Genomic DNA, 56194 nt, shown 5'->3' on the forward strand with positions numbered 1-56194 from the left:
TGCAGCGGCACGTCCCAGCTCTCCAGCGGCAGGCGGTCGACCTGCTGGCAGGCGTGCGCCAGGCCGAGCAGGACCGGTTTCTGCCAGTTGCGGTGGCGTAGCCGGTAGGCCAGCGCGCGGTCGTAGAAACCGCCGCCCATGCCGAGTCGGCCGCCACCGTCATCGAAGCCCACCAGTGGCAGCAACAGCAGGTCGAGCGCCCATGGTCGGCGCTGGCGGCTGGCCTGCGGGCGCGGCTCGGCGATGCGAAAGCGGTTGCGCTGCAGGGACTCGCCGGCATCGATGCGCTGGAAGCGCATGTGGGTGCGCGGCCAGCGGGCCAGCAGCGGCAGGTAGACCTGCTTGCCGCGGCGCTGCGCCTCGCGCTGCAGCAGGATCGGGTCGATCTCGCCATCGTTGGGCAGGTACAGGGCCATATGCCGGGCGCGGCGGAACAGCGGGTGCTGGGCCAGCTGGCGATACAGGCAGCGAGCCGCCTGGCGCTGCTGTGCCGGTGTGAGGGCGCGGCGCTTGGCGCGTAGCAGACGGCGCAGGGCAGGGCGGGAGTGGGTGTCGGCGTGGATCATTGCGGACGTCTCAGCTCGGTTTGGTGTTGGCGGCTGATGGCACGCGCAGAGAGAGTCGGAGCTGAAGCCGGAGGAAGGATGACTCCCCAAGGTGCCGCTGTCGGCTTAGCCCTTGAACCCGAAAGTTCAAGGTGGAGGTTGCAGGAAGCGTTAAGGCTTTCCGTCGAGCGGACATGCGCACCGGCTTCCAGCCGCAACCCCCGGGTTGTGTGAATCGGCTCAGGGACATCACCAACTGGCCAACACATCAGGGAGCTGTGGGTGAGTTTACCGCAAACTCCGCGCTTGTCATCCCTGCCGTTGCTCCGCCTCCTCCTGCAGGGCCCGATCGACCCTTTCCAGCAGCTCGCGCACCTGTTCGCGGGTGTCGCCGGCGACCGCGCTGCCCTGCTGCTGCAGCAGCTCGTGGGCGATGTTCAGGGCGGCGAGCACGGCGATGCGGTCGGCGCCGATCACCTTGCCGCTGTTGCGGATCTCGCGCATCTTGCCGTCCAGGTAGCGTGCGGCGCTTTCCAGATTGGCGCGCTGCTGGGGCGGACAGTGGATGGGGTAGTCCTTGTCGAGAATCTTCACCGTGACGGTTTGCGGCTGGGTCATGAGTCCTGCTCCAGGGCCTTGAGGCGCGAAATCATCGATTCGACCGTGTGGCGGGCCAGTTCGTTCTGTTCGATGAGGCGCGCGCGTTCCTCGCGCCACTGCCGCTCGCTGCTGCGCAGCTGGTGGTTTTCCGTGCGCAGCTGTTCGGCCAGGCGGATCAGCTGATCGATCTTCGCCGTCAGGGCGTTGAGGTCGGCGTCTTCCATGGGCTCATGCTCGGGGCGCTGAATGGTCCAATGACTATACAACACAACCGCCATTCGCGCGGCCGGCGCCCGCTGGCGCCGATGGTCTTGGGCGGGGCGCCGGTGCTAGCATGGGGGCCTCGATTCCAGACCTTCCGCCTGCCGCCATGACCCTGCCTGCCTCTGCCTATTCCGCTTTTGCTGCCCTGCTGACCGCTGCCGGCCAGTCCATTTCGCCCGCCGAACTGCATGGCCTGCTGCTGGGGCGTACCTGCGCCGGCGCAGGCTTCGATGCCGACCTGTGGCTGGCGTCCGCCGGCGAGCTGCTCGACACGCCGCCCGACGAGCGCCTGCGCCAGGCCCTGGTCGGCCTGCAGGGCATGGTCAAGAGCGAGCTGGAGGCCGGCGAGCTGTCGCTGGTCTTGCTGCTGCCGGCCGACGAGGCGCCGCTGGCCGAGCGGGCCGCGGCCCTGGGCCAGTGGTGCCAGGGTTTCCTCACCGGGTTCGGCCTGACCGCCCGTCAGGGCAAGCTGTCCGCCGAGGCCGAGGAGGTGCTGCAGGACCTGGCGGCCATCGCGCGCATCGAGGAGTCGCTGGAGGAATCGGACGACGCCGAGACCGACTACATGGAGGTCATGGAGTACCTGCGGGTCGCACCCCTGCTACTGCTCAGCGAGTGCGGCGGACTGCCGGTGAAGCCCGCGACCGACGCCAAACCTTCCCTGCACTGATCCGACCCGAGAGGCGCGCCATGACCCGTATTGCCCCGTCCGAGTATGCCCGTCGCCGCCAGGCACTGATGCAGCAGATGGAGCCGGGCAGCATCGCCCTGCTGCCGGCGGCGCCCGTACAGATCCGCAACCGCGACGTCGAGCAGGCCTATCGTCAGGACAGCGACTTCCAGTACCTGACCGGCTTCCCCGAGCCGGAAGCGGTGCTGGCGCTGATTCCCGGGCGGGCTGAGGGCGAGTACGTGCTGTTCTGCCGCGAGCGCAATCCCGAGCGTGAGCTGTGGGAGGGCCTGCGCGCCGGCCAGGAGGGCGCGCTGCGCAACTACGGCGCCGACCAGGCCTTCGCCATCGGCGTCATCGATGAGGTTCTCCCCGGCCTGATCGCCGGCCTCTCGCGCGTTTACTACGCCATGGGTGTCAACCCCGAGTTCGACCGCCAGCTGGTCGGCTGGATCAACGACGTGCGCAGCAAGGCACGCCATGGCGCCACGGTGCCCACCGAGTTCGTCGCCCTCGACCACCGCTTGCATGAGATGCGCCTGATCAAGTCGGCTGGCGAGGTCGCGGTGATGCGCGAGGCTGCGGAAATCTCCGCACGAGCCCATGTGCGTGCCATGCAGGCCAGCCGTGCAGGGCTGTACGAGTACCACCTGGAGGCCGAGCTTGACTACGAGTTCCGCAAGGGGGGCGCCAAGCTGCCGGCCTACGGCTCGATCGTCGCGGCCGGCCGCAATGCCTGCATCCTGCACTACCGCGAGAACGACGACGTGCTCAAGGACGGCGATCTGGTGCTGATCGATGCGGCCTGCGAGATCGACTGCTACGCCAGCGACATCACCCGCACCTTCCCGGTCAGCGGCACCTTCTCCGCCGAGCAGAAGGCCATCTACGAACTGGTGCTCCGCGCCCAGGAAGCCGCCTTCGACGAAATTGCCCCGGGCAAGCACTGGAACCAGGCCCACGAGGCCACGCTGCGGGTGATCACTGCCGGCCTGGTGGAGCTGGGTCTGCTCGCCGGCGAGGTCGACGAGCTGATCGAGGGCGAGGCCTACAAGCCCTTCTACATGCACCGCGCCGGGCACTGGCTGGGCATGGACGTGCACGACGTCGGCGACTACAAGATCGGCGGCACCTGGCGCGAGCTGGAGCCGGGCATGAGCATGACCGTCGAGCCGGGCATCTACATCGCCCCCGACAACCACGCGGTCGAGGCGCGTTGGCGCGGCATCGGTGTGCGCATTGAGGACGACGTGGTGGTGACCGAGACCGGCTGCACGATCCTTACCGACGGCGTACCCAAGACGGTCGCCGAGATCGAGGCGCTGATGGCTGCCGCGCGCAGCCGGGCGGCCTGAGCCTATGACGGTCAGCGGACATCCCGCCGGCAGCGGCCGCATTGCCATCGTCGGTGGCGGCCTGGTCGGCGCCAGCCTGGCCCTGGCCCTGCAGCAGGGCGGCGCCCTGGCGCGGGGCTGGCAGATCAGCCTGGTCGAACCCTACGCCCCCGGCGACGGCTTCCAGCCCAGCTACGACGCGCGCTGCTCGGCGCTGGCCTGGGGCACCCGGCTGATCTACGAGCGCCTCGGCCTGTGGCCGGCGATCGCCGAGCGCGCCGAGCCGATCACCCGCATCCAGGTCTCCGAGCGTGGCCGCTTCGGCGCCACGCGCCTGGCCGCCGCGGAAGAGGGCGTGCCGGCCCTGGGCTATGTGGTGGAAAACGCCTGGCTCGGCCACTGCCTGTGGCAGGCGCTGCATGCCGACGGCCTCGACTGGCGTTGTCCGGCGCGGGTCGAGGCGGTGCAGGCGCAGGCCGGCGGCTACCGGCTGACCCTCGACGACGGCAGTCCGCTGGACTGCGAGCTGCTGGTGCTGGCCGACGGTGGCCGTTCCGACCTGCGCGAGCAGCTGGGTATCCAGCTGCGCCGCACCCCCTATGGACAGACCGCGCTGATCGCCAATGTCACCCCGGCCGAGCCGCACGGCGGGGAGGCCTTCGAACGCTTCACGACGGACGGGCCGATGGCCCTGCTGCCGCTGGCGGACAACCGTTGCGCGCTGGTCTGGACCCGCCCCGATGCCGACGCCGCGCGCCTGCTGGCGCTGGACGAGCGCGGCTTCCTCGCCGAGCTGCAGCAGGCGTTCGGCTATCGCCTCGGGGCCTTCCGCAAGGTCGGTGCACGACACAGCTACCCGCTGGCGCTGCTCGAGGCCGAGGAGCAGGTGCGCAGCCATCTGGTGTTGGTCGGCAACGCTGCCCACGGTCTGCACCCGATTGCCGGCCAGGGCTACAACCTTTCCTTGCGCGACGTCATGGCGCTGGCCGAGACCCTGCTGCAGGATGGTGCGCGGCTGGGCGATCTGAGCCAGCTGCAGGGCTACCTGGCCCGCCAACGTCTGGATCAGACGCTGACCGTGGGCTTTTCCGACCGGGTCACCCGGCTGTTTTCCAACGACCGCCCGGCACTGGCGCAGCTGCGCAACCTGGGCCTGCTCGGCCTGGAACTGTGCCCGCCGGCCAAGCACTGGTTCGCCCGTCAGGCCATGGGTCTCGGCACCCGGCCCTGAGCCAGCGGTTCACCTTTCGATTCACCCGCCCTGCAGCAGGGCGCGAGGAGCAGCGAAGATGCAAGCAGACCTGATCATCGTCGGCGCCGGCATGGTCGGCAGCGCGCTGGCCCTGGCCCTCAGGGACAGCGGCCTGCGCATCCTGCTGCTGGACGGCGGGTCGCTGGAGCTGGCGCCGTTCGACGCCGCCGGGCCCTTCGAGCCGCGGGTCAGCGCGCTGTCCGAGGCCAGCCGGCGCATCCTCCAGCGCCTCGGCGCCTGGGAGGGCATCGCCGCGCGGCGGGCCGCGCCCTACCGGGCGATGCAGGTATGGGACGGTTCCGGCACCGGGCAGATCCACTTCTCCGCCGCCAGCGTGCACGCCGAGGTGCTCGGCCACATCGTCGAGAACCGCGTGGTGCAGGACGCCCTGCTCGAGCGCCTGCAGGACAGCGGCATCGAACTGCTGGCCAGCGCGCGCCTCGAACAGCTGCGCCGTTCCGGCGCCGGCTGGCTGCTGCAGCTGGCCGACGGCCGCGAGCTGCGCGCGCCGCTGCTGGTCGCCGCCGACGGCGCCCAGTCCGCGGTGCGCCGCCTGGCCGGTTGCGCCACCCGCGAGTGGGACTACCTGCACCACGCCATCGTCACCAGCGTGCGTTGCGAGAAGGACCACCAGTCCACCGCCTGGCAGCGCTTCACCGACGACGGTCCGCTGGCCTTCCTGCCGCTCGAGCGTGACGGCGACCGCCACTGGTGCTCGATCGTCTGGTCGTGCACGCCGGCCGAGGCCGAGCGGCTGATGGCGCTGGACGACGGCGCCTTTGCCAGCGAGCTGGGCCGCGCCTTCGAGCAGCGCCTCGGCGCGGTACTCGAGGTCGATCCGCGCTTGTGTCTTCCGCTGCGCCAGCGCCACGCCAAGCGCTACGTCGAGAAAGGGCTGGCGCTGATCGGCGATGCTGCGCACAGCATCCATCCGCTGGCCGGCCAGGGCGTCAACCTCGGTTTCCTCGATGCGGCGACCCTCGCCGAGGGGCTGCTGCACGCCCATGACCGTGGCGAGAACCTGGCCGACAGCCGCGTGCTCGGCCGCTTCGAGCGCCGGCGCATGCCGCACAACCTGGCGATGATGGTGGCCATGGAAGGCTTCGAACGCCTGTTCCAGGCCGACCCGCTGCCGCTGCGCTGGCTGCGCAATGCCGGTCTGCGCCTGATGGATGGGCATCACGAGGCTAAGGGCCTGTTCGTGCGCCAGGCGCTGGGCCTCTCCGGCGATCTGCCCGCGCTGGCCCGGGCATGCGGCACTGACGCGGATCAAAAAAGACGCGCCTGAGCAATCTTAGCGGTTGAGAAGCTAAATGGGATTAACTATCATTTTCCCAACTCAACCCTTCGTACGAGGCGTGTTCCATGCAGGCAAACAAGAAGATCCTGGCAGCCCTGGCGCTGACCACCCTGGCCGGTACCGTGCAGGCCGCCGACGAGGTCGTGGTCTATTCGGCGCGCATCGACGAGCTGATCAAGCCGGTGTTCGACCAGTACACCGCCAAGACCGGGGTCAAGGTCAAGTTCATCACCGACAAGGAAGCGCCACTGCTGGCGCGCCTGAAGGCCGAGGGCGAGAACACCCCGGCCGACCTGCTGATCACCGTGGATGCCGGCAACCTCTGGCAGGCCGAGCAGGAAGGCGTGCTCAAGCCGCTGCAGTCCAAGGTCATCGACGCCAACATCCCCAGCCAGTACCGCTCCAGCACCGGCGCCTGGACTGGCCTGTCGCTGCGCGCGCGGACCATCGTCTACTCCACCGCGCGGGTCAAGCCGGCCGAGCTGAGCACCTATGAGGCGCTGGCCGACAAGAACTGGGAAGGCCGCCTGTGCCTGCGCTCCAGCAAGAAGGTCTACAACCAGTCGCTGACCGCCACCCTGATCGAGACCCACGGTGCCGAGAAGGCCGAGCAGATCGTCAAGGGCTGGGTCGCCAACCTGGCTACCGATCCGTTCGCCGACGACACCGCGCTGATCCAGGCCATCGACGCCGGCCAGTGCGACGTGGGCATCGTCAACACCTACTACTACGGCCGTCTGCACCAGCAGCAGCCGGACCTCAAGGCCAAGCTGTTCTGGCCGAACCAGGCCGACCGCGGCGTGCATGTCAACCTGGCCGGCGCCGGCGTGACCAAGCATGCCCCGCATGCCGAGGCCGCGCAGCAGCTGCTGGAGTGGATGACCAGTGAGGAAGCCCAGGGCGTGTTCGCCGGGGTCAACCAGGAATACCCGGCCAACCCGAAGGTCGCGCCGTCCAAGGAAGTGGCCGCCTGGGGCAGCTTCAAGGCCGACAGCATCCCGGTGGAAGTGGCTGGCAAGCGCCAGGCCGAAGCGATCCGCCTGATGGATCGTGCCGGCTGGAACTGATTCCCGTCCGCCTTTGGTTATACTCGACGCCCCGGCCGCCCAGCCGGGGCGTTTTTGTTTTGGCCGCCGTTGTCTGAGCATGCCTTTTGCGGTTTGAGCATGCTTTTTGCAATTGGGAACTGGCCCCGTCCCTGATCCGCCCGCCAAGGAGTCTGCGTGGCCCATTCCGCTCAACGCCGCTGGTATCCACTCGCTGCGGCGATTGCCGCCCTGGTCCTGCTGCCGCTCAGTGTCCTGCTGCTGAGCTGGGGTGAGGTGGATGGCGAGATCTGGCAGCACCTGTGGGACACCCAGATGCCGCGCTTGCTGGGCAACACCCTGAGTCTGGTGCTGGGCGTCGGGGTCGGCGTGACCCTGCTCGGCGTCAGCCTTGCCTGGCTGACCAGCCTGTGCGAGTTCCCCGGGCGCAAGTGGCTGGACTGGGCGCTGATGCTGCCCTTCGCGATCCCCGCCTACGTGCTGGCCTTCGTCTTCGTCGGCCTGCTGGATTTTGCCGGGCCGGTGCAGACCCTGTTGCGCGAATGGTTCGGCAGCGGCCTGCGCCTGCCGCGGGTACGCTCCACCGGCGGGGTGATCGTGGTGCTGGTGCTGGTGTTCTATCCCTACGTGTACCTGCTGGCGCGCACCGCCTTCCTCGCCCAGGGCAAGGGCCTGATGGAGGCGGCGCGGGTGCTCGGTCTGTCGCCCTGGCAGGCGTTCTGGCGGGTGGCATTGCCGGTGGCGCGGCCGGCCATCGGCGCCGGCCTGGCGCTGGCGCTGATGGAGACCCTGGCCGACTTCGGCGCGGTGTCGGTGTTCAACTTCGACACCTTCACCACCGCCATCTACAAGACCTGGTACGGCTTCTACAGCCTGTCCAGCGCCACCCAGCTGGCCAGCCTGCTGCTGCTGGCGGTGATGCTGCTGCTCTACACCGAGCGCCGCGCCCGCGGCGCCAGCCGCCCGGGCAACGAGCGCGCGCGCAGCGCGCCGCTGTACCACCTGCGCGGCGCCAGGGCGCTGGCCGCCAGCGCCTGGTGCGGCCTGGTGTTGCTGTGCGCCTTCGTCGTGCCGATGCTGCAGCTGCTGGTCTGGTTCTGGCAGCGCGGGCGCTTCGACCTCGACGAACGCTACGTCGGCCTGATCCTGCATACCCTCTATCTGGGCGGCATGGCCGCGCTGATCACCGTGGCGCTGGCCATGCTGCTGGCGTTCGCCCGCCGGCTGGCGCCGACCCGGCGCATGCAGGCGCTGGTCGGCCTGGCCAATCTCGGCTACGCGCTGCCCGGCTCGGTGCTGGCGGTGTCGATCATGCTGGCCTTCAGCTGGCTGGACCGCCATCTGGTGATCCCGCTGTCCGGCGCCCTGGGCGGCGACGGCAAGCCGCTGCTGCTGGGCAGTCTGAGCGCGCTGCTGCTGGCCTATCTGGTGCGCTTCATGGCGGTGGCCCATGGTCCGCTGGAGAGCAGTCTGGGGCGCATCCGTCCGTCGCTGCCGGAGGCTTCGCGCAGTCTGGGGATCGGTGGCGTGCGGCTGTTCCGCCGGGTCTACCTGCCGCTGCTGGTGCCCGGCACCCTGAGCGCGGCGCTGCTGGTGTTCGTCGACGTGCTCAAGGAGATGCCGGCGACCCTGCTGATGCGCCCGTTCGGCTGGGACACCCTGGCGGTGAGGGTGTTCGAGATGACCAGCGAGGGCGAGTGGGCGCGCGCGGCGCTGCCGGCGCTGACCCTGGTGCTGGTCGGCCTGCTGCCGGTGATCGGCCTGATCCGGCGCTCGGCCCGTCGCTACGGCTGACCGGGCGCATGTCCGGGCGGTCATTTGCGGCTACAATGCGGCCCATTCGAAGCCCGGAAGGAGATCCCATGGGACAGCGCACCCCCCTCTACGACCTGCACGTGGCGCTTGGCGCCAAGATGGTCGACTTCGGCGGCTGGGACATGCCGTTGCACTACGGTTCGCAAGTCGAGGAGCATCATCAGGTGCGCAGCGACTGCGGGGTCTTCGATGTCTCGCACATGACCGTGGTCGACGTCACCGGCGTGCAGGCCGGGGAGTATCTGCGCCGGGTGCTGGCCAACGACGTGGCGCGCCTGACCGAGCTGGGCCAGGCGCTGTACAGCGTCATGCTGAATGCCGAGGGCGGAGTGATCGACGACCTGATCGTCTACCGCACCGCCAGCGGCTATCGCCTGGTGGTCAACGCCGCCACCCGCGACAAGGACCTCGCCTGGCTGCAGGCGCAGGCCGAGGGCTTTGCCGTCGAGCTGACCGAGCGCCGCGATCTGGCCATGCTGGCCGTGCAGGGGCCGCACGCCCGGGAGCGCTGTGCCGAGCTGGTGACGCCGCCGCGGGCCGCGCTGATTCGCGAACTCAAGCCGTTCCACGGCCTGGCCGAGGGCGAATGGTTCATCGCCCGCACCGGCTATACCGGCGAGGACGGTCTGGAAATCATGCTGCCGGCCGCCGAGGCGCCGGGCTTCCTCAACGATCTGGTCGGCGCCGGCATCGCCCCGGCGGGGCTGGGCGCGCGCGACACCCTGCGCCTGGAAGCCGGGCTCAACCTCTATGGTCAGGACATGAGCGAGACGGTGACTCCGATGGCGGCCAACCTCGCCTGGACCATCGCCTGGCAGCCGGCCGAGCGCGACTTCATCGGCCGCGGCGCGCTCGAGGCACAGCGTGCCGGCGGCGGCGCGGAGACCAAACTGGTCGGCCTGGTGCTCGAGGAGCGCGGCGTGCTGCGCGCCCATCAGGTGGTGCGCGTCGCCGGCCTCGGCGAAGGCGAGATCACCAGCGGCAGCTTTTCGCCGACCCTCGGCAAGTCCATCGCCCTGGCGCGGGTGCCGGCCGGCACCGGCGAGCGCGCCGAGGTGGAGATCCGCGGCAAGTGGTACCCGGTGCGGGTGGTCAAGGCGAACTTCGTGCGCCACGGCAAGGCCCTGATCTGAGGCGACAGGGCGTAGCCGGCGCTGCTGCGTCCATGTACTGTTGAGCGCACTTTTCCGCTGGCGTGATTGCGCACGCCGAACCGAACAAGGAATCCAATAATGAGCAATACCCCTGCCGAACTGCGTTACGCCGCCAGCCACGAATGGGCCCGTCTGGAAGAGGACGGCAGCGTCACCGTGGGCATCACCGATCATGCCCAGGAAGCCCTGGGCGACGTGGTCTACGTCGAGCTGCCGGAAGTCGGCAAGGCGCTGGCCGCCGGCGAGCAGGCCGGCGTGGTCGAGTCGGTCAAGGCCGCCTCGGACATCTACGCGCCGGTCGCCGGCACGGTGATTGCGGTCAACGAGGCGCTGGCCGATGCGCCAGAAGCCGTCAATGCCGCCCCCTACGAAGCCTGGTTCTACCGGCTGCAGCCGGCCAATGCCGCCGAGCTGGCGCAGCTGCTCGACGCCGCCGCCTACCAGGCCAGCTGCGACGCCTGATCCTTCTGCCGCTGGTGGCCGGCGTCGCTGCCAGCGGCCGGGTCGTCAGCTCCGCGTTCCATGTCTGCCCGGCCGCAGGCGCGGCCGGACATCCGTTCCGGAGTCCGCGTCATGCCCCACTCGTCCCGCCCCAGCGATCTGCTGCAGCCCGAAGCCTTCCTCCCGCGGCATCTCGGCCCGGATGCCGCGGAGCAGCGTGCCATGCTCGACGCCCTGGGCGTCGCTTCCCGCGCCGAACTGATCGAGCAGACCGTGCCGCCGGCCATCCGCCTGGACGGCCCGCTGGCCTTGCCGCCGGCGCTGGACGAGCAGGCCGCGCTGGCGCGCCTGCGTGGCTATGCCGAGCAGAACGAGTGCTGGACCAGCCTGATCGGCATGGGCTACTACGCCACCCACACCCCGCCGGTGATCCTGCGCAACGTGCTGGAGAACCCTGGCTGGTACACCGCCTACACGCCCTACCAGCCGGAGATCTCCCAAGGGCGCCTGGAGGCTTTGCTCAACTTCCAGCAACTGACCTGCGACCTCACCGGCCTCGACCTGGCCGGCGCCTCGCTGCTCGACGAGGCCACCGCCGCCGCCGAGGCGATGGCCATGGCCCGGCGAGTGGCGAAGAGCGCCAGTCAGCGCTTCTTCGTCGACGAGAACTGCCATCCGCAGACCATTTCGGTGCTGCAGACCCGTGCCAGCGGCTTCGGCTTCGAGCTGGTGATCGATGCGCCGGAGAAGCTCGGCGAGCATGAGGTGTTCGGCGCCCTGCTGCAGTATCCCGACAGCCACGGCGAGATCCGCGATCTACGCCCGCTGATCGCCCAGCTGCATGCCCAGCAGGCGCTGGCCTGCGTCGCTAGCGACCTGCTCGCCCTGGTGCTGCTGACCCCGCCGGGCGAGCTGGGCGCCGACGTGGTGCTCGGCAGCGCTCAGCGCTTCGGCGTGCCGATGGGCTACGGCGGCCCGCACGCCGCCTTCTTCGCCACCCGCGATGCGTTCAAGCGCGCCATGCCTGGGCGCCTGATCGGCGTATCCAGGGACGCCCGCGGCAACGTCGCGCTGCGCATGGCCCTGCAGACCCGCGAGCAGCACATCCGCCGCGAGAAGGCCAACTCCAATATCTGCACGTCCCAGGCGCTGCTGGCCAACATGGCCGGCTTCTACGCCGTCTATCACGGTCCGCAGGGCCTGCGGCGCATCGCCGGCCGGGTGCAGCGGCTGACCGCGATCCTCGCCCGGGTCCTCGAGCAGGGCGGCATCCGGCGCCTCAACCGGCAGTTCTTCGACACCCTGACCCTGGAGGTCGGCGGCGCCCAGCAGGCGATCCTCGCCAGCGCCCATGACGCGCGGATCAACCTGCGCATCCTCGGCCACGGCCGGGTCGGCCTCAGCCTCGACGAGACCTGCAGTCTGGACACCGTAGCGCGCCTGGCGCAGATCTTCCTCGGCGCCGACCACGGCTTCGACCTGGCCGGGCTGGCCGACGATGCCGGGCTGGCCGGCGGCATTCCCGCCGCGCTGGCGCGCACCTCGGATTTCCTCAGTCATCCGGTATTCAACAGCCACCACAGCGAGACCGAGATGCTGCGCTACCTGCGCCAGCTGGAAGGCCGCGACCTGGCGCTCAATCAGGCGATGATCCCGCTCGGGTCCTGCACCATGAAGCTCAACGCCGTCAGCGAGATGCTGCCGGTCAGCTGGCCGCAGTTCGCCAGCCTGCATCCCTTCGTGCCGCGCGAGCAGGCGCGCGGCTACCGGCTGCTACTCGACGAGCTGGAGCAGTGGCTGTGCGCCATCACCGGCTTCGATGCCATCAGCCTGCAGCCCAACTCCGGCGCCCAGGGCGAATACGCCGGACTGCTGGCGATCCACCAGTACCACGCCAGCCGCGGCGAGGCGCGCCGCGACGTCTGCCTGATACCGGCTTCGGCCCACGGTACCAACCCGGCCTCGGCGCAGATGGCCGGCATGCAGGTGGTGGTGGTCGACTGCGACAGCCAGGGCAACGTCGATCTCGCCGACCTCAAGCGCAAGGCGGCCGAGGCCGGCGAGCGGCTGTCCTGCCTGATGATCACCTATCCGTCGACCCACGGCGTGTACGAGGAGGGCATCCGCAAGATCTGCGCGGCGGTGCATGCCCACGGCGGCCAAGTGTATATGGACGGCGCTAACATGAACGCGCAGGTCGGCCTGACCCGCCCGGCCGACATCGGCGCCGACGTGGCGCACCTCAACCTGCACAAGACCTTCTGCATTCCCCACGGCGGTGGCGGGCCGGGCATGGGGCCGATCGGGGTGAAGGCGCACCTGGCGCCCTTCCTCGCCAACCACCCGGTGGTCGAGCTGGACGGGCCGCTGGCGCAGAACACCGCCGTCAGCGCCGCGCCCTGGGGCAGCGCGAGCATCCTGCCGATCAGCTGGATGTACATCGCCATGATGGGGCCGCAGCTGCGCGAGGCCACCGAGGTGGCGATCCTCAACGCCAACTACCTGGCTACCCGTCTTGCGGCGGCCTATCCGGTGCTCTACAGCGGGCGCAACGGCCGGGTGGCCCACGAGTGCATCCTCGACCTGCGCCCGCTCAAGGCGGCCAGCGGGATCAGCGAAGAGGATGTCGCCAAGCGCCTGATGGACTACGGCTTCCATGCGCCGACGATGTCTTTCCCGGTGCCCGGCACGCTGATGGTCGAGCCGACCGAGAGCGAGTCGAAGGCCGAGCTGGACCGCTTCGTCGACGCCATGCTGGGCATCCGCGCCGAGATCGCCCGCATCGAGGCCGGCGAGTGGCCGGCGGACGACAATCCGCTCAAGCAGGCGCCGCACACCCTGGCCGACGTCACCAGCGAGTGGACGCGGCCCTACAGCCTCGCCGAGGCGGTGACCCCCAGCACGCACACCCGGGCGTTCAAGTACTGGCCGGCGGTCAACCGGATCGACAACGTCTACGGCGACCGCCACCTGTTCTGCGCCTGCGTGCCGGTGGAGGCGTATCGGGAGTGAGGTGCGGGGGCGTGAGCGAAAAAGCCGTCGCTTGCGACGGCTTTTTGGTGTGCGGCGGCCCGGAACTCAGCGTGGCGCGCCGCTCTGGGCGTTGACGAGCATGGCGCTGGCCAGTTCCTCGTCGCTGGCCTTGAGGCCGGGGTGGTCGCGGCGGATCTGCTGCAGCGCGGCCTCCAGGTAGGCGCCGCGGATGCTGCCGCCGCTGGCGACGAAGCTGGAGGCGTCGTCCTCGGCGGCGAGCACCAGCTTCTCGTCCTTGAAGGTGGAATACAGCGAGGCGGAAACCCCCGCGGAGGTGGCAACCTCTCCCCAGCCGATATTCACGTCGTGCCCGCGATGGTCGGCCAGGGCGCTGGCGGCAGGCAGGATGACAAGGGACGTGACAAGCAGGGTACGGCGCATGATGGACTCCTCTGAAACACCGGGACGGCGTGTCTCCTCAGAGGGGAAGGGCGGCGGTGAGTTCCCGGCGGCGGGTGCCGCTCATCGGCTGTGGAGCGCGCGCCGCGGAGAGCGGAAAACGCCGGCCCGAAAACGCCAAAGGGCTAGGTGAAAATCACCTAACCCTTTGATTTATATGGTGGGCCCAGCAGGACTTGAACCTGCGACCAAGCGATTATGAGTCGCCTGCTCTGACCAACTGAGCTATAGGCCCGCTATCGAACCCCGGCTGGGCGGGGCAGTTCCTTGCGGTGAGGCCGGCGGGCGTCCTCTGCATGCCTGCCGTGCGCGCGAAGGCGTGCCAGCAGGGCGCGGCGATTATAGCGGGGCCTGCGCGCCAACGCCAACGGCTTGCCGGAGCTTGAGGAACTTGCTGGCGAACTCCGCGGCCGGCAGCGGCTTGCTCAGCACGTAGCCCTGGATCTGCTGGCAGCCCTCGAAGGCGAGGAAACGCTCCTGCGACTTGGTTTCCACGCCCTCGGCAATCACCGTCAGCTGCATGCTGCGACCGAGGGCGATGATGGCGCGGGTGATGGCGGCGTCCTCGGGGTCGTCCGGCAGGCCGGCGATGAACGACTGGTCGATCTTCAGGATGTCGATGGGCAGGCGCTTGAGGTAGCTCAGCGAGGAGTAGCCGGTGCCGAAGTCGTCGATCGCCAGCTGCAGGCCGAGTTCCTTGAGGGCCTGGAGGATGGGCAGGGCTTCCTCCTTCTGACTCATGACGAAGGTCTCGGTGATTTCCAGCTGCAGGTTGCCGGGTGCCAGGCCGGCAGCGGCGAGCAACTCGCTGATCCGCCCGACCAGCTGCGGCTGGCGCAGTTGCGCGCCGGCCAGGTTGACCGCCAGCGGGCCGAATGGCGCAAAGTCCTTCTGCCAGCAGCTCAGCTGCCGGCAGGCTTCCTGCAGAACCCAGTCGCCCAGCTCGAGGATGCTGCCGTTTTCCTCGGCTAGGGCGACGAAGCGCTCCGGCGGCACGTCGCCGTGCAGCGGATGCCGCCAGCGCAGCAGCGCTTCGGCACCTACCAGCAGACCGCTGCTCAGGCACTGCTTGGGCTGGTAGTAGAGGTGCAGCTCGCCGCGTTCGGCGGCGCGGCGCAGGTCGTTTTCCAGGGCCATGCGCTCGGTGGCCAGGGAGCTCAGGTCGGCGGTGTAGAACTCGATGCGGTTGCGCCCGCGCGCCTTGGCCTTGTACATCGCGCTGTCGGCGTTCTTCACCAGGGTGGCGACATCCTCGCCATGTTCGGGAAACAGGCTGATGCCCATGCTCGAGCTCATGAAGAACTCGTGGCCGCCAGCGTTGAACGGGGTGCCGAAGGCGCTCATCAGCTTGTTGGCGACCCGCTCGACGTCGCTGGTCTGCTGCAGGGTGGGCATCAGCACGATGAATTCGTCACCGCCGAGGCGCGCCACGGTGTCGATCTCGCGCAACTGTTCGCGCAGGCGCTTGGCGATGCCCTGCAGCAGCAGGTCGCCGACCGGGTGGCCGAGACTGTCGTTGATGTGCTTGAAGCGGTCGAGGTCGAGGAACAGCACGGCGCCGCGGCGCTGCTCGGCCTGCGCCTCGTCGAGCGCCTGCTGCAGGCGGTTCTCGAACAGCAGGCGGTTGGGCAGGCCGGTCAGCGGGTCGTGGTGGGCCTGGTAGTCGAGACGCGCCTGGGCGTGCTTGAGGCTGGTGATGTCGGCGAAGACCGCGACATGGTGGGAAATCCGGTTGCCGCCATTGCGCACCGCGCTGATGGTCATCCACGCCGGATAGGATTCGCCGTTCTTGCGCCGGTTCCAGATCTCGCCCTGCCAGTGGCCGTCGCGCGCGATGCTGGCGCCGATCTCCTCGTCGAACTCTGCGCCGTGCTGTCCGGAAGCGAGCAGCTGCGGAGTCTGGCCGAGGGCCTCGCCTTCGCTGTAGCCGGTGATGGCGCTGAAGGCGCGGTTGATGGCCACGATGCGCTGCTCGAGGTCGGTGATCATCACTCCTTCGGCGGTGCTCTCGAACACGGTGGCGGCCTGCAGCAGGCGCTCCTGCATCTGCATGCGTTCGCTGACATCGTGGGCGATGATCAGCACGCAGTCCTCGCCGTCGATCTGCAGCGCCTGGGCGCTGAGCTCGCACAGGCGCTGCTGGCCGTCGCGGGTGCGTATGTAGGTGGGCATGTGCTGCACGCTGCCGTCTTGTTCGAGGGTGCGCAGCAGACGCTGGCGGTCGGCCGGGTCGACCCACAGCTCCAGCTCGAGGGCGGTGTGATTGAGCGCCTCGCTCGGGCTGTAGCCAGTGATCTGGGTGAAGCCGGGGTTGGCCTCGAGCAGCCGGCCATCGCACAGACGGGTGATGCTCAGGGCGTCGGGAGAGGCGTAGAACACTTTGGCGAATTTTTCCTCGCTGCTGTGCAGCTGCTGGCGGGCCTGCTGCAGGTCGGCAAGGTCGCGCAGCACCACGATGGCCGCCGGCTGGCCGTCCAGCTCGATGCGCCGCGCCGAGAGCAGGCCGGTGAATGCCTGCTTGCCGTGGCGGAGCAGGCTGACCTCGATGTTCTGCAGGTCGTGCTCCTGCAGCTGCTGGAGCACCTGCAGGCCCTGTTCGTGGCGGTGCCAGAAGCCCAGCTCGCTGGTGGTGCGTCCGCACACGGCGTCGGCGCTCAGCCCGGCGGCCTGCTCGAAGGCCCGGTTGGCGGTGAGGATGCGCCCGCTGTCGCGTTCGAGCAGCAGCATGATGTCGGGACTGTTGTGGAACGCCGAGCTGAATCTCTGCTCGGACCGGCGCAGGGCCTGCTCGACCTGCTTGCTCTGGCCAATGTCGATGCACAGCCCCTGGAGCAGAGTGTCGTCGCCGCTGCGCAGGCGCTGGACGATGGTCAGCACCCAGACCAGGCGGCCGTCGGCGGCGATCAGGCGGTGTTCGTGACGGGCTGGGTCGCCGTCACCCTGCAGAAAGGTGAGGGTGGCCGCGGCATCCGCCGGGTACAGGGTGCGGCTGCAGAAGTCCGCTTCCAGCCAGGCAGCGGTAGGATAGCCGAGCAGCGCTTCGGCCTGCGCCGAGATACGGGTGAAGCGCAGGTCGCTCAGGCGCAGTTCCCAGCTGACCAGCGGCAGCTGCGCCATCAGGCTGTGGTAGTGCTCCGCGGCGCTGCGCAGGCTGTGCTCGAGCGTGGCGAGGCGCTGGCTGCGCCGCCGGCGCAGTCGCCAGCCCCACAGCAGCAGGCCGAGGGTCGGCAGGCCCAGCAGGAGGATGAGGTGGTGGGGCGATGCTAGCCACTCGTTCGGGATCCATCCCGGCACGGCGGCTTGGCTACAGGCGGGAAACAGTGCCAGGCAGAGTCCCGACAAGGCCAACAGGCGCGACATGGCGATCCCTCGGTTGCGCGTTCATCGACCAAGTGTAGAGGCTCGGCCTGAACGGCGCGCAAGAAAAAACCCCGGGCCTTGCGGCGCCGGGGTTTCTTTCCTTGCGTCAGCCTTACTCGTCGAGGAACGAGCGCAGGTGTTCGCTGCGGGTCGGATGGCGCAGCTTGCGCAGCGCCTTGGCCTCGATCTGGCGGATGCGCTCGCGGGTCACGTCGAACTGCTTGCCGACTTCCTCGAGGGTATGGTCGGTATTCATGTCGATGCCGAAACGCATGCGCAGTACCTTGGCTTCCCGGGCGGTGAGACCGGCGAGCACTTCGCGGGTGGCTTCCTTGAGGCTCTCCACAGTCGCCACGTCGATCGGCGACTGCATGCTGGAGTCCTCGATGAAGTCGCCCAGATGCGAGTCTTCGTCGTCGCCGATCGGGGTTTCCATGGAGATCGGTTCCTTGGCGATCTTCAATACCTTGCGGATCTTGTCCTCGGGCATTTCCATGCGCTCGCCCAGCTCTTCCGGAGTCGGCTCGCGGCCCATCTCCTGGAGCATCTGGCGGGAGATGCGGTTGAGCTTGTTGATCGTCTCGATCATGTGCACCGGGATGCGGATGGTGCGCGCCTGGTCGGCGATCGAGCGGGTGATCGCCTGGCGGATCCACCAGGTGGCGTAGGTCGAGAACTTGTAGCCGCGGCGGTATTCGAACTTGTCCACCGCCTTCATCAGGCCGATGTTGCCTTCCTGGATCAGGTCGAGGAACTGCAGGCCACGGTTGGTGTACTTCTTGGCGATGGAGATCACCAGGCGCAGGTTGGCCTCGACCATTTCCTTCTTGGCGCGGCGGGCCTTGGCCTCGCCGATGGACATCTGGCGGTTGATGTCCTTGATCTCGGCGACGGTCAGGCCGACCTCGTTCTCGAGATCGACCAGCACCTGCTGGTTGCGCTGGATGTCGGCCTGCAGGCGGGCGATGGCCTCGGCATACTTGGCCTTGCCGCCGGCCAGCGCGGCGGACCAGTTCAGGTCGACCTCGTTGCCGGGGAACAGCTTGAGGAAGTCGGCACGCGGCATGCGCGCATCGCGGACGCACAGCTGCATGATCGCGCGTTCCTGCTGGCGCACGCGGTCGAGGGCGCCGCGGACCATCTCCACCAGCACGTCGAACTGCTTGGGCACCAGCTTGATCGGCATGAACAGCTCGGCGAGGGCTACCAGCTCGGCGCTTGCCTGCGTGCTGCCGCGACCGTACTTCTTCAGGGCCTTGTGGGCCACCGCCAGCTGCTCGGCCACCGCGGTGAAGCGGCGCAGCGCCTCTTCCGGATCGGGGCCGCCGTCGCCTTCTTCTTCGGTGCTGTCGGACTTCTCCTTGTCTTCGTCCTCGTCCTCGTCCTCGACGGCTTCCTTGGCGGCTGGCGTCGGCGTCGGCACGGCTTCGCTCTCCGCCGGCAGGGTGCCGTCGTCGGGGTCGATGTAGCCGCTGAGGATGTCGGACAGACGGCCACCTTCGCTGGTGACGCGCTGGTATTCGGCGAGGATGCTTTCCACCGAACCGGGGAACTGGGCGATGGCGCTCATCACCTCGCGGATGCCTTCCTCGATGCGCTTGGCGATTTCGATCTCGCCTTCGCGGGTCAGCAGCTCCACGGTACCCATTTCGCGCATGTACATGCGCACCGGGTCGGTGGTGCGACCGATGTCGCTTTCCACCGCGGCCAGGGCCGCAGCGGCCTCCTCGGCGGCAGCTTCGTCGGTGTCACCTTCGGCGAGCAGCAGGGCATCCGCATCCGGAGCTGTCTCGAATACGTTGATCCCCATGTCGTTGATCATGCGGATGATGTCTTCCACCTGCTCCGGATCGGAAATATCTTCCGGCAGGTGGTCGTTGACCTCGGCGTAAGTCAGGTAACCCTGCTCACGACCACGGGCGATCAGCTCTTTGAGGCGGGACTGCTGTTGCGCTTTTACGGACATGGTCACCCTATCCACTGAAGGTCTTGGCGGGCTGAAAATAAGCCGAGCATTATAATCGATCCGGGGCCTCAGGTACCAGCGGGACCCGGGGACGCAGGGATTTCGCTCCGGCTCAGAAGCGCACGCAGGCGGAGTTTTTCCTCTGCACTGAGTTCGCTGTGCCGCGCTTTGCGCAACAAGCCTTCGAGGCTGCGCTCACGCTGACGGTCTGCCAAGGTAGTTATAGTGTCGAAAAACTGTTGTTCAAGGTTGTCCTGACGGATCAGCCATTCCTTTTCCGCTAGACCACGCAGCAGGCGTCCTTGTTCCGTGCCGTGCCAGCGAGCGATCAGTTGCAGCGAGTTCTGCTGCGGGTGCTTCTGCAGCGATTCCAGCAGCGCCACCAGCAGCTGGGTGTAGGTGTCGTCTTCGGCGGCAAAATGCCCGGCATCCTCGACCTTCTGCGCCAGTTGCGGATGGTGCAGCAAGGTGCGCAAGGCGCTCAGAGTCGGCGGCTCGACGCCGGCGCCGGCACCGCTGCGCGGTGGCGGCATCGAGGGCGGCTCGCGGCGCTGTCCGGCCTTCCTGCCTTTCCAGTTGTCGCCGTCCTGCCATGGTTTCTTGCCCTGCTGCTTGCGGCCCTGGCCGGCTGGCCAGTCGTCGCGCTCGCCCGGATAGGGCGGATAGCTCGGGCTGTAGTCGTCATGAGACGGTGCGAAGTCCGTCGGCGGCACGTCACTGGTCGGCGCGCTCGCCAGCTGGCCGAGCATTTCGCTGCCGAGGCCGGTGATTTCGCCCAGGCGCTGGCGCATCAGGGCGCGCAGGTTGGCGCCGGGCAACTGGTCGAGCAGCGGCGCGGCGAGGGTGGCCAGGTGGGCCTTGCCCTCTAGGGTGGCGGGGTCGGCTTCTTCCATCAGGTGGCGGAAGAAGTAGTCGGCCAGCGGCTGGGCCTGCTGGCTGATGCGCGCGCGGAAGGCGTCGGGGCCTTCCTTGCGCACCAGGCTGTCCGGGTCCTCGCCCTCGGGGAGGAACAGGAAGCGCGCCCGGCGGCCATCCTGCAGGCTCGGCAGGCAGGCCTCCAGTGCCCGCCAGGCGGCCTTGCGGCCGGCCTGGTCACCGTCGAAGCAGAACAGGATGTTCGGCACCAGGCGGAACAGGCGCTTGATGTGTTCCTCGCTGGTGGCGGTGCCGAGGGTCGCGACGGCGTTGCGCAGGCCTTGCTGGGCCAGGGCGATGACGTCCATGTAGCCTTCGACCACCATGATCTCGTCGAGGTCGCGGTTGTTCTTGCGGGCCTCGTACAGGCCGTACAGTTCCTGGCCCTTGTGGAACACCGGGGTTTCCGGCGAGTTGAGGTACTTGGGCTTGTCGTCGCCGAGTACCCGGCCGCCGAAGGCGATCACCCGGCCGCGGCTGTCGCGGATGGGGAACATCACCCGGTCGCGGAAGCGGTCGTAGCGCCGGCCCTCGGCGTTCTCGATCAGCAGGCCGGCGTCGATCATCGCCTTCTCTTGCAGGCTGTCGCCACCCAGGTGCTTCATCAGGTTGTCCCAGCCGGGCGGGGCGAAGCCGAGGCCGAAGTCGCGGGCGATCACCCCGGACAGGCCGCGGCCCTTGAGGTAGTCGACGGCCGCCTGGCGCGCCGGATGGCTCTTCAGGGCGTGGCGGTAGAAGTCGGCGGCGGCGCTGAGCAGCGGGTACAGCGGCGAATCGACCGGCTGGCGCGGCTTCTGTCCGGGGCGGCTGTCTTCGCGCTGGACCTCGAGGCCGGCGCGCTTGGCCAGTTCCTCGACCGCCTCGGGGAAGTCGAGGTGGTCATGGTCCATGACGAAGCCGAGGGCGTTGCCGCCGGCGCCGCAGCCGAAGCAGTAGTAGAACTGCTTGTCCGGGCTGACGGTGAACGAGGGGGTCTTTTCCTGGTGGAACGGGCAGCAGGCGCTGTAGTTCTTGCCGGTCTTCTTCAGCTGCACGCGCGAACCCACCACCTCGACGATGTCGGTGCGGTTCAGCAGGTCGTCGATGAAGCGCTGTGGGATCAGGCCGGCCATGGGCTGCTCGTGTGCATGCTGTTCAGCATGGCTGCCGCCCGCCTGAAAAGCCAGGCGGCCGCCGGGAATGCCGAAAACTCCGACCCTTGCGCGGGCAAGGCGGAGTGGCGGGTGGTGCGGCAGGTCGCCGGTCAGGTTCGCGGATCAGGCGAGCTTTGCGGGGGCCTGCAAAGCAAACACCCGGCCAAGGCCGGGTGCTGTGCAAGACGCTACTGCCTGAGGGTTAACTCAGTACAGGCGCTCGCGACGACGCTGTTCGCGCTGCACTTTCTTGGCGTGGCGCTTCACGGCAGCCGCGGCCTTGCGCTTGCGCTCGGCGGTGGGCTTTTCGTAAAACTCGCGGCTACGCACTTCGGCCAGTACACCGGCTTTTTCGCAGGAGCGCTTGAAACGACGCAGAGCTACGTCGAAGGGTTCGTTCTCTTTAACTTTGACGGCTGGCATCCAGGTCGTACCTTCACTGATTACCGATTATGAATGGTGCAATCCTGCAAAAGGCTTGGGCCGCACCGGTTTTCAAGGGTTGCGGATATTAACCCCTTGGCTGTTGGAATGCAAAGCCTCCTGTGGCAAAAGCCGCCGACCGGTGGTCCGCGCTCGGCCGGCAAGCTTGGTATCGGCGGGCTGGCCCGCTTATCATGCGCGGTTTAGCGAACGATCACGGCAAGGCGGGGCAACTTCCCAATGCGAGTACTGGGCCTGGAAACTTCCTGCGACGAAACCGGCGTCGCCCTGTACGACAGCGAGCGCGGCCTGCTGGCCGACGCCCTGTTCAGTCAGATCGACCTGCACCGGGTCTATGGCGGCGTGGTGCCCGAGCTGGCCTCGCGCGACCACGTCAAGCGCATGCTGCCGCTGATTCGACAGGTGCTGGACGAGTCCGCCTGCAGTTTCGCCGATATCGACGCGGTGGCCTATACCGCCGGGCCGGGCCTGGTCGGCGCGCTGCTGGTCGGCGCCTCCTGCGCCCAGGCCATGGCGCTGGCCTGGGGGGTGCCGGCGGTCGGCGTGCACCATATGGAAGGTCACCTGCTGGCGCCGATGCTCGAGGAGAGCCCGCCGGAGTTTCCGTTCGTCGCCTTGCTGGTGTCCGGCGGACATACCCAGCTGGTGCGCGTGGATGGCATCGGCGAGTACCAGCTGCTCGGCGAGTCGCTGGACGACGCCGCAGGCGAGGCCTTCGACAAGACCGCCAAGCTGATCGGCCTCAACTACCCGGGCGGTCCGGAAATTGCCCGTCTCGCCGAGCGTGGCACGCCGGGGCGCTTCGTCTTCCCGCGGCCGATGACCGATCGTCCGGGGCTGGAGTTCAGCTTCAGCGGCCTGAAGACCTTCGCCCTCAACACCTGGAGGCAGTGCGAGCGCGAGGGCGGCGATCTCGAGCAGGCGCGCTGCGATGTCGCTCTGGCCTTCCAGCAGGCGGTGGTGGAGACTCTGACCATCAAGTGCCGGCGGGCGCTCAAGCAGACCGGCCTCAAGCGCCTGGTGATCGCCGGCGGGGTGAGCGCCAACCAGGCGCTGCGCCAGTCGCTGGAGAAGATGCTTGGCGAGCTGCGTGGCCAGGTGTTCTACGCCCGGCCACACTTCTGCACCGACAATGGCGCCATGATCGCCTACGCGGGCTGTCAGCGCCTGCTGGCCGGTCAGCACGACGGTCCGGCGATCGGCGTGCAGCCGCGCTGGTCGATGGAGGCGCTGCCGGCGCTGCAGGCGGCACCGTAATTCCAGGACTCGGCAGGCTCAGAAGTGCCGTTCGCGGCCGGCGTAGAGATCGCACAGGTTGCTGCGGTGGCGCCAGACGATCAGCGCAGCGAGCAGGGTGATCGGCAGCAGCAGTGAAGGCTGTTGCCAGGCCAGCAAGGGTAGGGTCAGCGGGGTGGCGACCAGCGCCGCCAGCGAGCTGATGCGGGTCAGGGCGAAGGTTAGCAGCCAGGCCGCGAGCGCCAGCAGGGCGGCCGGCCAGTACAGGCCGAGCAGCAGGCCGGCGGCAGTGGCGACGCCCTTGCCGCCGCGGAAGTGGAAGTACAGCGGGTAGAGGTGGCCGCAGACGGCCGCCAGACCGATCCAGCCCTGCTGGGCTGGCGGCAGCTCGAAGTGACGGGCCAGCAGTACCGGCAGCAGGCCCTTGAGCAGGTCGCCGAGCAGGGTGAGCAGGGCGGCCTTGCGTCCGGCCAGGCGCAGCATGTTGGTGGCGCCGGGGTTGCCTGAGCCGGCCAGGCGCGGGTCGCCGGTGCCGAACCAGCGGCCAAGCAGCACGGCGAACGACAGCGAGCCGAGCAGGTAGGCAACGATTGCCAGCAGCCAGGGCATGATCGATTCCGGGGGCGTCAAAGCCTCGATTCTAACTACGCGTCGCGCGCTTGTCGTGACGCGAAAGAGGGTAGCGTGGACATAGTCTTCATCGACGGGCTGGAGGTCGACACCGTGATCGGCGTGTACGACTGGGAGCGCGGCATTCGCCAGTGCCTGACCCTGGACCTGCAGCTGGGCTGGGATATCCGCCCGGCGGCGGCCAGCGACGACCTGGGCGCCGCCCTCGACTATGCGGCGGTCAGCGCGCGGGTACAAGCCTTCGCCGCGGCCAGCCAGTTCCAGCTGGTGGAAACCTTCGCCGAACGGCTGGCTGCCCTGCTGATGGCCGAGTTCGGCATCCGCTGGCTGCGCCTGCGCCTGACCAAGCCCGGCGCGGTGCCGGCGGCGCGTGGCGGCGTTGGCGTGGAGATCGAGCGCGGATGTCGCTGATCACGGTATTTCTCGGCCTGGGCAGCAATGTCCGCCGCCACGAGCATCTGACCGCCGGACTGGACGCCCTGGACGGGTTCCTCGTCGACCTGCGCTGTTCCCCGGTGTTCGAGAGCGAACCGGTGGGTATCCGCAGCGGACCCTTCTACAACCTCGCGGTGATGGCGCAGACCGACCTGCCGCTGGCCGAGCTGGATCGCCGGCTCAAGGCCATCGAGGCGGATAACGGCCGCTACGCTCCCGACCGTCAGGGCCTGCCGCTGGATATCGACGTGCTGCTGTACGACGACCTGGTTGGCGACTTCGACGGCCTGCAGCTGCCACGCGCGGAGATCCTGCGCAACGCCTTCGTGCTCTGGCCGCTGGCCCTGCTGGCGCCGGAGCTGCGTCATCCCGCCGAGGGCCGCAGCTTCGCCGCCCTGTGGCAGGCGGCGCGCATCGAGCAGAAGCTGTGGCCGGCGTCGTTCGTCTGGCGCGGCAGCGAACTGACACCGCCCGACCTGCGCACGGCTTTCCCGGCGCCGCAGGGCTCCTGAGGCCGTAGGAGCCACAGGTCTTTTTCACCCTCATGGGCGGGGTGAATAATCGCTGGGCCCTACTGCGCCGCCCGCGTCCTGGCTTCCTCGCGAAACGCCTTCAGGGCACTCAGTCGTGCGCGCTTGAGCGCCTCGCCCAACTCTGCGCCCTGGAGGCCCTGCTCCAGCAGCGCCTGCACGCCGACGCCGCGGGCCACGGCCGCCGCCGCGCGTAGGTAGTCGGCCTGCGGATAGGGCTGGCGCTCGCAGCCGAGGCGGCCGCGCGCATCCATCTCGCTGGCGGCGATGAAGGCTTCGAAACGCTCCGGTCGCCGGTACAGATCGAAATGCTGGAACAGCTCGGCCAGGGTCTGCGCGCGCAGCTCCAGGGCGCGGTGCGCGTGGGTGTGGTACTCGCCGACCAGCAGGGCCAGCTCGGCGCAGTCGCGCGGCGCCTTGCAGCGGGTGTTGACCGCCTCGATCAGGCGCAGGCCGCGCTGCTCGTGAGCGATGTGTCGTGGCCACTCCTGCAGGTCGGTCAGCCCCTTGCCCAGATCGTGCAGCAGGCACGCCCAGCGCACGGCCAGCGGCTGGTCGTGCTCGGCGCACTGGCGCAGGGTCATCAGCACGTGCTCGCCGGTGTCGATCTCCGGGTGATGCAGGGCCGGCTGCGGTACGCCGAACAGCGCCTGTACCTCCGGCAGCAGCTGCTGCAGGGCGCCGCAATCGCGTAGCACCTGGACGAACACCTCCGGGCGCGGCTCCATCAGCGCGCGGGCGATTTCCTTCCACACCCGCTCGGCGGTCAGCTCGGTCAGTTCGCCGGAGGCGGCGATCTCGGCCATCAGCGCCAGGGTCTCCTCGGCCACGCGAAAGCCCAGCGGCGCGTAGCGCGCGGCGAAGCGGGCGACCCGCAGCACGCGCAGCGGGTCCTCGGCGAAGGCCGGCGAGACGTGGCGCAGCAGGCGCAGGGCGAGGTCGTGCTGGCCGCCGTAGGGATCGATCAGGCGACCCTCGGCGTCCTCGGCGATGGCGTTGATGGTCAGGTCGCGGCGGATCAGGTCTTCCTCGAGAGTGACCTCGGGGCTGGCGTAGAAGGTGAAGCCGCCGTAGCCGCGTCCGCTCTTGCGCTCGGTGCGCGCCAGGGCGTACTCCTCGCCGCTCTGCGGGTGGAGGAATACCGGAAAGTCGGCGCCGACTGGGCGGTAGCCCTGGGCGATGAGCTCTTCGGCGCGGGCGCCGACCACCACCCAGTCGGTTTCCGTGACGGCGCGGCCGAGCAGGCGGTCGCGCACGGCGCCGCCCACCTTGTAGATCTGCATGACGTGTCCTGCGAGCAGCATGGGATTGGCGCAGAGGATAGCGCGCCGCCGCGCTCAGAGCGACGGCGGCGGCGCACCGGGTGCGGGGCGGTTCTCAGACCGGGCGGGCGATCAGGTCGAAGTGGCTGGCCTCCGCCTCGCGTTCGCGGCGCGGCGGCATGTGCTGCACGGCCACGCGCTGCTCGCCCTGCATGCTTTCCAGGTGCACATCGAAGCCCCACAGACGGTGCAGGTGCCTGAGCACATCTTCGGTGGAGCTGCCCAGCGGTTTGCGCTCGTGCTGGAAGTGGCGCAGGGTCAGCGAGCGGTCGCCACGGCGGTCGACGTTCCAGATCTGCACGTTCGGCTCGCGATTGCCGAGGTTGTACTGCGCAGCCAGATGATCGCGGATGATCCGGTAGCCGTTGTCGTCATGGATGGCGTCGACCAGCAGCTCGTCCTGCTGGTCGTCGTCGCGGATGCTGAACAGGCGGAACTCGCGGATCAGTCGCGGCGAGAGGAACTGCTGGATGAAGCTTTCGTCCTTGAAGTTCTGCATGGCGAACTTGAGGGTGGCCAGCCAGTCGCTGCCGGCAATGTCGGGGAACCAGCGGCGATCCTCCTCGGTCGGATCCTCGCAGATGCGGCGGATGTCGCGGTACATGGCGAAGCCCAGCGCATAGGGGTTGATGCCGTTGTAGTAGGGGCTGTCGAACGGCGGCTGGTAGACCACGCTGGTGTGGTACTGGAGGAACTCCATCATGAAGCCGTCGGTGACCAGGCCCTCATCGTACAGGTCGTTGAGCAGGGTGTAGTGCCAGAAGGTGGCCCAGCCCTCGTTCATCACCTGGGTCTGCCGCTGCGGGTAGAAGTACTGGGCGATCTTGCGCACGATGCGCACCACCTCGCGCTGCCAGGGCTCCAGCAGCGGCGCGTGCTTCTCGATGAAGTAGAGGATGTTTTCCTGCGGTTCGGCGGGGAAGCGCTTGCCGTCGTCCTCGCGGCCCTTGCCGGCGCCCTTGGGGATGGTCCGCCACAGGTCGTTGACCTGCTGCTGCAGCTGCTCCTCGCGATCCTTCTGGCGGCGGCGCTCCTCCTCGGCAGAGATCGGGTAGGGCCGCTTGTAGCGGTCGACGCCGTAGTTCATCAGCGCATGGCAGGAGTCGAGCAGGTCTTCCACCGCGTCGATGCCGTGGCGCTCCTCGCACTTGTCGATGTACTGCTTGGCGAACACCAGGTAGTCGATGATCGAGCGGGCATCGGTCCAGCTGCGGAACAGGTAGTTGCCCTTGAAGAAGCTGTTGTGCCCGTAGCAGGCGTGCGCCACCACCAGCGCCTGCATGCACAGGGTATTTTCTTCCATGAGGTAGGCGATGCACGGGTCGGAGTTGATCACGATCTCGTAGGCCAGGCCCATCTGGCCGCGCTTGTAGCCCTTCTCGGTGCTAAGGAAGTGCTTGCCGTAAGACCAGTGGTGGTAGCCGATCGGCATGCCCACCGAGGCGTAGGCATCCATCATCTGCTCGGCACTGATCACCTCAATCTGGTTGGGGTAGGTATCCAGCGCGTAGCGCTCGGCCAGGCGGGCGATCTCGCGGTCGTAGGTACGGATCAGGTCGAAGGTCCATTCCGAGCCGGTGGACAGGGGCTGGCCTTTCTTGGCGCGAGGGCTCATGCAGCGACCCTCCTCTGGAACAGTTCGCGGAACACCGGGTAGATGTCGGCGGCGGAGACGATCTGCTGCTGGGCGAAGCTGTCGGGGAAGGCCTCGCTGACCTGCTCGTACTCGTGCCACAGCGCCTGGTGCTCGCGCGGGGTGATCTCGACATAGCTGAAGTACTGGACGAACGGCATGATCTGGCGCATCAGGATGTCGCGGCAGACCGGAGAGTCGTCGTTCCAGTTGTCGCCGTCCGAGGCCTGGGCGGCGTAGATGTTCCATTCGTTGACCGGGTAGCGTTCGGCCAGCACTTCCTGCATCAGCTTGAGGGCGCTGGAGACGATGGTGCCGCCGGTTTCCCGCGAGTAGAAAAACTCCTGCTCGTCGACCTCCTTGGCGCTGGTGTGGTGGCGGATGAACACCACCTCGATCTTGTCGTAGCTGCGCTTGAGGAACAGGTAGAGGAGGATGAAGAAGCGCTTGGCGATGTCCTTGGTGGCCTGGGTCATCGAGCCGGAGACGTCCATCAGGCAGAACATCACCGCCTTGGAGGTCGGGTTGGGCTGCTTGACCAGCAGGTTGTACTTGAGGTCGAAGGTGTCGAGGAACGGCAGGCGCTCGATGCGCGCGCGCAGTCCGGCGATCTGTTCTTCCACTTCGCGGATATCGCTGAAGTTGTCCGGCTCCTCGCGCTTGAGGCGTTCCAGTTCGGCCTTCAGCTCGCGCAGGTGGTTGCGGCTGGAGCCGGACAGGGCGATGCGGCGGGCATGGGCCGAGCGCAGGGTACGCACGATGTTCAGCCGCGCGGGGGTGCCCTCGCTGCTGATGCCGGCGCGCACGGTCTTGAAGCTGTCCATGCCGGTCAGATGCTTCTTCACCAGGTTGGGCAGGGCCAAGTCCTCGAACATGAAGTCGAGGAATTCTTCCTGGGTGATCTGGAAGACGAAGTCGTCCTCGCCCTCGCCGGAGTTGCTGGCCTTGCCCTGGCCGGAACCGCCGCCACCGCCGCCGGAGGGCCGCGGGATGCGCTCGCCGGCGGTGAACTCCTTGTTGCCGGGGTGGATGATGGTCTGCCGGCCGCCGCGGCCATGGTGCAGCACCGGCTCGTCGATGTCGCGCGAGGGGATGCTGATCTGCTCGCCGTGCTCCATGTCGGTGATCGAGCGCCGGCTGACGGCCTCCTCCACCGCCTTCTTGATGTGGTCGCGGTACCGTCGCAGGAAGCGCTGGCGGTTCACCGTGCTCTTGTTCTTGCCGTTCAGTCGTCGGTCGATGACGTAACTCATGGCGTGCTCCGGTGCGGGCTGGAGGCCGGAGGAGCAGCCCGGAGCGTGACAACCCCCGCGTGGCGCTCCGGACTGGATCTTTCCCTAGAGTACTACTGCGACTTGCGCACGCGCAGATACCATTCGGCGAGCAGGCGCACCTGTTTCTCGGTGTAGCCGCGCTCGACCATGCGCCGCACGAAGTCGTTGTGTTTCTGCTGCTCGTCCTTGCTGCCCTTGGCGTTGAAGCTGATGACCGGCAGCAGCTCCTCGGTGTTGGAGAACATCTTCTTCTCGATCACCGCGCGCAGCTTCTCGTAGCTGAGCCAGCTGGGGTTCTTTCCGTTGTTGTTGGCCCGCGCGCGCAGCACGAAGTTGACGATCTCGTTGCGGAAGTCCTTCGGATTGCTGATGCCGGCCGGCTTCTCGATCTTCTCCAACTCCTCGTTGAGCGAGCCGCGGTTGAGGATCTCGCCGGTCTCCGGGTCGCGGTACTCCTGGTCCTGGATCCAGAAGTCGGCGTACAGCACGTAGCGGTCGAAGATGTTCTGCCCGTACTCGCTGTAGGACTCCAGGTAGGCGGTCTGGATTTCCTTGCCGATGAACTCGACGTAGCGCGGCGCCAGGTATTCCTTGAGGAAGCGCAGATAGCGCTCGCGGGTTTCCGCCGGGAACTGTTCCTGCTCGATCTGCTGTTCGAGCACGTAGAGCAGGTGCACCGGGTTGGCCGCCACCTCGTGGGGGTCGAAGTTGAACACCTTGGAGAGGATCTTGAAGGCGAAGCGGGTCGACAGGCCGTTCATGCCTTCGTCGACACCGGCACTGTCGCGGTACTCCTGGATCGACTTGGCCTTGGGATCGGTGTCCTTGAGGTTCTCGCCGTCGTACACCCGCATCTTCGAGTAGATGTTGGAGTTTTCCGGCTCCTTCAGGCGGCTCAGTACGGTGAACTGGGCGAGCATCTTCAGGGTGTCCGGGGCGCAGTGGGCCTGGGCCAGCGAGCTGTTGACCAGCAGCTTGTCGTAGATCTTGATCTCGTCGGTGACGCGCAGGCAGTAGGGCACCTTGACGATGTAGATGCGGTCGATGAACGCTTCGTTGTTCTTGTTGTTGCGGAAGCTGTGCCACTCGGCCTCGTTGGAGTGGGCGAGTAGGATGCCGCTGTAGGGAATCGCGCCGAGGCCTTCGGTGCTGTTGTAGTTGCCTTCCTGGGTGGCGGTCAGCAGCGGGTGCAGCACCTTGATCGGCGCCTTGAACATCTCGACGAACTCCATGATGCCCTGGTTGGCGCGGCACAACGCGCCGGAGTAGCTGTAGGCATCCGGGTCGTTCTGCGGGAACTCCTCGAGCTTGCGGATATCGACCTTGCCGACCAGGGCGGAGATGTCCTGGTTGTTCTCGTCACCCGGCTCGGTCTTGGCGATGGCGATCTGGTTGAGGATCGACGGGTACAGCTTGACCACGCGGAACTGGCTGATGTCGCCGCCGAACTCGGTGAGGCGCTTGGCCGCCCACGGCGACATGATCGAGCTCAGGTAGCGCTGCGGGATGCCGTAGTCTTCCTCGAGGATGGCGCCGTCCTCGTCCGGGTTGAACAGGCCGAGCGGCGACTCGAACACCGGCGAACCCTTGATGGCGTAGAAGGGGATGTGTTCCATCAGGTGCTTGAGCTTCTCGGCCAGCGACGACTTGCCGCCGCCCACCGGGCCCAGCAGGTAGAGGATCTGCTTCTTCTCCTCCAGGCCCTGGGCGGCGTGGCGGAAGTAGGAGACGATCTGGTCGATGCACTCTTCCATGCCGTGGAAGTCGGCAAAGGCCGGATAGCGGCGGATCACCTTGTTGGAGAAGATTCGCGACAGTCGCGAGTCGGTGGAGGTATCCACCAGCTGCGCCTCGCCGATGGCCTTGAGCATGCGCTCGGCCGCACTGGCGTAGGTCAGCGGATCCTGCTTGCACAGGTCGAGATACTCCTGCAGGGAGTATTCCTCCTGGCGCGTAGTTTCGTAGCGTTGTTGGAAATGGCTGAAAATGCTCATCACGTCACCTCGCACGATGCCTTAACCGGACGCGGGCCTCGGGCGGGCATTGAGCAGACCGGTGTGTGGCACCGACCCGCCTGACCCCTCTCTCGACCCCCAATGGTCGTACTACCTGCCTGGAAGCCGGTGGTCCGGCTTTCCTTTTTGCAAATCGCTTGAGATGAGCATAGACCTGCTTGGCGGCGAGCGCAGCAGGAAAATCGGCTGAGGAGTGAGCGGAAGGGCGAGCGGTTCAGTCGTCCTGGCCGCGGGCGACCTCGTCCGGGTAGTGACGATTCCACAGCTCGAAACCGCCATCGAGGCTGTAGACGTCGCTGAACCCCTGGTGGGCGAGGTAGGCCGCGGCACTCTGGCTGGAGTTGCCGTGGTAGCAGACCACCAGCAGTGGTGCGTCGAGGTCGGCGCTGGCGATGAAGTCGGCCAGCGAGTGGTTGTCCAGGTGGCGTGCGCCGCGGATGTGGCCGTTGGCGAAGCTGTGCGGGTCGCGGATGTCGACCACCGCGGCGCCATCCAGACGCAGGTTGTGGGCGCTGACGGGATCGATGCGCTTGAATTCGCTCATGGTTGCTCCTTTTGGCAACTGCAGGTGTGGCGCTCGCCGCTGTCGACGTTGAGCAGCGTCAGGCTGGCCCCCCACACGCAGCCGGAATCCAACGCCTCGATGCCGGGCTCGCTGCAGCGGCCCTGCAGGGCGGCCCAGTGCCCGAAGATGATCTTCTGTCCGCGGGTCTTGCGGTTGAGGTGGCTGAACCAGGGGGCATAGCCGCTCGGTGCGCTGTCCAGGCCTTCCTTGCTCTTCAGGTCGAGACGACCGTCGGCAGTGCAGAAGCGCATGCGGGTGAAGTAGTTGGTGATGGTCCGCAACCGAGTGACCCCGCGCAGCTCGCTGCTCCACTTGTTCGGCTCGTTGCCGTACATGCCGTCGAGGAACAGTGGCAGGCGGGTCTCGTCGCGCAGGGCTTCCTCGACCTCGGCCGCGCGCTTGCGCGCCTTCTTCAGGGTCCACTGCGGCGGGATGCCGGCATGCACCAGGGTGATCTGCCGCTGCTGGTCATGATGCAGCAGCGGCAGGTGGCTCAGCCAGTCGAGCAGCTCGTCGCGATCCGGCGCGTCGAGGATTTCGCGCAGGGTATCGCCCTTCTTCAGTCGCTCGGCGTTGTGCGCCACGGCCAGCAGGTGCAGGTCGTGATTGCCGAGCACGCTGGTCACCGATTCGCGCATGGCAAACAGGAAGCGCAGGGTTTCCAGCGACTGTGGGCCGCGGTTGACCAGATCGCCGACCAGCCACAGGTGGTCGCGAGCCGGATCGAAGGCCACCCGATCGAGCAGGCACTTGAGCGGCTGCAGGCAGCCCTGGACGTCGCCGACGGCATACAGCGCCATCAGTGCAGGGCTCCGGGCACCGCCAGGCGGAATGGCTGGATCGGCGCGGCGAAGCCGTGGCCGTCGCCGGCCTGCATGCCGAAGCTGCCATGCATGCTGCCGACCGGGGTGGCCAGCACGCAGCCGCTGGTGTAGGTGTGGCTCTGTCCGGGCTGCAGCAGCGGCTGCTCGCCGACCACGCCGGGACCGCGGACCTCCTGCACCTTGGCGTTGCCGTCGGTGATGATCCAGTGCCGGGTCAGCAGCTTGGCGGCCAGCAGCCCGCTGTTGCGGATGGTCACCGTGTAGGCGAAGGCGTAGCGCTCCTGGTCCGGCAGCGACTGCTCGGGCAGGTGGCGAGTGACGACGCTGACGTCGATCTGGTAGCGCGGGTCCGGTGTGGTCATTGTTGTGGCGGCTTCGGGCGGCATGACATAAAAGCTTAGCGATTCACTCGGGTGCTGTCTGCAGGGCCAGCTGGTCGGCCAGGCGCACGAAGGCGGCCAGATCCAGCTGTTCCGGACGCAGGCTGCCATCCACGCCGGCGGCCTCGATGGCCTGGGCGTCGAGCAGCTGCTTGAGGGTGTTGCGCAGGGTCTTGCGCCGCTGGTTGAAGGCTTCGCGCACCACGCGCTCGAGCAGGCGATGATCCTTGGCCGGGTGCGGCAGCACCGCGTGCGGCACCAGGCGGACGATGGCCGATTCGACCTTGGGCGGGGGGTTGAAGGCGCCCGGGCCGACGTTGAACAGGTGCTCGACCCGGCAGTGGTACTGCACCATGATCGACAGCCGCCCCCAGTCGCCACCGCCCGGCGTGGCGGCCAGGCGCTCGACCACCTCCTTCTGCAGCATGAAGTGCATGTCCTCGATGATCGCGGCATGCTCGAGCAGGTGGAAGATCAGCGGCGTGGAGATGTTGTAGGGCAGGTTGCCGACCACGCGCAGCTTGTTGCCGTCCGCCACCAGGCTGTTGAAGTCGAACTTCAGCGCATCGCCGGCGTTGAGGGTGAAGTTCGGATCGATGCCGAAGCGCATCTGCAGCAGGGGCAGCAGGTCCTTGTCCAGCTCGATCACGTCCAGCTTGGCGCCGCTGCCGAGCAGACCCTCGGTAAGGGCGCCCTGACCGGGGCCGATTTCCACCACGTGCTCGCCCGAGCGGGCATGGATGGCGCGCAGGATGCGGTGGATGACGCCGGCATCGTGCAGGAAGTTCTGGCCGAAGCGCTTGCGGGCGCGGTGTTGGTACAGCTCGGACATCGGGGGACTCCAGGCCTGGAGCGGCAAGCGTCACGCTTGAACCCAGGGCGAAAAAGACGAAGGCGCGCAGTTTACCAGCGAACACGCTGCTAGGCGGGCTCTGTCGGCTGGGCTGCAGACGGCAGGGGGGAATTCGCCGGCGATGGGCCGTCAGGTCGCGCAAGGTGGAAAAGGCCCGCCCTGCGTCTGCCTGGGGTTTCAGACGGCTTGGCGGGAGCCGGCGGTCATCTGGTAGGCGGTTTCCAGTGCCACCTGCAGACTGCCGGTGTCAACGCGGCCGCTGCCGGCCAGATCCAGCGCGGTGCCGTGGTCGACCGAGGTGCGCACGATCGGCAGGCCGAGGGTGACGTTCACCGCAGCGCCGAAGCCCTTGTACTTGAGCACGGGCAGGCCTTGGTCGTGGTACATGGCCAGCACGGCATCGCAGTGCTCGAGGTGCTTGGGGGTGAAGAGGGTGTCGGCCGGCAGCGGGCCGATCAGCTCGAGGCCTTCCGCGCGCAGGCGCGCCAGGGTCGGCGCGATGATGTCGATTTCCTCGCGGCCCAGGTGGCCGCCCTCGCCGGCGTGGGGGTTGAGGCCGCAGACCAGGATGCGCGGGCTGGCGATGCCGAACTTGTCCTGCAGGTCGGCGTGCAGGATGCGGGTCACTCGCTCCAGGCGCGCGGCGGTGATGGCGTCGGCCACCGCGCGCAGCGGCAGATGGGTGGTGACCAGCGCCACGCGCAGGCCGCGGGTGGCCAGCATCATCACTACCTGTTCGGTGTGGGTCAGCTCGGCGAGGAATTCGGTGTGTCCGGAGAAGGGGATACCGGCCTCGTTGATCACGCCCTTGTGCACCGGGGCGGTGATCATCCCGGCGAAGTCGCCGTTGACGCAGCCGTTGCCGGCGCGCAGCAGGGTCTCCAGCACGTAGGCGGCGTTGCGCGGGTCGAGCTGACCGGCGACCACTGCTGCGGCCAGCGGCGTGTCCCACACATACAGGCTGCCGGCCGGCGCCGGAGCATCCGGCCAGGCGCCGGGACCGACCGCCAGCAGGGCGATGTCCAGGCCCAGCTGCGTGGCGCGCTCGGCCAGCAGCTGACGGCTGGCGATCGCCACCAGCGCATGCGGCTGGGCTGCGCGGGCGAGCAGCAGGCACAGGTCGGGACCGATGCCGGCCGGCTCGCCGGGGGTCAGGGCAAAGCGCCGGGCCTCGGTCACAGGCGGATTTCCACGTAGGCTTCGTCGCGGATCTGGCGCAGCCAGTTCTGCAGTTCCTCGTCGTACTTGCGGTTGCGCAGCAGGTTGAGCGCTTGCTGTTCGCGGGCCTCGCCGCTGGCGTCGCTGGTACGGCGGTCCAGCACTTCCAGCACGTGCCAGCCGAACGGGCTGCGGAACGGCTGCGACAGCTCGCCGATCCGGCTGTCGGCCATTACCGCGCGGAACTCCGGCACCAGGGCGTTGGGGTCGATCCAGTTGAGGTCGCCGCCGTTGAGCGCCGAACCCGGATCTTCGGAGAAGCTCTTCGCCAGGGCGGCGAAGTCCTCGCCGGCGCGCAGGCGCTGGTACAGACGCTCGGCCAGCTGGCGGGTCTGCTCGTCGCTGCGGATTTCGCTGGGCTTGAGCAGGATGTGGCGCACGTGGACCTCCTCGCGCAGCACGCCCTGCTCGCCGCCGCGCTTGTCGAGCAGCTTGAGCATGATGAAGCCGGCCGGCGTGCGCACCGGTTCGCTGACCTCGCCGACACCCAGGGCGCCGATCATGGTGTCGAACGGCGGAGGCAGCTGGGCGGCCTTGCGCCAGCCGATCTCGCCGCCCTCGAGGGCGTTCTCGCTGGCCGAGCGGGCCGCAGCCAGGCGGGCGAAGTCGGCGCCGCGCTGCAGCTGGGCATGGATCTCGCGGGCCTGGCGCTCGGCCTCCTGGATCGCCTGGGGCGAGGCACCTTCGCTCAGCGGGATGAGGATGTTGGCCAGACGGAATTCCTCCGACAGCTGCAGCTTGCCCAGATCGGAGGCGAGGAAGTTCTGCACTTCCTGCTCGCTGACCTGGATGCGCTCAGCCACCCGGCGCTGGCGCGCACGGCTGATGATCAGTTCGCGGCGCACCTGCTCGCGGGCTTCGTCGTAGGACAGGCCGTCGCGGGCGAGGGCGGCGCGGAACTGGTCGAGGGTCAGGTTGTTGCGCTGGGCGATGGTGGCCAGCGCCTGATTCAGTTCCTCGTCGGCGATGCGGATGCCCGAGCGCTCGCCGATCTGCAGCTGCAGGTTCTCGACGATCAGGCGCTCCAGCACCTGCGGGGCGAGCGCCTCGCGGGGCGGCAGTTCGCCGCTGCGTTTGGCGAGGTTCTGCTGCACTTCGGCGAGGCGGCGGTCGAGCTGGCTCTGCATGATCACGTCGTTGTCGACGATGGCCACCACGCGGTCGAGCGGTTTGACCTCGGCGTGGGCCGTGGCGCAGAGCAGCAGGGCGCCCAGAGCGAGCGGGCGCAGACAATCAGAAAGCTTGGTCTTCACGTTCACGGTAACCTTGAATGCCTTGGTCGAGGAAGGACTCGGTCTTGTTGCCGACGACGCCGCCGAGACCCTTGAGGACGATCTGCAGGAAGATGCCGCGATCCGCCTCGTCGTTCAGGTCGGGGTTGAGGCTGGTCTCGTCGTAGTCGATCCAGTAGCGGTTGATCAGGCGCAGCTTCCAGCAGCAGCTGTCGTATTCGAAGCCACCGAAGGCCTCGAGGGTACGGTTGCGGCTGTAGTCGTGCTGCCAGCGGGCGATCACGCTCCACTGCGGCGCCACCGGCCAGATGGTGGAGAAGTCGTGCTGCTGGATCTTGTAGTAGTCCTTGATGTAGCCAGGGGTACCCGGGGTGCCGAAATCGCCGCCGCCGACCACCCAGTTGCCGGTGGACTGGTCGTAGTGCACGGTGTCGTTGCGGTAGCGATAGCCGAGGTTGACCACCTTGTTCGGGTTGTCTTCCGGCTGGTAGTGGAACATCGCGCTGCCCGAGCGGGTGCGGTGGGTGTCCGGGTCCCAGTTGAAGTCGGAGGACAGGCGCCAGTCGCGGTTGAAGCGGTACAGGTACTGCAGGGCGTAGGGCGACTGCGCGGCCGTGGCGTCGCTGCGGGTGCGGTAATCGATGCCGGGCAACTGCACCTTGCGGTCTTCGAAGTAGAACGCCTGGCCGAGGCTGATGGTCTGCCGTTCGAAACCGTTGGCCTGGATCCAGCGGCTGGTCACGCCCAGCGAGACCTGATTGGCATCGCCGATGCGGTCCTTGCCCGAGAAGCGGTTTTCGCGCCACAGCGAGGAGTAGCTGAAGGTGCTCTCGCCGCTGTCGAAGATCGGGATGTCGGCCTGCTCCTCTTCCGGCACGTACAGGTAGAACGCGCGCGGCTCGAGGGTCTGCCGCGAGCCCTGGCCGAACATCGAGGTGTCGCGGTCGAAGTACAGGCCGGAGTCGAGGCTGTAGATCGGTACGCCGCGGTTCGGGGCGTCGTCGAAGGTCTGTCCGGCGGCGGCGATCTGGCGCTTGCCCTGCGCGTCGAGGCTCAGGTCGTAATCGGTGTACAGGTACTTGACCGACGGTTTGACGAAGCCCCAGCTCGACTCCAGCGGCAGGCTGATGCCCGGCTCCAGGTGCAGACGGTCGCCGTTGGCACGGGCCAGGCCGCTGATGTTGTTGTCGTACCAGCTTTCCGCGACGCCGTCTTCGTTGAAGAAGCTGCCGCTGCGCAGGTCGCGGTCGAAGCTGACGAACTCGCTGCCGTAGGTGACGTGCAGGCCGCCCGGCTGGAACGGCAGGGCGCCGTCGAGGTTGACCTGCGGCAGGCGATCATAGGGGGTGATGTCGGTGATATTAGTCGGCTCGTAGGCGTGGGCTGCCAAGTTGAGCGTATAGCTGTCGCCGCGCCAGCTCAGGCTGCCGCGCTGGTTGATGAAATCCGGCTGGTCGATGCCGAGATCGGTGTCCAGATCCTGGAAGTAGTAGGGGTCGCTGACGTCGGTGTAGTCGACTTCGGCCAGCAGGCGCGAGTCCAGTCCGCCCTTGTGCTGCCAGCTGTACATCCAGCGCTGGTCCTCGTACTCCGACTGCAGTTCGCGGTCGTCGTTCTGGTCGTCCAGCCAGGCGCCGCCGACCTGACCTTCGCTGCCCGGGGTCAGGTAGCGGAACTCGCCTTCCATCAGCAGGCCGCGATCGACCATGTAGGTCGGATACAGGGTCGCGTCGTAGTTGGGCGCCAGGTTGAAGTAGTAGGGCGTCTGCAGGGTGAAGCCGTTGTCGCTCGACGAGCTGAAGCTCGGCGGCAGGAAGCCGGACTGGCGACGGTCGTCGATCGGGAAGTAGATGTACGGGGTATAGAACACCGGCACATCCTTCACCCGCAGGGTCACGTTGGTCGCGGTGCCGAAGCCGGTGGCCGGGTTCAGGGTGATGTTGTTGCCCTTCAGGTGCCAGGTGTTCTCGCCCGGCTCGCAGCGGGTGTAGGTGCCGTCCTTCAGACGCACCACGGCGTCTTCGCGGCGCTTCATGTACTCGGCGCTGCCGCGGGCCTTGGCGGAATGCACGACATACTCGGCGTTGTCGACCTGGGCCTCGCCGTTGTCCAGCTGCAGCTGGGCGTGGTCGCCGACCACCAGGATGCCCTTGTCGCGCAGGCGCACGTTGCCGTTCAGCTCGCCGCGGTTTTCCAGCTGGTGCAGGCTGGCCTCGTCGGCCTCGGCCTGCATGCTGCCCTGGCGCAGCACCACGTCGCCGGCGAGGGTGGTGGTCTCGGTCTGCTGCTCGTAGCGGGTGGCCCGCGAGGAGACGAAGGTCGGCGCCTCGCCCATCGGCGTGTCGTCATCCATGCCCGGGCGCTTCGGCTCGACATAGGTGCCGGCGCAATAGGGGGCGATCTCCGCCAGCTGGGTCTTGCTCAACTGCGCACGCGGTACCCAGTCGAGGTGGCTGTAGTCGCTGCTGCGCGAAGCCAGCGCGCGGCCGCCATTGTCGCTGGCCTGCGGGGCTGCTGCGCCAGCCGGTGCCGCCTGCGGTGCGGGCTGCGCGCTGTCGCCGCTGACCGCGCTGGGTTGCGGGCGCGGCGGCAGGGCGCCCGCGGTGGCCTTCGGCGTGCAGGCCCAGCCGCCGGAGGCGGAAACCTGGCAGTCGAACTGCTCGGTGGCGTGCAGGAGCGGAGCGGAACCCAGGGCCAGCAGGCTGCCGGTAACCAGGAGGGGGAATTTTCTGCGGAACAAGGGGGGGGTAAGTGCCATCTTATTGATGTCCGGGCTTCCTGCGCGCCAACAGCCTGTGCGGCCGCACGCCTTTCGATGGGCTGGAGTAAGATCCGCGATAATAAAGCAATGTATCACGCAACGGCTAGGTCCGAAGGGGAGCCTGCGAATGTCTGTGGATGAACGATTCGAAAAACTGGTGCGTTGGCTGGACCTGTGTCTGCCGCAGGTGTTTGCCGCGCGCGGCTGGGGTTTACCCGGTGTGGCGCAGCTGACCCCGGCGAGCAGCGATGCCAGCTTCCGCCGCTATTTTCGCTGGGAGGACGGCGCGCGCAGCCTGATCGTGATGGACGCGCCGCCGCCGCAGGAAGACTGCCGGCCGTTCGTCAAGGTTGCCGGCCTGCTGGCCAAGGCCGGCGTGCACGTGCCGGAGATCCTCGCCAGCGACCTCGAGCAGGGTTTCCTGCTGCTACCCGATCTCGGCCGGCAGACCTATCTGGAGGTGATCGACGCGGACAACGCCGACGCCCTGTTCGAGGACGCGCTGCAGGCGCTGGTAGCCTTCCAGCAGCTGCCGGTGCAGGGCCAGCTGCCGGCCTACGACGACGCCCTGCTGCGTCGCGAGCTGCAGCTGTTCCCCGACTGGTACCTGCAGCGCCATCTCGGCGTCACCCTTGACGGTGCCGCACTGGCGGCCTGGAACGCCACCTGCGATCTGCTGGTGGTCAGCGCCCTGGCCCAGCCGCGGGTGCTGGTGCATCGCGACTACATGCCGCGCAACCTGATGCTCAGCACACCCAATCCCGGCGTGCTGGATTTCCAGGACGCGGTGTACGGCCCGGTGACCTACGACGTCACCTGCCTGTTCAAGGATGCCTTCCTCAGCTGGCCGCAGGCGCGCGTCGATGACTGGCTGGCACGCTACTGGCAGCTGGCGCAGGTCGCCGGCATCGCCCTGCCGGCCAGCTTCGCCGAGTTCCAGCGCGCCAGCGACCTGATGGGCGCGCAGCGCCACCTCAAGGTGATCGGCATCTTCGCGCGCATCTGCCACCGCGACGGCAAGCCCAAGTACCTCGCCGACGTGCCGCGCTTCTTCGCCTACCTGCAGGAAGTCATCGCCCGTCGGCCGGAGCTGGCGCCGCTGGCCGAGCTGCTCGCCGGCCTGGCGCAGGAGCAGCCGGCATGAAGGCGATGATCCTCGCCGCCGGCAAGGGCGAGCGCCTGCGCCCGCTGACCCTGCACACCCCCAAGCCGCTGGTGCAGGCCGGCGGCGTGCCGCTGATCGAGTACCACATCCGCGCCCTGGCGGCGGCGGGTTTCCGCGAGCTGGTGATCAACCATGCCTGGCTCGGCCAGCAGATCGAGGACCATCTGGGCGACGGCGAGCGCTTCGGCGTGCGCATCGCCTACTCGGCCGAGGGCGAGCCGCTGGAGACCGGCGGCGGCATCCACCGCGCCCTGCCGCTGCTCGGCGCGGCGCCGTTCCTGCTGGTCAACGGCGACATCTGGACCGACTACGACTTCGCCGGCCTGCGTCGCGCGCCGCAGGGGCTGGCCCATCTGGTGCTGGTGGACAACCCGGCCCATCATCCCGAGGGCGATTTTTGCCTGCAGGACGGCCGGGCCTGCGCCCGTGGCGCGCAGCCGGGGCTGACCTACAGCGGCATCGCGGTGCTCGATCCGGCGCTGTTCGCCGGCTGCCAGGCGGGGGCGTTCAAGCTGGCGCCGCTGCTGCTCGACGCCATGCGCCTCGGCCAGGTCAGCGGCGAACACTTCCGCGGCCGCTGGGTGGATGTCGGCACCCACGAGCGCCTCGCCGAGGTCGAGCGCCTGCTGGCGGTGCGCGCCTGATGCTGTGGCCGGCCAGCGTGCTCGGCGGCCTGGCCGGCCTGACCCTGGCCAGCATTCCCGGCGCGCTGCTCGGCGGCCTGCTCGGCCGCTGGCTGGACCGCCGCCTGCAGTTGCACGACTGGCATGACCTGCGCGAACGCCTGGACGGGCTGTCCGCCGAGCAGCGCGATGCCCGCCTGCTGCTGCAGCTGCTCGGCCGGGTGGCGGCTGCCGACCCGCAGCCGGCGGCGGCCCAGCGCCGCCTGCTGGCCCAGGAGGCGCAGCGCCTGGCCCTGGATCCGGCACTGGCGCGCGAGGCCTTCGCCCGCGGCCACGAGGACCTGCAGCTGGAGCGCACCCTGCGCCGCCTGCGCCAGCGTCCGGCGCGCATCGACAGCGTGCTGCGCGCCTGCTGGCGCATGGCCTGGGCCGGCGGCCGCTGCACCCCGGCGGCGCGCGCCCTGCTCGGCGTGTGGGCCGAGCTGCTGGGTCGCACGCCGGCGCAGCTGGCGGCACTGGAGGCTGCGGCGCGGGGCGTGGCCCTGGCCGCGCCGGCCGGCGACGCCTATCGCCAGGCCCTGCAGCTGCTCGGCGTCGCGGCCGATACCCCGTTGGCCGAGATCCGCCAAGCCTACCGGCGCCTGCGCAGTCGCCATCACCCGGACAAGCTGGCCAGTGCCGACCCCGTGCAACTGGCGCAGGCCACCGAGAAGACCCGCCAGCTGCAGGAGGCCTGGGAGCTGATCAGCGTGCGCCACGGCCGCGGCTGAGGGCTGCGGTTTGCCGCGCGGATCGGGTAGGCTGGCGACTTCGCGTGCCCCGTTGCGGGGGCGCCCCGCCGGGCCTGTGGAGTCCTTGCATGCACCTGCTCGCACGTCTGCCGCGCTGTCTGTCGGTCATCCTGCTGCTGGTCGGCCTCGGCCTGCCTGGCGCCTGGCTGGCTGCCGAGCCGGCGCCCGCCAGCCCGGAGGCGGCGCAGCAGCAGTGGCTGGCCGAGCATCGGCAACTGCAGGTCGGCGTGGTGCTGCAGGCGCCCTACGCCCAGTTCGAGCGGCGCCGCCGCGAGCAGCAACTGAGCGGTGCCCACGTCGAGCTGATGGAGGCGCTGGCCGCGTCCCTCGGCGTGTCGCTGAACTGGCATTCCTATCCGGACCCGGCGGCGCTGGAGGCGGCGCTGCAGCGCGGCGAGATAGAGCTGGCGCCGGGCCTGCAGCAGACTCCGGGCGGCCTGCGCCTGTGGCGCTACTCCGATCCCTATCTGCGCATCCCGCACCTGATTGTCGGCGAGCGCAGCGGCGCGGCGGCGGTCCGCCTCGATCGCCTGAGCCTGCGAGAGCCGGTGGCGGTGCGCGACGGCAGTGGGGTGCAGCGCTTTCTGCGCAGCAGCCACGCCAACCTTGAGTTGCGTGCCGCATCCTCCGAACGCCAGGCGTTGCGCCAGGTGCTGGCCGGCGAGGCGAGCTACGCGGTGCTCGACGAGGCGCAGTACGGCCGTCTGGCGCTCGAGGCCGAGTTCGCCGGTCTGCAGGTGCTCGGCGATGTCGGCTACCCCCTGCTGCTGCGCATCGCCGTGCGGCGCGACCTGGCGGAGCTGGCCGGCCTGGTCGATCAGGCGTTGCGCAACCTGCCGGCCGCGCAGCTCGAGGCGCTGCAGCAGCGCTGGCTGCGCGCGGCCGTACCCGGCCTGGGCGAGTCGGCCGGCTTCTGGCGCAGTCTGGCCCTGCTGCTGACCCTGCTGCTGCTGGCCCTGCTCGGCGCTGCCTGGTGGCTGCGCGAGCAGCACAGCGAGCTGGAGCGGCGCCTGCTGGCTGCCCGCGAGGATCTGCAGCGCCGCGAGGCGAGCGAGCAGAAGCTGCGCCTGACCCAGTTCTCCATCGACCACAGCACGGTCGGCATCCTCTGGGTCAACTGGGACAGCCACGTGCACTACGCCAACCGGGCCGCCGAGCAGCTGCTCGGCTATGCCGCCGGGGCGCTGGTCGAGCGGCCGCTGCGCGACGTCGAGCCGCAGCTGGACATGGACCGCTGGCTCGGCCTGTGGAAGCGCGCGCGCGCCGCCGGCGAGGCGGCGCTGGGCTTCGAGACGCGCTGCCGGCGCGCCGACGGCAGCTGGCTGCCGACCGACGTGTCGATCAGCTTCCTGCGCTTTGGCGACACCGAATACCTGGTGGTCTACCTCACCGACGTCACCGAGCGCCGCCGCGCGCGCGCCGCGCTGGAGGAGAGCGAGGCGCGCCTGAAGGGCATCGCCGGCAACGTTCCCGGCCTGCTGTTCCGCCTCGAGCGCGCCGCCCCCGGCGCCGAGGTACAGCTGTCGTTCATCGGCGAGGGCAGCGCCGGGCTGGTCGGCTACCCGGCGGCGACCCTGCTCGAGCCGGGGCGCGGCATCCGCAGCCTGGTCCACCCGGACGAGCGCGACGGCTACTGGCGCAAGCAGCAGGCAGCGCTGGACGGCGACAGCGACTGGCACTGGCAGGGGCGCCTGCTGACCCGCGACGGCACGCCGATCTGGGTCGACATCAAGGCCACCGCGCGGCGCCTGGAGGCCGGGCGGGTGGTGTGGGACGGCATGGTCTGGGACATCAGCGAGATCAAGCAGACCGAGCTGGCGCTGGCCGAGTCGCGGGCGCAGTTGCGCGAGCTGGCCGCGCATCTGGAGAGCGTGCGCGAGGAGGAGAAGGCGCACATCGCCCGCGAGGTGCACGACGAGCTGGGGCAGATGCTCACCGTGCTCAAGCTGGAACTCTCCATGTGCCAGCTGGCTCACGGCGAGCTGGACGCCGACCTGCGCGAGCGCCTGCAACACATGAGCAAGCTGCTCGCCCAGCTGTTCCAAGTGGTGCGCGACGTGGCCACCGCGCTGCGTCCGCCGATCCTCGATGCCGGCATCGCCTCGGCCATCGAATGGCAGGCGCGGCGCTTCGAGCAGCGCACCCAGATCCCCTGCCTGGTCGAGGTGCCCGAGCAGCTGCCGCCGCTCGGTGACGCCAGGGCCACCGGGCTGTTCCGCGTGCTGCAGGAGGCGCTGACCAACATCATGCGCCACGCCCAGGCGCACAGCGTGGAGGTGAAGCTGAGTCGCGAGGCGGACGAGCTGCAGCTCAGCATCAGCGACGATGGCGTGGGCTTCGACCCGCAACGGACCCGCACGGGCTCGTTCGGCCTGGTCGGCATGCGCGAGCGGGTGGCCATGTTCGGCGGCAGCCTGCGGCTGGACAGCACCCCCGGGCAGGGCACTACCCTGTACGTGAGGGTTCCCCTCGATGCACAGGCAGAGGAAACGGCATGATTCGGGTACTGGTGGCCGAAGACCACACCATCGTCCGCGAGGGCATCAAGCAGCTGATCGGCATGGCCAAGGATCTGTGCGTGGTCGGCGAGGCCGGCAACGGCCAGCAGCTGCTGGAGATCCTCCGCCACACGCCGTGCGAGGTGGTCCTGCTGGACATCTCGATGCCCGGGGTCAACGGCCTCGAGGCGATCCCGCGGATCCGCGCGCTGACCCAGCCGCCGGCGATTCTCGTGCTGTCGATGCACGACGAGGCGCAGATGGCCGCCCGCGCGCTGAAGATCGGCGCCGCCGGCTATGCCACCAAGGACAGCGACCCGGCGCTGCTGCTCACCGCGATCCGCAAGGTCGCCGGCGGCGGCCGCTACATCGACCCGGAACTGGCCGACCGCATGGTCTTCGAGGTCGGCCTGACCGACTCGCGCCCGCCCCATGCGCTGCTCTCCGAGCGCGAGTTCTCGGTGTTCGAGCGCCTGGTGCGCGGCGCCAACGTCAACGAGATCGCCCAGCAGCTGGCGGTCAGCAACAAGACCGTGAGCACCCACAAGGCGCGCCTGATGCAGAAGCTCGACGCCCACTCGATGGCCGACCTGGTGCGCTATGCCATGGAGCACAAGCTGGTCTGAAAGCCTGCCCAGGATCTGCTGCGCGTCGGCCAGGCTGCGTTGATGCCGGCCTTGGCGCGCGAGATTCTGAACAGGCTTTAGGCTTTTGTAGGGCAATCCCTACAACACATCTTCCGTCGCGCCTAGGCAATGTCGTCCTGCCCGCCGATTTGCCGGCTGCCTGTCCCCGCCTACTCTGTGGTCATAGTCCCCACACACCTACAGGTGCGGTCATGGCCGAGACGCAAGGCAACGACATTCTGGTTAGCTTCCGCGGCGTGCAGAAGAGCTACGACGGCGAGAACCTGATCGTCAAGGATCTCAATCTGGACATTCGCAAGGGCGAATTCCTCACCCTGCTCGGGCCGTCCGGCTCGGGCAAGACCACCAGCCTGATGATGCTGGCCGGTTTCGAGACCCCCACCGCCGGCGAGATCCTCCTTGGCGGCCGGGCGATCAACAAGCTGCCGCCGCACAAGCGCGACATCGGCATGGTGTTCCAGAACTACGCGCTGTTCCCGCACATGACCGTGGCCGAGAACCTCGCCTTCCCGCTCAGCGTGCGCGGCGTCAGCAAGAGCGACATCGCCGAGCGGGTCGCGCGGGCACTGGGCATGGTGCAGCTGGAGGCCCTGGCCGGGCGCTACCCGGCGCAGATGTCCGGCGGCCAGCAGCAGCGCGTGGCGCTGGCCCGTGCGCTGGTGTTCGAGCCGCAGCTGGTGCTGATGGACGAGCCGCTCGGCGCGCTGGACAAGCAGCTGCGCGAGCACATGCAGATGGAGATCAAGCACCTCCACCAGCGCCTCGGCGTCACCGTGGTCTACGTCACCCACGACCAGGGCGAGGCGCTGACCATGTCCGACCGCGTGGCGGTGTTCCACCAGGGCGAGATCCAGCAGATCGCCTCGCCGCGCCAGCTGTACGAGGAGCCGTGCAACGCCTTCGTCGCCAACTTCATCGGCGAGAACAACCGCATCAACGGCCGTTTGGTCAGCCAGACCGGCGAGCGCTGCGTGGTCGAGCTGCCGCGCGGCGAGCAGGTCGAGGCGCTGGCGGTGCGTGTAGGCCAGCCGGGCGAGCAGGTCAGCCTGTCGGTGCGTCCCGAGCGGGTGCGCATCAACGGCCACAGCAGCGCCTGCGACAACCGCTTTTCCGGGCGGGTGGCCGAGTTCATCTACCTCGGCGACCACGTGCGCGTGCGTCTGGAGGTGGCCGGGCAGAACAACTTCTTCGTCAAGCAGCCGATCGCCGAACTCGACCCCGCCCTGGCGGTGGGCGATGTGGTGCCGCTCGGCTGGCAGGTGGAACACGTCCGCGCCCTCGATCCGCTGACGGCGGAATAGGGCCGCGATCCGAGAGTGGCAAGTACCCCCAACGCAGCATCCTGGAGAAGAATAAATGTCGAAATCCCTGCGGTTCGCGGCCCTGACCCTGGGCCTGGGTTGCACCCTGTCGGCCGTGGCGGCCGATCTGACCACCATTTCCTTCGGCGGCGCCAACAAGCAGGCGCAGACCAAGGCGTTCTACGAACCCTTCGAAAAGGTCAGCAAGCACAAGGTGGTGGCCGGCGAGTACAACGGCGAAATGGCCAAGGTCAAGGCCATGGTCGATACCGGCAGCGTGAGCTGGAACCTGGTCGAGGTGGAGTCGCCGGAGCTGGCGCGCGGCTGTGACGAGGGGCTATTCGAGGAGCTCGATCCGGCGCAGTTCGGCAACCCGGCCGACTACATCGACGGCGCCATCCAGCCGTGCGGCGTCGGTTTCTTCGTCTGGTCGACCGTGCTGGCCTACAACGCCGACAAGCTGAAGACCGCGCCCACCAGCTGGGCCGACTTCTGGGACGTGGAGAAATTCCCCGGCAAGCGCGGCCTGCGCAAGGGCGCCAAGTACACCCTCGAGTTCGCCCTGATGGCCGACGGCGTGGCGCCCAAGGATGTCTACCAGGTGCTGGCCACCGAGGAGGGCGTCGATCGCGCCTTCAAGAAGCTCAACGAGCTGAAGCCGCACATCCAGTGGTGGGAAGCCGGCGCGCAGCCGCCGCAATATCTGGCCTCCGGGGACGTGGTGATGAGCTCGGCGTACAACGGCCGCATCGCCGCGGTACAGGGCGAAAGCAACCTGAAGATGGTTTGGGACGGTGGCATCTACGACTTCGACGCCTGGGCCATCCCCAAGGGCGCCAAGGACCAGGAGGCCGCCCGCGAGTTCATCGCCTTCTCCGTACAGCCCGAGCAGCAGAAGGCCTACGCCGAGAACATCGCCTACGGCCCGGCCAACAAGAAGGCCATCGACCTGCTGCCCAAGGAGCGCCTGACGCTGATGCCGACCACCCCGGAGAACATCGCCAACCAGGTGGCCATCGACGTGACCTTCTGGGCCGACTACGGCGAGCAGCTGGAACAGCGCTTCAACGCCTGGGCCGCCAAGTAACAGGTGCCCATGCAGGTCGCCTCGTCCGAATCGGCGAGGCTCGGGGAGCGGCGCGGATGCCGCGTCTCTCCGGCCCCTCGGCTGCGGTTGCGCGAGGGGCAGTTTTCCTCCTGATTCGCGGAGTTGGCCATGCCCCTCGCACTGTCCCCTGTCGGCGCCGCCGGCCCGAACCTCAAGCAGCGCCTGGCGCGCGCCGAGCGGGTGAATCGCCTGAAGTCGCAGGCGTTGATCCTGCCGCTGCTGGCATTCCTGCTGCTGACCTTCCTGGTGCCGATCGGTGCGCTGCTCTGGCGCAGCGTCGACAACCCCGAGGTGGTCGGCGCCCTGCCGCGCACGGTCGCGGCGATCGACGCCTGGGACGGCCGCGGCCTGCCGCCGGAGCCGGTCTATCAGGCGTTCAGCACGGAGCTGGCGCAGGCTCGCCAGCAGAAGAGCCTGGGCGATCTGTCCAAGCGCCTGAACATGGAGCTGCCCGGCTACCGCAGCCTGCTGGCGAAGACCGCGCGCCAGCTGCCGCTGACCAGCGAGCCGGCTTCGTACCGGGAGGCGCTGGAGCGCATCGACGAGCGCTGGGCCGACCCGGCCTACTGGCAGGCCATCCGCCGCAACGCCAGCGGCGTCACCCCCTACTACCTGCTGGCCGCCCTCGACCATCGCGTCGACGAACTGGGCGAGCTGGCGCCGGCCACCCCGGACCAGGCGATCTACCTGGAGATCTTCGCGCGCACCTTCTGGATGGGCCTGGTGATCACCGCCATCTGCCTGGTGCTGGCCTATCCGCTGGCCTACCTGCTGGCCAACCTGCCGGCGCGGCAGAGCAACCTGCTGATGATCCTCGTGCTGCTGCCGTTCTGGACCTCGATCCTGGTGCGCGTGGCGGCGTGGATCGTGCTGCTGCAGTCGGGCGGACTGATCAACGGCGCGCTGCAGGCGCTGGGCATCATCGATGAGCCGCTGCAGCTGGTGTTCAACCGCACCGGCGTGTACATCTCGATGGTGCACATCATGCTGCCGTTCATGATCCTGCCGATCTACAGCGTGATGAAGGGCATCTCGCCGACCTACATGCGCGCCGCGGTGTCGCTCGGCTGCCATCCGTTCGCCAGCTTCTGGCGCGTGTACTTCCCGCAGACCCTGGCCGGGGTCGGCGCCGGTGGCCTCTTGGTGTTCATCCTGTCGATCGGCTACTACATCACCCCGGCGCTGCTGGGCAGCCCGAACGACCAGATGATCAGCTACTTCGTCGCCTTCTACACCAACACCACCATCAACTGGGGCATGGCCACGGCGCTGGGCGGCCTGCTGCTGGCCGCCACCCTGCTGCTCTACGTGATCTACAACTGGCTGGTCGGCGCCAGCCGCCTGCGCCTGGGTTGAGAGGAGAATCGCCATGCTGAGCCCGTACATGTCGCCCGTCGAGCGGATCTGGTACTACAGCCTGCGCACCCTGTGCGGCCTGATCCTGCTGTTCCTGATCCTGCCGGTGCTGGTGATCATCCCGCTGTCGTTCAATTCCGGCACCTTCCTGGTCTACCCGCTGCAGGGCTTCTCGCTGCGCTGGTACGAGGACTTCTTCACCGCCAGCGAGTGGCTGCGCGCGCTGAAGAACAGCCTGATCATCGCCCCGGCCGCCACCGTGCTGGCGATGACCTTCGGCACCCTGGCGTCGATCGGCCTGACCCGCGGCGAATTCCGTGGCAAGGCCCTGCTGATGGGCATCCTGATCTCGCCGATGGTGGTGCCGGTGGTGATCGTCGCGGTGGCCAGCTACCTGTTCTTCGCCCCGCTGGGCCTGGGCAACAGCTACATCTCGCTGATCCTGGTGCATGCAGTGCTCGGCGTGCCCTTCGTGATCATCACCGTGACCGCCACCCTGCAGGGCTTCAACCAGAACCTGGTGCGCGCCGCCGCCAGCCTCGGCGCGCCGCCGCTGACCGCGTTCTTCCGGGTGACCCTGCCGCTGATCGCGCCGGGGGTGATCTCCGGGGCGCTGTTCGCCTTCGCCACCTCGTTCGACGAGGTGGTGGTGACCCTGTTCCTTGCCGGCCCAGAGCAGGCCACCATCCCGCGGCAGATGTTCAGCGGCATCCGCGAGAACCTCAGCCCGACCATCGCCGCCGCCGCCACCCTGCTGATCGGCTTCTCGGTGGTGATGCTGCTGACCCTCGAGTGGCTGCGCGGCCGCAGCGAGAAGCTGCGCACCCAGCTGCCGGAGTAACGGACAATTCCATGCACAGACGGAGAGTGAGCATGATGCAGGTATGCAGGGGCGGTCTGCTGGTCGCCTTGCTGGGCGGCGCGGTGGCGCCGGCGCTGGCCGACTACGTGACGGTGATTTCCTTCGGCGGGGCCAACCAGAAGGCGCAGCGCGAGGCCTTCTACGCTCCGTTCAAGCAGGCTACCGGCGACAAGGTGGTGCATGGCGCCTACAACGGAGACCTGGTCAAGCTGCGCGCCAAGCTGGAAATGAGCCATGTCTCCTGGGACGTGGTCGAGGTCGAGTCTCCCGAGCTCAAGCGCGGCTGCGAGGAGGGCCTGTTCGAGCGCCTCGATCCGGCCCTCGCCGGCAATCCGGTCGACTTCGTGCCCGGGGCGCTGCAGCCCTGTGGCGTGGGGGTCTTCGTCTGGTCGATGGCGCTGGCCTATGACCCGCAGCGGGTGGCCAAGGCGCCCAGCGGCTGGAGCGACTTCTGGGACGTCAGGCGCCTGCCGGGCAAGCGCGGCCTGCGTCAGGGTGCGCGCTACAATCTGGAGTTCGCGCTGATGGCCGACGGGGTCGCCGCGCAGGACGTCTACCAGGTGCTGGGCAGCGACGAAGGGGTCGCGCGCGCCTTCCGCAAGCTCGACGAGCTCAAGCCGCATATCCACTGGTGGAAGGCCGGCGCGGAGCCGATCCGTGCGCTTGCCGAGGGCAGCGTGGTGATGAGCGCCGCCTACAATGGCCGGGTCAGCGCCGCCCGCACCGGGCAGTCGATCAATCTGGTGTGGACCGGCAGCATCTACGACTTCGACTACTGGGCGCTGCCCAAGGGCGTGCGCAAGGGCGAGCTGGCCCGGCGCTTCGTCGCCTTCGCCAGCCAGCCCGAGCAGCAGAAGGCGTTCGCCGAGCGCATCGCCTACGGCCCCACCAACCGCCGGGCGTTGCAGCTGCTCAGCCCGCAGGTGGCCGCCGAACTGCCCACCGCCGAGCAGAACATCGCCGGGGCCTTGGCTATGGACGCGGCGTTCTGGAGCCGGCACGGGCCGGCGCTGGAGCAGCGTTTCGCCGCCTGGCTCAAGGACGCCTGAAAACGCCGGGCCGCGGCAACCCTTGCCCGCGGCCCGGTGAAGCTGGAAACTTTAGCTTTTCGGCTTCCCGCCCCGAGGTATCCATGCAGCCCTTCGCCATCGCCCCGTCGATCCTCTCCGCCGATTTCGCCCGCCTGGGCGAGGAGGTGGACAACGTCCTCGCCGCCGGCGCCGACATCGTCCACTTCGACGTGATGGACAACCACTACGTGCCCAACCTGACCATCGGCCCGATGGTCTGCGCCGCGCTGCGCAAGTACGGCATCACCGCACCGATCGACGCCCACCTGATGGTCAAGCCGGTGGATCGGATCATCGGCGACTTCATCGACGCCGGCGCCAGCTACATCACCTTCCATCCCGAAGCCAGCGAGCACATCGACCGCTCGCTGCAGTTGATCAGGGACGGCGGCGCCAAGGCCGGCCTGGTGTTCAATCCAGCCACCCCGCTGGACTGCCTGAAGCACGTGATGGACAAGGTCGACATGATCCTGCTGATGAGCGTCAACCCAGGCTTCGGCGGACAGAAGTTCATCCCCGGTACCCTCGACAAGTTGCGCGAGGCGCGCGCGCTGATCGACGCCAGTGGCCGCGGCATCCGTCTGGAGATCGACGGCGGTGTGAACGTCGCCAACATCGCCGAGATCGCCGCCGCCGGTGCCGACACCTTCGTCGCCGGCTCGGCGATCTTCAACCAGCCCGACTACAAGGCGGTGATCGACGCCATGCGCGCCGAGCTGGCCAAGGTCCGTTCGTGACCGCACTTGCCGAGCTGTTCGCCGGGCGCCTGCCGCGTCTGGCGATGTTCGACCTGGACGGTACCCTGGTCGACTCGGTGCCCGACCTGGCCGCCGCGGTGGACCGCATGCTCGCCACCCTCGGCCGTCCGCCGGCCGGCAGCGAGCGGGTGCGCCTGTGGGTCGGCAACGGCGCGCGGGTGCTGGTGCGCCGCGCGCTGGCCGGCGACTTGGTCCACGACGGGGTGGACGAGGCGGTGGCCGCCGAGGCGCTGGCGCTGTTCATGGACGCCTACGCCGACAACCACGAGCTGACCCGCGTCTATCCCGGCGTGCGCGAGACCCTCGACTGGCTGCGCGAGCGCGACGTTCGGCTTGCGCTGATCACCAACAAGCCGGCGCGCTTCCTGCCCGAGCTGCTGGCGGACAAGGGCCTCGGCGGCTATTTCCAGTGGATCGTCGGCGGCGACACCCTCCCGCAGCAGAAGCCCGATCCGGCCGCGCTGTTCTGGGTGCTGGAGCAGGCCGGCGTCGCCGCCGGCGAAGCAGTGTTCGTCGGCGACTCGCGCAACGACGTGCGCGCCGCCAAGGCGGCGGGGGTCGCCTGCGTGGCGCTGTCCTACGGCTACAACCACGGCGAGCCGATCGCCCTGGAGAGTCCGGCGCTGGTGCTCGACGATCTGCGCCAGTTGGTTGATTCGTGCGCAGTGCTGCGCTAGTGTGCCTGCACGTGTTCAAACCCCGCCGAAGAGATCAGATCGTGGTGGTCACCTGCAAATTGTGGATGAAGGTCATCAAGGCTCTGGCCCGCTGGCGCTGGCGCGCCTGACATCGTCCCTGGCCGGCTCGCCGGCGCGTTTGCATTTCGACCGTTTTCCAGGCCCCGAGGCTGATCATGACCCGTGAAGAATTCCTGCGCTTGGCCGCTGCCGGCTACAACCGCATCCCGCTCGCCCGCGAAACCCTCGCCGACTTCGATACCCCGCTGTCCATCTACCTGAAGCTGGCCGACGCCCCCAACTCCTACCTGCTCGAATCGGTGCAGGGTGGCGAGAAGTGGGGGCGCTACTCGATTATCGGCCTGCCCAGCCGCACCGTGCTGCGCGTGCACGGCCACCAGGCGCGGGTGACGGTCGACGGCATCGAGACCGAGCGCCACGATTGCGCCGACCCGCTGGCCTTCGTCGAACAGTTCAAGGCGCGCTACAACGTGCCGACTCTGCCCGGCCTGCCGCGCTTCAACGGCGGCCTGGTCGGCTACTTCGGCTACGACAGCGTGCGCTACGTCGAGCAGCGCCTCGGCGCCTGCCCGAACCCCGATCCGCTGGGCACCCCGGACATCCTGCTGATGGTCTCCGACGCGGTGGTGGTGTTCGACAATTTGGCCGGCAAGCTGCACGCCATCGTCCTCGCCGACCCCAGCGAGGCAGGTGCCTACGAGCAGGGCCTGGCCCAGCTGGATGCGCTGGTTGCGCGCCTGCGTCAGCCGATCACCCCGCGCCTGGGCGTCGACCTGAATGCGCCGCCGGGCAAGGAGCCGCTGTTCCGCTCCAGCTTCAGCCACGACGACTTCGAGCACGCGGTACGCGCCATCAAGGAGTACATTCTCGCCGGCGACTGCATGCAGGTGGTGATCTCCCAGCGCATGTCGATCCCGTTCCAGGCCGGGCCGATCGACCTGTACCGCGCGCTGCGCACCATCAACCCGACGCCGTACATGTACTTCTTCAACTTCGGCGACTTCCACGTGGTCGGCAGCTCGCCCGAGGTGCTGGTGCGCGTCGAGGACGGCCTGGTCACCGTGCGGCCGATCGCCGGCACCCGTCCGCGCGGCACGACCGAGGAGGCCGACCTGGCGCTGGAGAAGGACCTGCTGTCCGACACCAAGGAGCTGGCCGAGCACCTGATGCTGATCGACCTCGGCCGCAACGACGTCGGTCGCGTGTCCGCCACCGGCTCGGTGAAGGTCACCGAGCAGATGGTCATCGAGCGCTATTCCAACGTGATGCACATCGTCTCCAACGTCACCGGCCACTTGAAGCCGGAGCTCTCGGCGATGGACGCCCTGCGCGCCATCCTGCCGGCCGGCACCCTGTCCGGGGCGCCGAAGATCCGCGCCATGGAAATCATCGACGAGCTGGAGCCGGTCAAGCGCGGCGTCTACGGCGGCGCGGTGGGCTACCTGGCCTGGAACGGCAACATGGACACCGCCATCGCCATCCGCACCGCGGTGATCAAGGACGGCGAGCTGCACGTGCAGGCCGGCGCCGGCATCGTCGCCGACTCGGTGCCCGCGCTGGAGTGGGAAGAAACCCTCAACAAGCGCCGCGCGATGTTCCGCGCGGTGGCCCTGGCCGAACAAAGTGCAGAGTGAAGGGGATACCGCCATGCTCTTGATGATCGACAACTACGACTCCTTCACCTTCAACCTGGTGCAGTACTTCGGCGAACTGGGGGCCGAGGTCGAGGTGGTGCGCAACGACGAGCTGAGCGTGGAGCAGATCCGCGCCCTCAATCCCGAGCGCATCGTGATTTCTCCCGGTCCCTGCACGCCCAACGAGGCCGGCGTGTCGCTGGCGGTGATCCGCGAGTTCGCCGGCCAGCTGCCGCTGCTCGGCGTGTGCCTCGGTCACCAGAGCATCGGTCAGGCCTTCGGCGGCGAGGTGGTGCGTGCGCGGGTGGCCATGCACGGCAAGACCAGCCCGGTGTTCCACCGCGACCTGGGCGTGTTCGCCGGCCTGGCCAACCCGCTCACCGTGACCCGCTACCACTCGCTGGTGGTGCGCCGCGAGAGCCTGCCCGAGTGTCTGGAAGTCACCGCCTGGACCCGGTTGGAGGACGGCGCGGTCGACGAGATCATGGGCCTGCGCCACAAGACCCTCAACGTCGAGGGCGTGCAGTTCCACCCCGAATCGATCCTTACCGAACAGGGCCACGAGCTGCTGGCCAACTTCTTGAAGCAGAGCGGAGGCGTGCGCTGATGGACATCAAGGAAGCCCTCAACCGGGTGGTCAACAACCTCGACCTCTCCACCGCGGAAATGCAGGACGTGATGCGCCTGATCATGACCGGCCAGTGCAGCGACGCGCAGATCGGCGCCTTCCTGATGGGCCTGCGCATGAAGAGCGAGAGCATCGACGAGATCGTCGGCGCCGTGCAGGTGATGCGCGAGCTGGCCGCGCCGGTGCGGGTCGCCGGCGAGCGCCTGGTCGACACCTGCGGCACCGGCGGCGACGGCATGAACATCTTCAACGTCTCCAGCGCGGCGGCCTTCGTGGTCGCCGCCGCCGGCGGCAAGGTGGCCAAGCACGGCAACCGCGCGGTGTCCGGCAAGAGCGGCAGCGCCGACCTGCTGGAGGCGGCGGGGATCTACCTGGATCTGAGCCCCGAGCAGGTGGCGCGCTGCATCGAGACCGTGGGGGTGGGCTTCATGTTCGCCCCGGCCCACCACGGCGCCATGCGCCACGCCGCGGCGGCGCGCCGCGAGCTGGGCCTGCGCACCATCTTCAACATGCTCGGCCCGCTGGCCAATCCGGCCGGGGTGCGCCACCAGGTGCTCGGTGTGTTCAGCCAGGCGCTGTGCCGACCGCTGGCCGAGGTGCTGCAGCGTCTGGGCAGCCAGCACGTGCTGGTGGTGCACGCCCAGGATGGCCTCGACGAGGTCAGCTTGGCCGCACCGACCCATGTCGCCGAACTGAAGGACGGCGTGGTCAGCGAGTACCGCGTGCAGCCGGAAGACTTCGGCATCAAGAGCCAGAGCCTGATCGGCCTCAACGTCGAGGGTGCCGAACAGTCGCTGGCGCTGATCCGCGACGCCCTCGGTCGCCGGCAGACCGAGGCCGGCCAGAAGGCCGCCGAGATGATCATTCTCAACGCCGGTGCCGCGCTGTACGCCGCCGATCACGCGTCGAGCTTCAAGGAGGGTGTGCAGCTGGCTCACGACGCCCTGCACACGGGCCTGGCCCGCGAGAAGCTGGACGAGCTGGCCGCCTTCACCAACGTGTTCAAAGTGGAGAACCAGGCATGAGCGTGCCAACCGTGCTGGAAAAGATCGTCGCCCGCAAGGTCGAGGAAATCGCCGCCGCCCGCGCGGCGGTCAGCCTGGCCGAGCAGGAGGCACGGGCCCGGGTGGCCGATGCGCCGCGTGGCTTCGCCCACGCCCTGCTACAGCAGGCGGCGCAGCGCCGGCCGGCGGTGATCGCCGAGGTGAAGAAGGCCTCGCCGAGCAAGGGGGTGATCCGCGAGCCCTTCCTGCCCGCGGAGATCGCCAAGAGCTATGAGGCCGGCGGCGCCACCTGCCTGTCGGTGCTCACCGACGTCGACTTCTTCCAGGGCAGCAACGCCTACCTGCAGCAGGCGCGCACCGCCTGTTCGCTGCCGGTGATCCGCAAGGACTTCCTCATCGACCCCTACCAGGTGGTCGAGGCGCGCGCCATCGGCGCCGACTGCGTGCTGCTGATCGTGTCCTGCCTGGACGACGGCCAACTGGTCGAGCTGGCGCAGGTGGCCAGGGAGCACAACCTCGACGTGCTGGTCGAGGTGCACGACGGCGCCGAGCTGGAGCGTGCGCTCAAGCTGCTCGACACCCCGCTGTTGGGCATCAACAACCGCAACCTGCACAGCTTCGAGGTGTCGCTGCAGACCACCCTCGACCTGCTGCCGCGCATCCCGCAGGATCGCCTGGTGGTCACCGAGAGCGGCATCCTCGCCCGCGCCGATGTCGAGCTGATGGAGCGCCACGAGGTGTGGGGCTTCCTGGTCGGCGAGGCGTTCATGCGCGCCCAAGAGCCCGGCGAGGAGCTGCGCCGGCTGTTCTTCCCCGGCTGAGTTCATCTGCCGAACGCAAAAGGCCGTCCCGAGGGACGGCCTTTTGCGTTGGAGTGGCGTGCTTCAGCGGGTGCCGAACACCACCATGGTCTTGCCCTTGACGTTGACCAGGCCCTGCTCCTCGAGGGCCTTGAGCACGCGACCGACCATCTCCCGCGAGCAGCCGACGATGCGGCCGATTTCCTGGCGGGTGATCTTGATCTGCATGCCGTCGGGATGGGTCATGGCGTCCGGCTGCTTGCACAGCTCGAGCAGGGTGCGGGCGACGCGGCCGGTGACGTCGAGGAAGGCCAGGTCGCCGACCTTGCGGGTGGTCTTGCGCAGGCGATCGGCCATCTGGCTGCCGAGGGTGTAGAGGATTTCCGGGTCCTGCTGGGTCAGCTCGCGGAACTTGGCGTAGCTGATCTCGGCCACTTCGCATTCGGTCTTGGCGCGCACCCAAGCGCTGCGCTCCTGCTCGTTGCCTTCGCGGTCGAACAGGCCCATCTCGCCAAAGAAGTCGCCGGGGTTGAGGTAGGCGATGATCATCTCGCGGCCATCGTCGTCCTCGATGAGGATGGTCACCGAACCCTTGATGATGAAGAACAGGGTTTCGCAGCGATCACCGGCATAGATGATGGTGCTCTTGGCCGTGTAGCGACGGCGGTGACA

The 56194-nt window shown here is 68.3% G+C and carries 49 protein-coding genes, 1 tRNA gene and 1 other RNA gene (2 of these 51 running past the window's edge); 28 read left to right on the plus strand and 23 right to left on the minus strand.

Annotated elements, in window-relative coordinates; translation table 11 throughout:
• The 4 genes from BMZ19_RS16430 to BMZ19_RS16445 form a co-directional block, all read right to left on the minus strand.
• Positions 1-566 carry the 5' portion of a 5-formyltetrahydrofolate cyclo-ligase gene (locus tag BMZ19_RS16430; protein WP_090312665.1) on the minus strand. The gene continues 91 nt to the left of window position 1, outside the view, so the window shows 566 of its 657 coding nt (coding positions 1-566); the start codon lies at positions 564-566; its stop codon lies beyond the left edge, outside the window.
• A 79-nt stretch (positions 567-645) separates the two neighbouring features.
• Positions 646-823, minus strand: a non-coding RNA gene (gene ssrS, locus BMZ19_RS16435) — 6S RNA.
• Between the two features lie 31 nt (positions 824-854).
• Positions 855-1163, minus strand: coding sequence for a cell division protein ZapA (locus BMZ19_RS16440; RefSeq protein WP_090312666.1), 309 nt, complete (start codon positions 1161-1163; stop codon positions 855-857).
• Positions 1160-1369 (minus strand): TIGR02449 family protein, encoded by a 210-nt coding sequence (locus tag BMZ19_RS16445; protein WP_090312667.1) that lies wholly within the window; start codon positions 1367-1369, stop codon positions 1160-1162. Before BMZ19_RS16445 ends, BMZ19_RS16440 begins: the two co-directional genes overlap by 4 nt.
• A gap of 146 nt (positions 1370-1515) precedes the next feature.
• Between BMZ19_RS16445 and BMZ19_RS16450 the strand changes: the two genes are divergently transcribed.
• The 9 genes from BMZ19_RS16450 to gcvP all read left to right on the plus strand — a co-directional run bounded on the left by BMZ19_RS16450 (position 1516) and on the right by gcvP (position 13433).
• Positions 1516-2079 carry a UPF0149 family protein gene (locus BMZ19_RS16450; protein WP_090312668.1) on the plus strand — a complete coding sequence of 188 codons (564 nt, stop codon included), beginning with the start codon at positions 1516-1518 and terminating at the stop codon, positions 2077-2079.
• Positions 2080-2099: 20 nt separating this feature from the next.
• On the plus strand, positions 2100-3434 hold the full coding sequence (gene pepP / locus BMZ19_RS16455; protein ID WP_090312669.1) for a Xaa-Pro aminopeptidase: 1335 nt from the start codon (positions 2100-2102) through the stop codon (positions 3432-3434).
• 4 nt (positions 3435-3438) lie between these two features.
• On the plus strand, positions 3439-4644 hold the full coding sequence (ubiH, locus tag BMZ19_RS16460; protein WP_090312670.1) for a 2-octaprenyl-6-methoxyphenyl hydroxylase: 1206 nt from the start codon (positions 3439-3441) through the stop codon (positions 4642-4644).
• Between the two features lie 58 nt (positions 4645-4702).
• Complete coding sequence (locus BMZ19_RS16465) at positions 4703-5953, plus strand: 2-octaprenyl-3-methyl-6-methoxy-1,4-benzoquinol hydroxylase (RefSeq protein ID WP_090312671.1); 1251 nt, start codon at positions 4703-4705, stop codon at positions 5951-5953.
• Positions 5954-6030: 77 nt separating this feature from the next.
• Complete coding sequence (locus tag BMZ19_RS16470; protein ID WP_090312672.1) at positions 6031-7032, plus strand: extracellular solute-binding protein; 1002 nt, start codon at positions 6031-6033, stop codon at positions 7030-7032.
• Positions 7033-7188: 156 nt separating this feature from the next.
• Positions 7189-8805 (plus strand): ABC transporter permease, encoded by a 1617-nt coding sequence (locus BMZ19_RS16475; protein WP_090312673.1) that lies wholly within the window; start codon positions 7189-7191, stop codon positions 8803-8805.
• A 68-nt stretch (positions 8806-8873) separates the two neighbouring features.
• The gene (gene gcvT / locus BMZ19_RS16480) at positions 8874-9959 is read left to right on the plus strand and encodes a glycine cleavage system aminomethyltransferase GcvT (protein WP_090312674.1); all 1086 of its coding nucleotides are present in this window, start codon (positions 8874-8876) and stop codon (positions 9957-9959) included.
• A 99-nt stretch (positions 9960-10058) separates the two neighbouring features.
• Positions 10059-10442 (plus strand): glycine cleavage system protein GcvH, encoded by a 384-nt coding sequence (gcvH, locus tag BMZ19_RS16485; protein ID WP_090312675.1) that lies wholly within the window; start codon positions 10059-10061, stop codon positions 10440-10442.
• Positions 10443-10553: 111 nt separating this feature from the next.
• The gene (gene gcvP / locus BMZ19_RS16490; RefSeq protein WP_090312676.1) at positions 10554-13433 is read left to right on the plus strand and encodes an aminomethyl-transferring glycine dehydrogenase; all 2880 of its coding nucleotides are present in this window, start codon (positions 10554-10556) and stop codon (positions 13431-13433) included.
• A 66-nt stretch (positions 13434-13499) separates the two neighbouring features.
• Here gcvP and BMZ19_RS16495 read toward each other — a convergent pair whose 3' ends face one another.
• From BMZ19_RS16495 to rpsU, 6 genes are all read right to left on the minus strand, one after another.
• Positions 13500-13835 carry a DUF2388 domain-containing protein gene (locus BMZ19_RS16495; protein ID WP_090312677.1) on the minus strand — a complete coding sequence of 112 codons (336 nt, stop codon included), beginning with the start codon at positions 13833-13835 and terminating at the stop codon, positions 13500-13502.
• Between the two features lie 176 nt (positions 13836-14011).
• Positions 14012-14088, minus strand: a tRNA-Ile gene (locus BMZ19_RS16500).
• A 104-nt stretch (positions 14089-14192) separates the two neighbouring features.
• On the minus strand, positions 14193-17213 hold the full coding sequence (locus BMZ19_RS16505) for a bifunctional diguanylate cyclase/phosphodiesterase (protein WP_090312678.1): 3021 nt from the start codon (positions 17211-17213) through the stop codon (positions 14193-14195).
• Between the two features lie 112 nt (positions 17214-17325).
• Entirely contained in the window at positions 17326-19179 is a 1854-nt protein-coding gene (gene rpoD, locus BMZ19_RS16510; protein WP_090312679.1) for an RNA polymerase sigma factor RpoD, read from the minus strand.
• A 68-nt stretch (positions 19180-19247) separates the two neighbouring features.
• Positions 19248-21206 carry a DNA primase gene (gene dnaG, locus BMZ19_RS16515; protein ID WP_090312680.1) on the minus strand — a complete coding sequence of 653 codons (1959 nt, stop codon included), beginning with the start codon at positions 21204-21206 and terminating at the stop codon, positions 19248-19250.
• 228 nt (positions 21207-21434) lie between these two features.
• The gene (gene rpsU / locus BMZ19_RS16520; RefSeq protein ID WP_003085057.1) at positions 21435-21650 is read right to left on the minus strand and encodes a 30S ribosomal protein S21; all 216 of its coding nucleotides are present in this window, start codon (positions 21648-21650) and stop codon (positions 21435-21437) included.
• A 240-nt stretch (positions 21651-21890) separates the two neighbouring features.
• Between rpsU and tsaD the strand changes: the two genes are divergently transcribed.
• Positions 21891-22928 (plus strand): tRNA (adenosine(37)-N6)-threonylcarbamoyltransferase complex transferase subunit TsaD, encoded by a 1038-nt coding sequence (gene tsaD, locus BMZ19_RS16525; RefSeq protein WP_090312681.1) that lies wholly within the window; start codon positions 21891-21893, stop codon positions 22926-22928.
• Between the two features lie 18 nt (positions 22929-22946).
• Here tsaD and plsY read toward each other — a convergent pair whose 3' ends face one another.
• Positions 22947-23516 (minus strand): glycerol-3-phosphate 1-O-acyltransferase PlsY, encoded by a 570-nt coding sequence (gene plsY / locus BMZ19_RS16530; protein ID WP_090312682.1) that lies wholly within the window; start codon positions 23514-23516, stop codon positions 22947-22949.
• A gap of 75 nt (positions 23517-23591) precedes the next feature.
• Between plsY and folB the strand changes: the two genes are divergently transcribed.
• Both folB and folK read left to right on the plus strand, forming a co-directional pair.
• On the plus strand, positions 23592-23948 hold the full coding sequence (gene folB / locus BMZ19_RS16535; protein ID WP_090312683.1) for a dihydroneopterin aldolase: 357 nt from the start codon (positions 23592-23594) through the stop codon (positions 23946-23948).
• Positions 23939-24484 carry a 2-amino-4-hydroxy-6-hydroxymethyldihydropteridine diphosphokinase gene (gene folK / locus BMZ19_RS16540; RefSeq protein ID WP_090312684.1) on the plus strand — a complete coding sequence of 182 codons (546 nt, stop codon included), beginning with the start codon at positions 23939-23941 and terminating at the stop codon, positions 24482-24484. The genes folB and folK overlap by 10 nt, the downstream gene beginning before the upstream one ends.
• Before the next feature lie 59 nt (positions 24485-24543).
• Here the strand turns inward: folK and BMZ19_RS16545 are convergent, their stop codons facing one another.
• From BMZ19_RS16545 to BMZ19_RS16595, 11 genes are all read right to left on the minus strand, one after another.
• Positions 24544-25785, minus strand: a complete 1242-nt coding sequence (locus tag BMZ19_RS16545) for a multifunctional CCA addition/repair protein (RefSeq protein ID WP_090312685.1) — start codon at positions 25783-25785, stop codon at positions 24544-24546.
• Between the two features lie 94 nt (positions 25786-25879).
• Positions 25880-27439, minus strand: a complete 1560-nt coding sequence (locus tag BMZ19_RS16550) for a SpoVR family protein (protein WP_090312686.1) — start codon at positions 27437-27439, stop codon at positions 25880-25882.
• Entirely contained in the window at positions 27436-28710 is a 1275-nt protein-coding gene (locus BMZ19_RS16555) for a YeaH/YhbH family protein (protein ID WP_090312687.1), read from the minus strand. Before BMZ19_RS16555 ends, BMZ19_RS16550 begins: the two co-directional genes overlap by 4 nt.
• 92 nt (positions 28711-28802) lie before the next feature.
• Positions 28803-30725, minus strand: a complete 1923-nt coding sequence (locus BMZ19_RS16560) for a PrkA family serine protein kinase (RefSeq protein WP_090312688.1) — start codon at positions 30723-30725, stop codon at positions 28803-28805.
• Positions 30726-30960: 235 nt separating this feature from the next.
• Positions 30961-31290: a thiosulfate sulfurtransferase GlpE gene (glpE, locus tag BMZ19_RS16565; RefSeq protein WP_090312689.1), complete on the minus strand. Its 330-nt coding sequence runs from the start codon at positions 31288-31290 to the stop codon at positions 30961-30963.
• Positions 31287-32111, minus strand: a complete 825-nt coding sequence (locus BMZ19_RS16570) for a symmetrical bis(5'-nucleosyl)-tetraphosphatase (protein ID WP_090312690.1) — start codon at positions 32109-32111, stop codon at positions 31287-31289. The genes glpE and BMZ19_RS16570 overlap by 4 nt, the downstream gene beginning before the upstream one ends.
• Positions 32111-32497, minus strand: a complete 387-nt coding sequence (apaG, locus tag BMZ19_RS16575; RefSeq protein ID WP_090312691.1) for a Co2+/Mg2+ efflux protein ApaG — start codon at positions 32495-32497, stop codon at positions 32111-32113. Before apaG ends, BMZ19_RS16570 begins: the two co-directional genes overlap by 1 nt.
• A 43-nt stretch (positions 32498-32540) precedes the next feature.
• Positions 32541-33347 carry a 16S rRNA (adenine(1518)-N(6)/adenine(1519)-N(6))-dimethyltransferase RsmA gene (gene rsmA / locus BMZ19_RS16580; protein ID WP_090312692.1) on the minus strand — a complete coding sequence of 269 codons (807 nt, stop codon included), beginning with the start codon at positions 33345-33347 and terminating at the stop codon, positions 32541-32543.
• A 198-nt stretch (positions 33348-33545) separates the two neighbouring features.
• The gene (gene pdxA, locus BMZ19_RS16585; RefSeq protein WP_090312693.1) at positions 33546-34547 is read right to left on the minus strand and encodes a 4-hydroxythreonine-4-phosphate dehydrogenase PdxA; all 1002 of its coding nucleotides are present in this window, start codon (positions 34545-34547) and stop codon (positions 33546-33548) included.
• Positions 34544-35839, minus strand: coding sequence for a peptidylprolyl isomerase (locus tag BMZ19_RS16590; RefSeq protein WP_170847795.1), 1296 nt, complete (start codon positions 35837-35839; stop codon positions 34544-34546). Before BMZ19_RS16590 ends, pdxA begins: the two co-directional genes overlap by 4 nt.
• A complete protein-coding gene (locus tag BMZ19_RS16595; RefSeq protein ID WP_090312695.1) occupies positions 35820-38576 on the minus strand; it encodes an LPS-assembly protein LptD in 2757 nt (918 codons plus the stop codon). Before BMZ19_RS16595 ends, BMZ19_RS16590 begins: the two co-directional genes overlap by 20 nt.
• A 130-nt stretch (positions 38577-38706) precedes the next feature.
• Between BMZ19_RS16595 and BMZ19_RS16600 the strand changes: the two genes are divergently transcribed.
• From BMZ19_RS16600 to trpC, 16 genes are all read left to right on the plus strand, one after another.
• Positions 38707-39723: an aminoglycoside phosphotransferase family protein gene (locus BMZ19_RS16600; RefSeq protein WP_090312696.1), complete on the plus strand. Its 1017-nt coding sequence runs from the start codon at positions 38707-38709 to the stop codon at positions 39721-39723.
• Positions 39720-40388: an N-acetylmuramate alpha-1-phosphate uridylyltransferase MurU gene (murU, locus tag BMZ19_RS16605; RefSeq protein WP_090312697.1), complete on the plus strand. Its 669-nt coding sequence runs from the start codon at positions 39720-39722 to the stop codon at positions 40386-40388. Before BMZ19_RS16600 ends, murU begins: the two co-directional genes overlap by 4 nt.
• Complete coding sequence (locus BMZ19_RS16610) at positions 40388-41137, plus strand: DnaJ domain-containing protein (protein ID WP_090312698.1); 750 nt, start codon at positions 40388-40390, stop codon at positions 41135-41137. Before murU ends, BMZ19_RS16610 begins: the two co-directional genes overlap by 1 nt.
• Before the next feature lie 89 nt (positions 41138-41226).
• The gene (locus BMZ19_RS16615; RefSeq protein ID WP_090312699.1) at positions 41227-43656 is read left to right on the plus strand and encodes a PAS domain-containing sensor histidine kinase; all 2430 of its coding nucleotides are present in this window, start codon (positions 41227-41229) and stop codon (positions 43654-43656) included.
• Positions 43653-44282 (plus strand): response regulator, encoded by a 630-nt coding sequence (locus BMZ19_RS16620; protein ID WP_090312700.1) that lies wholly within the window; start codon positions 43653-43655, stop codon positions 44280-44282. The genes BMZ19_RS16615 and BMZ19_RS16620 overlap by 4 nt, the downstream gene beginning before the upstream one ends.
• A 212-nt stretch (positions 44283-44494) precedes the next feature.
• Positions 44495-45604, plus strand: coding sequence for an ABC transporter ATP-binding protein (locus BMZ19_RS16625; protein WP_090312701.1), 1110 nt, complete (start codon positions 44495-44497; stop codon positions 45602-45604).
• A 55-nt stretch (positions 45605-45659) separates the two neighbouring features.
• Complete coding sequence (locus BMZ19_RS16630) at positions 45660-46691, plus strand: ABC transporter substrate-binding protein (protein WP_090312702.1); 1032 nt, start codon at positions 45660-45662, stop codon at positions 46689-46691.
• A gap of 129 nt (positions 46692-46820) precedes the next feature.
• A complete protein-coding gene (locus tag BMZ19_RS16635; RefSeq protein WP_090312703.1) occupies positions 46821-48068 on the plus strand; it encodes an ABC transporter permease in 1248 nt (415 codons plus the stop codon).
• 13 nt (positions 48069-48081) lie between these two features.
• Positions 48082-48909 carry an ABC transporter permease gene (locus tag BMZ19_RS16640; RefSeq protein ID WP_090312704.1) on the plus strand — a complete coding sequence of 276 codons (828 nt, stop codon included), beginning with the start codon at positions 48082-48084 and terminating at the stop codon, positions 48907-48909.
• Positions 48910-48941: 32 nt separating this feature from the next.
• Complete coding sequence (locus BMZ19_RS16645; protein ID WP_090312705.1) at positions 48942-49979, plus strand: ABC transporter substrate-binding protein; 1038 nt, start codon at positions 48942-48944, stop codon at positions 49977-49979.
• A gap of 83 nt (positions 49980-50062) precedes the next feature.
• Positions 50063-50737: a ribulose-phosphate 3-epimerase gene (gene rpe, locus BMZ19_RS16650; RefSeq protein ID WP_090312706.1), complete on the plus strand. Its 675-nt coding sequence runs from the start codon at positions 50063-50065 to the stop codon at positions 50735-50737.
• Between the two features lie 44 nt (positions 50738-50781).
• Complete coding sequence (locus tag BMZ19_RS16655; protein WP_425287179.1) at positions 50782-51435, plus strand: phosphoglycolate phosphatase; 654 nt, start codon at positions 50782-50784, stop codon at positions 51433-51435.
• Positions 51436-51611: 176 nt separating this feature from the next.
• Positions 51612-53090 (plus strand): anthranilate synthase component I, encoded by a 1479-nt coding sequence (gene trpE / locus BMZ19_RS16660; RefSeq protein WP_090312708.1) that lies wholly within the window; start codon positions 51612-51614, stop codon positions 53088-53090.
• A gap of 13 nt (positions 53091-53103) precedes the next feature.
• Positions 53104-53697 carry an aminodeoxychorismate/anthranilate synthase component II gene (locus BMZ19_RS16665; protein WP_090312709.1) on the plus strand — a complete coding sequence of 198 codons (594 nt, stop codon included), beginning with the start codon at positions 53104-53106 and terminating at the stop codon, positions 53695-53697.
• Positions 53697-54743: an anthranilate phosphoribosyltransferase gene (trpD, locus tag BMZ19_RS16670; protein WP_090312710.1), complete on the plus strand. Its 1047-nt coding sequence runs from the start codon at positions 53697-53699 to the stop codon at positions 54741-54743. The genes BMZ19_RS16665 and trpD overlap by 1 nt, the downstream gene beginning before the upstream one ends.
• Positions 54740-55543 carry an indole-3-glycerol phosphate synthase TrpC gene (gene trpC, locus BMZ19_RS16675; protein WP_090312711.1) on the plus strand — a complete coding sequence of 268 codons (804 nt, stop codon included), beginning with the start codon at positions 54740-54742 and terminating at the stop codon, positions 55541-55543. Before trpD ends, trpC begins: the two co-directional genes overlap by 4 nt.
• Positions 55544-55606: 63 nt before the next feature.
• On the opposite strand, the gene crp is transcribed toward trpC, so the two are convergent.
• Positions 55607-56194: the 3' portion of a cAMP-activated global transcriptional regulator CRP gene (gene crp, locus BMZ19_RS16680; RefSeq protein ID WP_090312712.1), read on the minus strand. The gene runs 57 nt beyond the window's last position; the window shows 588 of its 645 coding nt (coding positions 58-645); its start codon lies beyond the right edge, outside the window; it ends in the stop codon at positions 55607-55609.

Source organism: Pseudomonas linyingensis (assembly GCF_900109175.1).
Classification (GTDB): Bacteria; Pseudomonadota; Gammaproteobacteria; order Pseudomonadales; family Pseudomonadaceae; genus Geopseudomonas; species Geopseudomonas linyingensis.

What these genes read in the sequence shown, in the direction of transcription:
- BMZ19_RS16630 (WP_090312702.1), top strand. Translation starts at nt 45,660, where the DNA reads ATGTCGAAATCCCTGCGGTTCGCGGCCCTGACCCTGGGCCTGGGTTGC.
- BMZ19_RS16440 (WP_090312666.1), bottom strand. Translation starts at nt 1,163, where the DNA reads ATGACCCAGCCGCAAACCGTCACGGTGAAGATTCTCGACAAGGACTAC.
- apaG (WP_090312691.1), bottom strand. Translation starts at nt 32,497, where the DNA reads ATGACCACACCGGACCCGCGCTACCAGATCGACGTCAGCGTCGTCACT.
- BMZ19_RS16640 (WP_090312704.1), top strand. Translation starts at nt 48,082, where the DNA reads ATGCTGAGCCCGTACATGTCGCCCGTCGAGCGGATCTGGTACTACAGC.
- BMZ19_RS16545 (WP_090312685.1), bottom strand. Translation starts at nt 25,785, where the DNA reads ATGCAGATCTACAAGGTGGGCGGCGCCGTGCGCGACCGCCTGCTCGGC.
- BMZ19_RS16610 (WP_090312698.1), top strand. Translation starts at nt 40,388, where the DNA reads ATGCTGTGGCCGGCCAGCGTGCTCGGCGGCCTGGCCGGCCTGACCCTG.
- folK (WP_090312684.1), top strand. Translation starts at nt 23,939, where the DNA reads ATGTCGCTGATCACGGTATTTCTCGGCCTGGGCAGCAATGTCCGCCGC.
- ubiH (WP_090312670.1), top strand. Translation starts at nt 3,439, where the DNA reads ATGACGGTCAGCGGACATCCCGCCGGCAGCGGCCGCATTGCCATCGTC.
- BMZ19_RS16465 (WP_090312671.1), top strand. Translation starts at nt 4,703, where the DNA reads ATGCAAGCAGACCTGATCATCGTCGGCGCCGGCATGGTCGGCAGCGCG.
- BMZ19_RS16445 (WP_090312667.1), bottom strand. Translation starts at nt 1,369, where the DNA reads ATGGAAGACGCCGACCTCAACGCCCTGACGGCGAAGATCGATCAGCTG.
- rpe (WP_090312706.1), top strand. Translation starts at nt 50,063, where the DNA reads ATGCAGCCCTTCGCCATCGCCCCGTCGATCCTCTCCGCCGATTTCGCC.
- glpE (WP_090312689.1), bottom strand. Translation starts at nt 31,290, where the DNA reads ATGAGCGAATTCAAGCGCATCGATCCCGTCAGCGCCCACAACCTGCGT.
- BMZ19_RS16555 (WP_090312687.1), bottom strand. Translation starts at nt 28,710, where the DNA reads ATGAGTTACGTCATCGACCGACGACTGAACGGCAAGAACAAGAGCACG.
- plsY (WP_090312682.1), bottom strand. Translation starts at nt 23,516, where the DNA reads ATGCCCTGGCTGCTGGCAATCGTTGCCTACCTGCTCGGCTCGCTGTCG.
- gcvT (WP_090312674.1), top strand. Translation starts at nt 8,874, where the DNA reads ATGGGACAGCGCACCCCCCTCTACGACCTGCACGTGGCGCTTGGCGCC.
- BMZ19_RS16560 (WP_090312688.1), bottom strand. Translation starts at nt 30,725, where the DNA reads ATGAGCATTTTCAGCCATTTCCAACAACGCTACGAAACTACGCGCCAG.
- rsmA (WP_090312692.1), bottom strand. Translation starts at nt 33,347, where the DNA reads ATGTCCGAGCTGTACCAACACCGCGCCCGCAAGCGCTTCGGCCAGAAC.
- BMZ19_RS16550 (WP_090312686.1), bottom strand. Translation starts at nt 27,439, where the DNA reads ATGAGCCCTCGCGCCAAGAAAGGCCAGCCCCTGTCCACCGGCTCGGAA.
- dnaG (WP_090312680.1), bottom strand. Translation starts at nt 21,206, where the DNA reads ATGGCCGGCCTGATCCCACAGCGCTTCATCGACGACCTGCTGAACCGC.
- BMZ19_RS16495 (WP_090312677.1), bottom strand. Translation starts at nt 13,835, where the DNA reads ATGCGCCGTACCCTGCTTGTCACGTCCCTTGTCATCCTGCCTGCCGCC.
- BMZ19_RS16505 (WP_090312678.1), bottom strand. Translation starts at nt 17,213, where the DNA reads ATGTCGCGCCTGTTGGCCTTGTCGGGACTCTGCCTGGCACTGTTTCCC.
- trpD (WP_090312710.1), top strand. Translation starts at nt 53,697, where the DNA reads ATGGACATCAAGGAAGCCCTCAACCGGGTGGTCAACAACCTCGACCTC.
- BMZ19_RS16665 (WP_090312709.1), top strand. Translation starts at nt 53,104, where the DNA reads ATGCTCTTGATGATCGACAACTACGACTCCTTCACCTTCAACCTGGTG.
- rpsU (WP_003085057.1), bottom strand. Translation starts at nt 21,650, where the DNA reads ATGCCAGCCGTCAAAGTTAAAGAGAACGAACCCTTCGACGTAGCTCTG.
- BMZ19_RS16625 (WP_090312701.1), top strand. Translation starts at nt 44,495, where the DNA reads ATGGCCGAGACGCAAGGCAACGACATTCTGGTTAGCTTCCGCGGCGTG.
- tsaD (WP_090312681.1), top strand. Translation starts at nt 21,891, where the DNA reads ATGCGAGTACTGGGCCTGGAAACTTCCTGCGACGAAACCGGCGTCGCC.
- BMZ19_RS16600 (WP_090312696.1), top strand. Translation starts at nt 38,707, where the DNA reads ATGTCTGTGGATGAACGATTCGAAAAACTGGTGCGTTGGCTGGACCTG.
- trpC (WP_090312711.1), top strand. Translation starts at nt 54,740, where the DNA reads ATGAGCGTGCCAACCGTGCTGGAAAAGATCGTCGCCCGCAAGGTCGAG.
- pepP (WP_090312669.1), top strand. Translation starts at nt 2,100, where the DNA reads ATGACCCGTATTGCCCCGTCCGAGTATGCCCGTCGCCGCCAGGCACTG.
- BMZ19_RS16595 (WP_090312695.1), bottom strand. Translation starts at nt 38,576, where the DNA reads ATGGCACTTACCCCCCCCTTGTTCCGCAGAAAATTCCCCCTCCTGGTT.
- rpoD (WP_090312679.1), bottom strand. Translation starts at nt 19,179, where the DNA reads ATGTCCGTAAAAGCGCAACAGCAGTCCCGCCTCAAAGAGCTGATCGCC.
- BMZ19_RS16470 (WP_090312672.1), top strand. Translation starts at nt 6,031, where the DNA reads ATGCAGGCAAACAAGAAGATCCTGGCAGCCCTGGCGCTGACCACCCTG.
- BMZ19_RS16615 (WP_090312699.1), top strand. Translation starts at nt 41,227, where the DNA reads ATGCACCTGCTCGCACGTCTGCCGCGCTGTCTGTCGGTCATCCTGCTG.
- gcvP (WP_090312676.1), top strand. Translation starts at nt 10,554, where the DNA reads ATGCCCCACTCGTCCCGCCCCAGCGATCTGCTGCAGCCCGAAGCCTTC.
- trpE (WP_090312708.1), top strand. Translation starts at nt 51,612, where the DNA reads ATGACCCGTGAAGAATTCCTGCGCTTGGCCGCTGCCGGCTACAACCGC.
- BMZ19_RS16655 (WP_425287179.1), top strand. Translation starts at nt 50,782, where the DNA reads ATGTTCGACCTGGACGGTACCCTGGTCGACTCGGTGCCCGACCTGGCC.
- BMZ19_RS16620 (WP_090312700.1), top strand. Translation starts at nt 43,653, where the DNA reads ATGATTCGGGTACTGGTGGCCGAAGACCACACCATCGTCCGCGAGGGC.
- BMZ19_RS16645 (WP_090312705.1), top strand. Translation starts at nt 48,942, where the DNA reads ATGATGCAGGTATGCAGGGGCGGTCTGCTGGTCGCCTTGCTGGGCGGC.
- BMZ19_RS16635 (WP_090312703.1), top strand. Translation starts at nt 46,821, where the DNA reads ATGCCCCTCGCACTGTCCCCTGTCGGCGCCGCCGGCCCGAACCTCAAG.
- BMZ19_RS16450 (WP_090312668.1), top strand. Translation starts at nt 1,516, where the DNA reads ATGACCCTGCCTGCCTCTGCCTATTCCGCTTTTGCTGCCCTGCTGACC.
- gcvH (WP_090312675.1), top strand. Translation starts at nt 10,059, where the DNA reads ATGAGCAATACCCCTGCCGAACTGCGTTACGCCGCCAGCCACGAATGG.
- murU (WP_090312697.1), top strand. Translation starts at nt 39,720, where the DNA reads ATGAAGGCGATGATCCTCGCCGCCGGCAAGGGCGAGCGCCTGCGCCCG.
- BMZ19_RS16570 (WP_090312690.1), bottom strand. Translation starts at nt 32,111, where the DNA reads ATGGCGCTGTATGCCGTCGGCGACGTCCAGGGCTGCCTGCAGCCGCTC.